Origin of the sequence: Acidovorax sp., from assembly GCF_046339755.1 — a bacterium.
GTDB lineage: Bacteria > Pseudomonadota > Gammaproteobacteria > Burkholderiales > Burkholderiaceae_C > Acidovorax.
The window spans coordinates 1-55,043 of the sequence record NZ_JBKDTZ010000322.1 but is presented as its reverse complement, the minus strand read 5'-3'; the positions used below and the strand labels follow the sequence as shown (position 1 = coordinate 55,043).

The window sequence follows — 55,043 nt, the reverse complement described above, 5'->3', positions numbered from 1 at the left end:
GTCGATCGTGGGGGGGCGCTCTGTGGGCATGTCGTAGGAACCGGGGGTCCAACGAGTATATTGACTCATGCGGTTCAAGGCGTTCACGGGGCTATCCAGGCAATCGGGGCTGGGCCGCGGGCTCGATGCCCTGGCGCGCGCCCTGCCCAGCCAGTGCGCTGTCTGCCACGCCTGGCCCGCTACGCGCATCTGCACTGCCTGCACGGCGCGCTTTGCGCAGCCTGTTGCGCGCTGCACACGCTGCGCCCTGCGGGTGCCCGATGGCGTGCCGGTGTGCGGTGCCTGCCTGCGCTCTCCGCCGGTGCCCGACCGCTGCCTGGCTGCCGTGGATTACGGATACCCCTGGTCCGGCGCCGTGGCCGATTTCAAGTTCCGGGGCGATCCAGGCTGGGCCGGCACGCTGGCCGCGCTGATGCGCGGCGCGCCCGGGGTGCAGAGCGCACTGGACAACGCCGACCTGGTACTGCCGATTCCGCTGTCGCACGAACGGCTGTGCGAGCGCGGCTTCAACCAGGCCTGGCTGCTGGCCCGCGCCCTGTCACCCGCCACGGCGCAGGCCGGTGCGCTCGTACGCCTGCACACCGCGGATGCACAGGCCCGGCTGACCCGCGCGCAGCGGCTGCGCAATCTGCGCAGCGCCTTCGTGGTCGAACCCGCGCTGGCAGCCAGCCTGCGCGGGCGGCACCTGGCCTTGATCGACGACGTGATGACCACCGGCGCCACCATGGACGCCGCGGCCACCGCACTGCGCGAGGCAGGCTGTGCCTCGGTGGTGGCCCTGGTGCTTGCGCGCACGGAGCCGGGCGCAGGCACGCCGATGGACACCCCATAATTTGTTACAAGGTCGGCGCCCAGGGAACATGCTTCGCGTGAAAATACCTGCATGTTCCATATCGTCTTGGTCGAGCCCGAAATCCCGCCCAACACCGGCAACGTGATCCGGCTGGCGGCCAACACCGGCTGCACGCTGCACCTCATCGAGCCGCTGGGTTTTTCCATGGAAGACCGGCTCATGCGCCGCGCCGGCCTCGACTACCACGAGTACGCCTCGGTGCTGCGCCATTCGGGCTGGACGGCCTTCCTGCGCGATGCCCAGCCCGACCCCGCGCGCATGTTCGCCATGACCACGCACGGCTCGCAGGACCTGTTCGACAACTGCTTTCTGCCGGGCGACTGGCTGGTGTTCGGCGCCGAGACGCGTGGCCTGCCGCCCGAGCTGCGCGAGACCTTTCCGCCCGCCCAGCGCCTGCGCCTGCCCATGGTCGAGGGGCAGCGCAGTTTGAACCTGTCCAACGCGGTGGCGGTATCGGTGTTCGAGGCCTGGCGCCAGAACAGCTTTGGCGCCGCGGGCGCCTCGGCACCGGCGCCACTGGCGGCCGAGCTGGCCATGGTTCAGCCCGGCTGATAGCGCTGGTCGGCGATGGCCTGAGGCCCCTGCTCGGACATGAAGTCCAGGAACACCTTGGTGCGCGCCGGCAGCATGCGGCCCGAGGGCAGCGCCGCATACACCGTATAGCGCGAGACGATCCAATCGGGCAGCACGTGCACCAGCTCGCCGCTGGCCAGTTGCTCCTCGACCAGCAGGCGCGCCGTCACGGCCACGCCGGCGCCATCGATGGCTGCGCGCAGCAGCACGCCATTGCTGTCGGACTGCAGCACCGCGGGCGCATCCACCTCCTGCCAGTCGCCGTCGCCCACGGCCGGGTGCAGGCGCAGCTTGCGCCCGCCACCCATCTCGGAGCGCGCGGGCGCCCCCGTATCGCGCAGGTACTCGTGCTGCGCCAGGTCGGCGGGCTGCAGGGGCATGCCCTTGCGCGCCAGGTACTCGGGCGACGCCACGACGATGGCCTGGCCATGCAGCAGCGCGCGGGCCACGATGTTGGCGTCGAAATCCTCGCCCGCCACCATGAGGGTCACGTCGAACTCGTCGATGCGGCGCAGGGCCAGCGCATCGACGCTGATGTCCAGCATCAGCTTGGGATAGCGCGCATGCCACAGCGCGGTGAGCGGCGCAAGAAAATTGGTGGTGAGCACCGGCGGCGCCACGATGCGGATGGTGCCGCGCAAATCGCGCGTGCTGGCCACGGCCTCGGCCTCGGCATCGTCGATCTCGTTGAGGATGCTGCGCACGCGCTGCAAATAGACCTCGCCCGCATCGGTGAGGGCCACCTTGCGCGTGGTGCGCTGAAGCAGGCGCGTGCCCAGGTGCTGTTCCAGCTCGGCCACCATGCGCGTGACCACGGGGGGCGACATGTCGAGCGCGCGGGCAGCGGCGGCAAAGCCGCCCTCGTCGACCACGCGGTCGAAGACTTTCATGGCTTGCAGGCGGTCCATTTTTCAGCCCTCCTGCGAAAAGTGGGGGGGCGCTGGGCGCCCAGCCTTCAGGGCGCGGCCCCGTAGTTGCGGGCCAGCGATTCGGCCACGCACGCCGGCTTGTCGCTGCCCTCGCGCTCCACCGTCACCAGCCAGGTCATCTGCATGCCATCGGGTGCCAGCGGCTCGGCGGCCTGCAGGGTCAGGCGTGCGCGCACGCGGCTGCCCACGGGCACCGGCGAGGTGAAGCGCACCTTGTTCAGGCCATAGTTCACGCCCATGCGCGCACCCTCGATGCTGAGCCCCGACTCGAAGAAGCGCGGAATCAGCGACAGCGTGAGAAAGCCATGCGCAATCGGCGCGCCGAAGGGTCCGGCCTTGGCACGCTCGGGATCCACATGGATCCACTGGTGGTCGCCCGTGGCCTGGGCGAACAGGTTGACCTGTTCCTGCGTGATGGTGATCCAGTCGGTCACAGCGACCTCCTGGCCCACGCAGGCGCTGACTTCGGAGTAGGAGCGGAAGATTTTCATGGCCCCAATGTAGCGCCGGGCCCCGCCGTCCCATGTCGGCCGAGTGACAGGTACTAACCCTCATGCGTCCAGCCATTCGCAAATACCCTGCCACTGCTCCAGGTCGCGTGCCACGCGGCCCGGCGCCACGTCGAACAGCGTGAGCCCGTGCGCCGCCAAGTGGATGTAGTTCTGCGTGTCGCGCAGGTAGCCCAGCACCGGAAAGCCCAGGTTGTCCACGAACTGGTGCAGCTGGTCGGCCGCACGCGTGCGCGCATCGACGCGCATGCCCACGATGCCCACCTGCACCCCGTCGGCACGCTTGTGCTCGGCCAGCTGGTCCAGAAAGCCGCGCGTGGCGAAGATGTCGAACACGCTGGGCTGCAGGGGCACGATGATCTTGTCGGCGAGTTTGAGCACGTCGGTCAGGCGCCAGCCATGCAGCCCGGCCGAGGTGTCCAGCACCGCGTGCGTCGTGCCCTTGGGCGGCTTGCTGATCACGTCGGAGCTGACGTCCCACACCCCTATGGGCCGCGCGGCCGGCGGGCGCAGGCCCAGCCACAGGCGCGCGGATTGCTGGCGGTCGGTGTCGCCCAGAAGGACAGGGTGGCCCTGGCGCGCGTAGTAGCCCGCCACATTGGTCGACAGCGTGGACTTGCCCACGCCCCCCTTCGGGTTGGCAACGACGATCACGGGCATCACGAACTCCTTGCGTTGGGTCTGTCAATGAAAACAGGCACTCCAAAGTGCCTGCCGTGCTATGGCTCTAGTGCGATGCTACCCAATTGATAGCACAGTGCAAGCCGGTGTCCTGGGTTGTAAATTCGTTGAAGAAAGAAATCTGCCGAAATTGCTGCCAGGCTAGGCGCAAAGCACAGCCATGCCGGGTGGCATGGCGAGCATTTGCTTGCGACGCATGGCGGCGATTGTCGGGAGATTTCTTCAACGAATTTGCAACCGAGGACACCTTTAAGCGTGCTGTCCGCCGCGTTTCACGAAGAAGAGGCCGGCCCCGACGGCCATCAACAATCCTCCGAATACCCGGTTCTGCGTGCGCACGGCGCGCGCGCTGCGCATCAGCCGGCGCATGGCGCTGGCACCGGCGGCGTAGCCGTGCATCACGGTCACGTCCACAGCCACCGTGGTGGCGGCCATCACCAGCAGTTGCGTCCACAGCGGGCGCGTGTCGGTCATGAACTGGGGCAGCACGGCCACCATGAAGATGATGCCCTTGGGGTTGGTCGCGTTGGTCAGGAAGCCCGTGAGCACGCGCTTTTGCCACGTACCGGCCGGCTCCTGCTCGTCGCCCTGCAGCGGCGACGCATCGCCGGCACGCCACTGGCAAAAGCCTACCCAGATCAGGTAGCAGGCGCCCAACACCTTGACCACGTTGAACGCCACTTCGGACGCCAGCAGCAGCGAGCCCACGCCCGCCCCTGCGATCAGCAGGATGAGCAAGAGCCCCATCTGCAAGCCCAGGATGGTGGCGCCCGCCTTGCGAACGCCGAACGAGAGGCCGTGGCTCATGGACAGCACGGCGCCCGAACCGGGGGACACCGCAATCAGGCACGAGGCCGCGAAAAAAGCCAACCAGGTCTGGAAATCCATGGAACCACCACCACAAAAGCAAGGGCACGCATCTTATCAATGGCGGGCACCCTGGACCGTTTGCGGGCCAATTGCGCTACAAAAAGCAGAGCATTGGCCAGAATGCCAGAATGAATGCCGGGGCATGCAGCACATCGCCAACCACAACAAGCCGCCCCACCCGACCCGACCATGGAACACGCACCCACCTGGCTCACCTACGGTTTCCTGTACCTCACGGCCGCCGTGCTGGCCGTGCCCATTGCACAGGCGCTGGGCCTGGGCGCCATCATCGGCTACCTGGCGGCGGGCATCGCCATCGGGCCCTGGGGCCTGGCCCTGGTGAACAATGTGCAGGACATACTGCACTTCGCCGAGTTCGGCGTGGTGCTCATGCTGTTTCTGGTCGGGCTGGAGCTGCAGCCCAGCCGGCTGTGGGCGCTGCGCCGCCCCATCTTCGGCATGGGCACGGCCCAGGTGCTGGGCTGCGCGGCCGTGCTGTTCGGCCTGGCCTGCCTGGTGGGCCTGCCCTGGCGCGTGGGCCTGGTGGGGGCGCTGGGGCTGGCGCTGTCGTCCACCGCCATTGCCCTGCAAAGCCTGGCCGAGCGCAACCTGATGCGCACCGCCAGCGGGCAGGCGGGCTTTTCCATACTGCTGTTCCAGGACGTGGCGGCCATCCCCATCCTGGCGCTGCTGCCGCTGCTGGGCGCCGCCGCGGACGCAGGCGCCGCCAGCCACTCGCCGGGCGAGGTGGTGTGGGAGGTGGCCAAGATCGTCGGGGTGATCGCCGCCATCATTCTCGGCGGCCGCCTGCTGCTGCGCCCGCTGCTGCGCTGGATCGCCAAGAGCCGCACGCCCGAGGTCTTCACCGCCGCCGCGCTGCTGCTGGTGGTGGGCATCGCCATGCTGATGGTGATGGTCGGGCTGTCGATGGCGCTCGGGGCCTTCCTTGCCGGCGTGCTGCTGGCCGACAGCGAGTACCGGCGCGAACTGGAGGCCGACATCGAGCCCTTCAAGGGCCTGCTGCTGGGCCTGTTCTTCATTGCCGTGGGCATGAGCATCGACTTCGGTGTGCTCATGCGCTCGCCCTGGCTCATGGCCGGCATCCTGCTGGGCTTTCTGGCCTGCAAGGCGGTGGTGATCTATGCGCTGGCGCGCGCGGTCGGCATCCCCTACCAGGAGCGCCCGGTGTTCACCCTGCTGCTCGCCCAGGGCGGCGAGTTCGCCTTCGTCGTCTTCCAGGCCGCCGCCGGCGCCCAGGTCTTCCCGGCCGAAACCGCCTCGCTGCTCATCGGCGCCGTGGCGCTGTCGATGCTGCTGAGCCCCTTGCTGCTGGTGGTGCTGGACCGCGTGCTGCTGCGCCGTTATGCGAACCTCAAGGCCCCCGCCGCCGAAGAGATCTCGGAACCGCAGGACGCTCCCATCGTGATTGCCGGCTTCGGCCGCTACGGCCAGATCGTGGCGCGCGTGATGCTGATGCAGGGCATACGCACCACCGTGCTCGACCACAGCGTGGAGATGCTCGAAGTGGCCCGCACCTTCGGCTACCGCGTGCACTACGGTGACGCCACCCGGCTCGACCTGCTGCGCATCGCCGGCGCCGGGCAGGCGCGCATCCTCGTCATCGCGGTGGACGACCCCGAGCAGTCCGTCAAGATCGCCGCGCTGGCGCGCAAGCATTTTCCCCACCTCACCGTGGTGGCCCGCGCGCGCGACCTCACCCACTGGAACAAGCTGCGCGACGAGGGCGTGACCCTGGTGCAGCGCGAGCTGTTCGAGTCGAGCATGCACAGCGCCCGCACCGTGCTGGAACTCATGGGCCTTCCCCCCGACCAGGCCCAGGAGATGACGCGCCGCTTTCGCGAGCACAACATCGCCCTGTCGGACCGCATGTACCCGCACCACCGCGACCGCGCCAAGATGATCGCCGTGGCGCGCGAGGGACGCAACCAGTTGGCCGAGCAGATGGCGCGGGAGCGGCAGGAGGCTGCAGAGGCTGGGAGCGATGGTGCGTATCCCGGCTACGCGGTGTCAGGTGGTGCGCAAGAAGTTCCAGAAAAGGAGCGGACGCGGAAGGACTGATCGCCGACGGGCTGGTGGACCCAGCGGCACAGGGCGGACAAGCGATCACGGTCTGCGAAAACCCGCCACCCTCCTACAAGCGCGCGCCCGCCTCTCGGGCATCTTCATGGCTTCACCGAGAAGACCATGAACCACAGCTACCGCGTTGAACGCATTTGCATCGGCCACTGCGATGGTGCAGGCGATGCATCCCCCTTGACCGAGAAGGCCGCTGTACGCGCCTTCGCCACGCTTGCGATGGGCGTGGAGCAGCTGCTGGGCAGCATGCCCCACTCTGTATCGGCGGTAGCCACCCGGTACACGCAAGACGGCCTGGACATCCGGGTGGACTCGCCGCGGGACGGCACCGCCGTGCGCAATATGGTGGCGTCCGTGGTGTCGGACTTCAACCTCGCCAGCCCGGGCTTGAACCTCTCATTGATCAGCCGGCCTGCGGCGGTGCCGAAACCGGCCCCGGCCAGCGTGTTCGCCGTGCGGGCGACGCAGGCGGCGGCTGCCGCAGAGGATGCGTTCGCGCCGCCGCCCCACACCATGGTGGCCGCCTCCCACAGCGCGGCCGATTCTGAAGGGCTGCGTCTGGCTGCCTGAGATTCGCAGGCCGCGGACAGGGAGCGGCCAATTGCGACAAGAAGCCCGGTCGGCCGGCGGGAGTTGGTCTGGACTGGGCGCAGACGTTCTTTACAATTCTTCGCAAACGCGAGTCATTCGCATTACAATTCCCACGATCTAGCAAGCCAAGTGTCCCGCCACCAGGATGCCCGCCAGCGCCCGCCCTCCGCTCCTGTTGTTGTTCCGGACCCTCTCATGCCCTCTTCGCCCTCCCGCGCCGCGGCGCGTTCGCGCGCGCCTGCTGTTGCTTCTTCTCGTTCGACCGCCCGCACCACCGGCCTGTTCGCCATGACGCCGCTGGCCCTGTGCCTGGCGCAGTCCGCCTTTGCCCAAGCCACTGATGCTTCAGCCACCACAGCCCCGCAACTGCAGGAGGTGCGCATCAACGCCAGTACCGAAAAGGACATGGGCTTTGCGCCGGTGGAGGCGCAGACGGCCGGCAAAGCGCCGATGCGCCGGCTCGAAACCCCCCAGTCCGTCAGCGTGGTGACGCGCGAGCAGATGGAGTCGCGCCAGATCACCAATGTGCAGCAGGCGCTGCAGACGGTGGCGGGGGTGAGCCCCGTGAACTTTGGCCGCCGGGGTTTCGATGACCTGAACATCCGCGGCTTTCGCTCGACCGAATCCATCCTGGTCGATGGCCTGGTGCAGAGCCCAGGCATGTGGGCCAAGCTGCAGCCCTATGGCTATGAGCGCTTCGAGGTGCTCAAGGGCTCGGCCTCGGTGCTGTACGGTCAGGTGCAGCCGGGGGGCATCGTCAACGCGGTGAGCAAGCGCCCGAAGAAGGAAGCGCTCAACGAAGTGGGTGTGGAGGTCGGCAGCTTCGGCCAGCGCACGCTGCAGGCCGATGTGAACCGGCCGTTGTCCGAATCGGGCAAGACGGCGCTGCGCATCAACGCGCAGGTGAGCAATGCCGACGACCCGACGCAGTTCGTCTACCGCAAGGACCGCTGGTTCGCGCCCTCGCTGTCCATCGACCTGGGCACGCAGACCGACCTGGTGCTGTTTGCCACCTATAGCCGCAGCGAGTGGATGCGCCAGCAGGGCATCACGCCCTATGGCACGCTGCTGCCCAACCGCAACGGCACACTGTCCCGCACGCTGTTCACCGGCGAGCCGGCGTTTGGCGTGTACGACGTGGAGAGCACCACCATCGGCTATGCGCTGGAGCACCAGGTCTCGCCGGCCATGAGCTTCCGCCAGAACGTGCGCTACGAGACCGAGAAGGGCACGGGCAATTTTGTCTCCAACCAGGCGCTGCAGGCCAACCAGCGGCTGCAGAACCGCAGCGCCTCGCGCCAGTACATGGACTACGACCTGCTGGCGACCGACACCTCGCTGCTCACGCGCTTCGAGACGCTAGGCGCCAAGCACCAGCTCGTCACAGGCATGGATCTGCGCAGCGGCCACAGCCTGCTGGCCAGCCGCAGTTGCTCCATTGCCGCGCTGGACCTGTTCGCCCCGGCCTACGGCGTGCAGGCCAACTGCCCTGCTGCGCTGACCAGCGACGCGCCCGGCAAGCTCACCGTGGCGGGCCTGTATGCGCAAGACCAGATCAAGTTCGGCCAGGGCTGGACGGCCCTGGTGGGCCTGCGCCGCGACTGGTCCACCAACGACATCGACAACCGCGTCACGCGCGTGCAGACGCAGCAAAAGGACAGTGCTACCACGCTGTCGGCCGGCCTGGTGTACGAGTTCACGCCCGGCTGGGCCGCGTATGGCAGCTACGGCGAGTCCTTCCTGCCGACCTCGGGGCTGGCCTTCAATGGCACGCCCTTCGTGCCCGAGACCGGCAAGCAGTGGGAGGCGGGCCTGAAGTACGAGGCCCCGGGCGGCCAGCTCACGGGTGCGCTGGCGATCTTCGACCTGGTGCGCGAAAACGTGACCACCGCCGACCCGGTGAACACCGGCTTCAGCGTGCAGACCGGCCAGCAGCGTGCGCGCGGGCTGGAGGTGGAACTGGGCGCCGACCTCAAGAACGGCGTCAAGCTGACCAGCGCCTACACCTACACGCAGACCAAGGTCACGCGCGACAACAACGCCGCCATCGTGGGCCTGCCGCTCAACCTCACGCCGCGGCACACGCTCACGGCCTGGGCCACCTACAAACTGCCGCAGTACCAGCGCGTGACCCTGGGCCTGGGCGGGCGCTATGTGAGCGAGCAGATCGGCTCCTACCCGTTCACCCTGCCCTCGTACGTGGTGGCCGATGCCTCCATCAGCTACGCGGGGCCGAACTACCGCCTGACGGCCGGGGTGAAGAACCTGTTCAACAAGGCGTATTACGACGGCGCGATCAACGCCAACGTGGTCTCGCCCGCACTGCCGCGCAACTTCAGCCTGGGGCTGACGTACATCTTCTGAAGCCGTTAACTCCCCACCGCCAGCCGATATGACCAGCCAGCGCACCCTGAACCGATTGTTTGTCCTGCACTCGTGGGCGGGCATCGTCACGGGCCTGTTGATGTTCATCGTCTGTTTCTCGGGCGCGGTGGTGGTGTTCAAGAACGAGATCGACCTGTGGGCCAACCCCTCGCTGGCCGGGCTGCCGCGCACGCAGCCGCCCGCGCCGCTCGATACCGTGCTGGCGCAGCTGCAGGCGCGCTACCCGGGCGCCACGGTGGAGACCATCGCGCTGCCCGATGACGTGAACCCCAGCTACTTCGCCCATGTGCGCGAGCGCGGCGCCCCCGCCAGCCAGCGCACCAAGGTGGCCCTGCGCTCGGACACGGGCGCCGTGGTGGGCCCGGTGGACAGCCAGCTCGGCCAGTACCTGCGCATGCTGCATGTGTTTTTGTTCTTCGGGCCGCGCTGGATCGTGGGCTTCCTCGGCACGGCCATGCTGGTGCTGATTGGCACGGGCATCGTCATCCACCGCAAGATCATCGCCGAGCTGTTCACCCAGCGCTGGGGCCGCAGCTTTCGGGTGGTGATGTCGGACCTGCACAAGTCCGCCGGCATCTGGGGCCTGGGTTTTCACATCCTGATTGCCGCCACGGGCGCCTGGCTGGGGCTGGCGCCGCTGTTAGAGCAGGGCACCAGGTACGTGATGGCGGGCGCGCCTGCCGCCAGAGCCGCGCGCAAGCCGCCCGCTGCCGAGCCTGCGCCCATGCAGTCGCTCGACGCCCTGTACCAAAGCGCACAGCAGGCCGTGCCGGGGCTGCAGGCGCGCTACGTGTCGCTGCGCCGCTGGGGCACCACGTCCGCCGAGGCCAGCTTCACCGGTGCCCTGGCCGGCCATATGGCCAGCACAGCGCGGGTGGACATGAACGCCGCCACGGGCAAGGCCAAGAAGGTGCTGGACCCGCGCACCGCAGGCTTCTGGTCGCTGGTCAACGGGCTCATGGAGCCGCTGCACTTTGGCGACTTTGGCGGGCTGGCGCTGAAGTGGCTGTACTTCATTCTGGGCATGACGCCGGCGTTTCTCTCCGTCTCGGGCACGCTGATCTGGCTGGACTCGCGCCAGCAGCGGCGGCGTGAAGCACAGCAACAGGCCGGCGTGCAGGGCGGGCTGCAGGCATGACGAAGCCGGCCGCCCGCAACGCTTCCTTCGTGGTGCGCTGCTTCCTAGCGCTACACGCCACCGTGCCCGCTGCCGTGCTCGTGGCCGTGCTCGTGCACCTGTGGCCGCCGGCCGGCCTGCCGCCGCTAGCGCAGCGGCCGGTGTGGGCTGTGTGGACGCTGATCGGCACCTGGCTGCTGGCGTCGTTGCTCGCCGCCTGGGCACTGTGCCACCTGGCGCTGTGGCGCGGGTCGCTCTGCGCGGCCGGCGCACTGCTGGTGCTGGCGGGCGCAGCGGGCCGGGTGCTGGGCGCGCCGCTGCAGTGGCCCATGCTGACCAGCCTGGTGGCGCTGGGCGTCGTGCTGGCGGGGCTGGCCGCGTTCATCGGCCCGGCGCGGGTACAGGCGAATCGCCGCCGCGACAGCGGTGGCAAAAGCACCCATCACAACCACCACCATCGCCGTGCCACGCGCTGGCGCTGGCTTGCCATGCCCTCCACGCAGGGCCTCTCGTTCTGGCTCGCGGGCCTGCTGGCGATCGAGTCGTTTCGCATCGCGCACATCGTGGCGGCAGAGCCTGCGCGCTCGGCCGGCATGCTGGGCCTGCTGGTGGCCTTCTTTCTGGTGCTGCCGGCCGCCACGCTGCAGGCCTGGTGGCCGCGCGCCGCTGCCGTGCTGGCAGCGCTGGCCGCAGCGGCCCTGGCGGGGCTGGCCTGGCGCGCGGGCACGGTGGTGGAATGGGCCACCGCGGTGTGGGCCACTGCCGCAGCCTTGTGCCTGGGCATGGCCATCGCGGTGCTGCGCCGCCAATGGAAGCACCGCACAAGGTCCATGCACAACATACCGCCTGCGCAGCGCGCGGAGTCCGCCGCGTGATGGGCGGCGACACCCTGGCCCTGGCCTGCGCGGCCGCCGCCTGCCTGCTGGCCCTGGTGCGCTGGGCCCAGGCCACCGACACGCGGGCCTGGGGCGATGCGCCCGCGGGCCCGCAAGCGCAGCGCAAGGCCTGGGGCCTGGCGCTGGCCACGCTGGCACTGCAATGCGCTGCCGCCACCGTGGCCACCGGCATCGCAGCGGGCGTCGCCATCGCCGTGGCCTCATGGATGGTGCTGGGCTGGGGCCTGGTGCTGGCCATGAACCTGTGGCCAGAGGGTTGCCTGCGCTGGGCGCGGCGCATCGGCATCGCGGGCTGGGCCGGCTGTGCGCTGGGCCTGCTCATCCACGCGCTGGCATAGCTTCGTAAACGCCAGGTCGCGCGGCACAATCGAGCGCATGGACCTGCTCGACGCCCCCTGGATTCACACGATGCGCTTTTTCATCGAAGTGGCGGCCACCATCGCGTTCGCGCTGTCGGGCATCATCGCCGCGGCGCGCAAGCGCATGGACGTGGTGGGCGTGTGCGTGGTGGCCTTTGTCGCGGCCTTCGGCGGTGGCACGCTGCGCGATTTGCTGCTGGACCAGCGGCCATTTTTCTGGGTACGCCACACCGGCTTCATCTGGGGCCTGCTGGCGCTGTGCGTGTGCGCCATGCTGTTCATGCGCCAGCGGCATTTCCAACCCACCGAGCGCGCCATGCTGCTGCCCGACGCCATCGGCCTGGGCCTGTTCGCCGCCGTGGGCATCGACACCGCCACCGCCGTGGGCATGCCGCCCATCATCGCGGTGATGATGGGTGTGACTACCGGCGTCTTCGGCGGCGTGCTGCGCGACGTGCTGTGCAACGAGGTGCCCCAGGCCTTCAGCGACCACCGGCCCTACGCCCTGTGCGCGTTTGCCGGCGGCTGGATCGATGTGGCCCTGCGCCATGTGGATGCGCCGGGCTGGGTGCCGCTGCTGGCCTGCGTGGTGACCACGGCCGGGCTGCGCGGGCTGGCGCTGTGGCGCAATTGGGAGCTGCCGGCGTGGCGGGTGTGATGCTCCAGCCACGCGGCAGCTTCATCGCCATCAACGACGATCCAAAATGACCCCAACGCCCCTCACCGCCGGTCTCCGCCTGGCCTTCGCCCTGCTCGCACTCACCGCCATCGGCTGGCAACTCTGGCTGCATGTGGGGCTGAACTACAGCGTGCTCAACTTCTTCAGCTACTTCACCAACCTGTCGAACCTGCTGGCCGCTGGTGTCTTGATCGCGGGTGCATGCCGCCAATGGACGCAAGCGCGGCCCTCGGCCGCTTTCGAATCGCTGCGCGCCGTGGCCGCCACCTGCATGCTGGTGGTCGGCGTCGTTTTCGTGCTGCTGCTGCGCGATGTGGATCTGGGCGCGCTGAGGCCTTGGGTGAACTCGGTAGTGCACCACGCGATGCCCGTAGTGGTGGTGCTTGACTGGCTGCTGTGGCCACCGCGCCCCGCCGTGGGCGTGCGGCAGCTGCGCTGGGTGGTGGGGTTCGCGGGGTTCTACCTCGCGTATTCGATGGTGCGCGGCGCTGCCGTGGGGTGGTATCCCTACCCCTTCCTGAATCCGGAGAAGGTGGGCGGGTACGGCGGCGTATCGGTGTATGCGCTGGGAATCGCGGTCGTCGTCGTGGCCGCAGGGTGGGCGCTGCTGGCCTGGGCCAGCCGGCGTGCGCGGGCCGCGACGTAGTGTCGGACTTGTCGCACCATGTCCAACGCCCCATCTCCCTGAAGGTGGGTGCCGAACAGCGATCGACCTACGCGGTGGCCCGTCACGACATAGCCATCACCCCCGCCACCACCAGCATGCACACCCTGAACGCCAGCCCCTGCAGCCGCACGGCGCGGGGGTTTTGGGCGCGGCTGAAGATCAGTTGCCCGCCGTAGATCCACACGAAGTGGCAAGCCAGGCCCACCACGACGAAGACCACGGCGATCTGCAGCACCTGGGCGGCCAGCGGCAGGCCGGGTGCAAGGAACTGCGAGAACATCACCAAGATCATCGAGTACCCCTCGGGGTTGAGGCTCAGTGAGACGAAACCGTCGATGAAGCCCAGCGGCCGCAGGTCCTGCCGCTCGGTGGCAGCCGCACTGCGAAAGAAGCACCACGCTAGGTAGACCACATAAGCCGTACCGCCCCACTTGAGCGCGGTGTAAGCCACCGGGTGGCGCGTGAACACCTCGCTCAGGCCAAAGCCGTAGACCGGGCACCACCAGTTCACTGAAACCGGGCAATCGGCTGTGCGTGAGGGTCTGGCAGGGCCGCAATCTAGGCGGCGGGCGCAGCCGGATGGCATACCCGGCGAGCACGGCAACGACGAGTGCGGCCCTGCAAGACCCTCACCCTTCGGGCCGGGGTGGCAGCGGGCGCATCGCGGCGTTGCGGGCATTGCCAAGGCAGCCAGCCTTGACTGCAGCCCGAGCCTTGCGCCGCATCCCGCTGCCACCCCTGCGCACAGCCGATTTCCCGGTTTCAGTGGACTAAGTTGCCGGCTTCGAAACCCATCCAGAACGGCACCGTGCGCCGCAGCCCGAACTGCCCGCCCGGTGCGGCCAGCACGGTATTGCCGGGGCCAGGGCTGACGATCATGGGCACGGCAAAGGCAAGAATCAGCAGCCAGGTGGACAGGGCGATCATCGGTGGCGCTTCCAGTACAAGAACGAGGGAAGCGCCGATTACAGCGGCCGCACGCTCTGTTGACAAACGATGTAATCTCATACCTTCGATGAGTAATTTTGATTGAGCCATGGCCCGTCGCCTGCCCCGCTGAACGCCCTGCGCGCCTTCGAGGCCGCGGCGCGCCACCACAGCTTCACGCGGGCGGCGGACGAGTTGCACGTGACGCAGGCGGCCATCAGCCACCAGGTGCGGCAGTTGGAGGACTGGCTGGGGCGCAAGCTGTTCGAGCGCCAGGACCATGCGCTCACCCGCACCGCGGCCGGCAAGGCCTATGCGCCTGAACTGAGCCGTTTGCTCGACGCCCTGGCCAGCGCCACCGAGCGCGTGGCCGGCAACTACCACAGCCTGGCGGGGCCGCTGCGCATCACCGCCCTGCCCTCGTTCGTGGCGCGCTGGCTGGTGCCGCGGCTGGCGCGCTTTCGGGCGCAGCACCCGGGCATCGACCTGCATGTCACCAGCGAAGTGGCGCTGCACGACTTTGCGCGCGACGAGGGCTTCGACATTGCCATCCGCCTGGGCCTGGGGCGCTGGCCCGGCCTGCAGGCCGACCTGGTTTCGCCCGAGCGCCTGTCGCCCGTGTGCAGCCCTGCGCTGCTGGCGCAGGCACCGCTGGCCACCGTGGCCGACCTTCAGGCCCACACCCTGCTGCACGACCAGCCCGGCGACCTGTGGCCGCGCTGGCTGGCCCTGGCCGGGGCCAGCCGCAGCGATGCCGAGGCCATCGCGCGCACGGGCCCGGGGTTCAGCGATTCGGCCCTGGTGCTGCAGGCGGCCGCCGAGGGCCAGGGCGTGCTGGGCCGCATTTTCCTGGCCTCGGCCGACATCACGGCCGGGCGGCTGGTCAAGCCCTTTGCCCTGGACCTGCCCAACGACTACAGCTACTGGCTGGCCTACCCGCCAGCCGCCGCGCAGCAGCCACGGCTGGCGGCGTTTCGCGACTGGGTATTGGCAGAATCATCGGCCTGGCGCAACACCTGAACGGGTGGGCAGGCCACAGCCCGGTGCACGCACTTGTGTAACAGGGAGAAACCGCGCACCCGCCTCATGGATAATGGTTTTCCGATTGCCACCACCCGTCTCCGGACGCACCCCAAGCCTCCCATGCTCTGCGCCGTTGTTCTGTGTATCGCAGCCCTGGCGGGTGGCCAGCAGCAGCTCCAGCCCCATCGGCAATACGTCTCTTCGGACGGCTGGTTCACGCTGAGCGGCGACCGCGCCGATGCGGGCAAGAACCTGATCGAGATCCTGCCCGAACCCATCGGCGTGGACCAGCGTGTGGTGCTGGACCTGCGCGTCTCGCGCGACCAGCAGCGCACCTCGTTCCGGGGCCAGAAGTACCGCTCGTACTACGCTAAGGTCGTGGTCGACTGCCCCTCGCGCAAGGCTTGGTACCTGTGGCTGTCGTACTACGCACAGCCTGAGTGGGCCGGCACCATCGTCGGCCGCGAGGAGTACAAGGAAGGCGAAGCACCCGTGCTGTTCAAGGACATGCCCGGCGAGTGGTCGCGGCGCATGATTTCGGCGGCCTGCAAGGTGCGCAATCTCTGAGCCCCGCGGCGCGCAAGGACATGGGATGGACAACCCCGCCTTCTCGATCAGCCCGGAAGCGTTCGTCCAGGAGTTCAAGGACCTCAAGGAGCACCTGCTGGCGGGCTACTTCAGCCCCACTTCCGGCATCTCGCGCATCGCGGCGCTCCAGGAGGCGGGCCTGACCGAAGCGCAGATCGCCGTGGCGCGCGAGGTGGTGAACGGTGCGCTGACCGATGCGCTCTACACCGTGCTGCTCGGGCTGGAAGGCAGGGCCTCCATCCACCAGCACCAGATCATGTACAAGCTGCTCGACGAACAATCCAACGAGTTGACGGGGCACATCGAGTCCATCGCCTGGGAGAAATTCCATGGCGAGGAGGCCTGAGCCACCGCCGGCCTGCGCCTACGCCGCAGGCTGCCCCAGCGCCCGCACCATGAACTCGACAAAGCGCGCCAGCTTGGGCAACTGGCGCCGGTCCGGCGCGTAGACGAGGTGCACCGGGCGCGGTGCGGGGACGCAATGGGTGAGCACCGGCACCAACCGGCCCTCGCGGATCTCCTCGGCCAGCAGCACCTCGGGCTGCATGATGAGGCCCAGGCCGCGCAGCGCGGCCTGGCGCAGGCCGTCGCCCTGGTTGCAGGTGAAGCGCGCCAGCTCGGGCCACTGGAAGGATTTGCCGTCGTCGTGCAGCGTCCACTCCACGCGCCGCTGCCAGACCGAATGGCTCAGGCACTGGTGCTGCGCGAGGTCGGCCGCGCGCTCGGGGCGGCCATGGCGCGCAAGGTAGCCGGGCGTGGCGGCAATCACCATGCGGTAGGGTTTGAGCGGCCGGGCCACCAGGCCCTCGTCGGCAATGGCGCCGATGCGCACCGCAGCATCGAACCCCTCGCCCGCCATGTCGACCACACTGTCGGTCAACTGCAGTTCCACACGCACCTGCGGGTGGGCGAGCAGGAAGTCGGCCACCAGCGGCGCGATCACCTGGTTGCCCAGGGTGAAGGGCGCGCTCACGCGCAGCAGACCCTGGGGCACGGCGCGGTTGCGCTCCACCGCCGACTCGGCCCAGCGCACCTGTTCGAGCACGCGGCGGCAGTCCTCGTAGAAGGCCGCGCCCACCTCGGTCAGGCTGTTCTGGCGCGTGCTGCGCTGGAACAGGCGCGCACCCAGGTGCTCCTCCATCTGGCGGATGTGCTTGCCCACCATCACCGCCGAAATGTCGAGCTGGCGCGCGGCGGCTGCAAAACTGCCGCCCTCGACCACGGCCACCATGACCTCCATGTTGCGCAGCTTGTCCATGGCGACTACAAACCCTAGGTTAGTTCAAGAAGAACTTCACTGTACTTTATGTGGTGATTGATTCACAAAACAATCCAGGCTTCTTCAACGCTTTCGGGCAACACCCGCAAAAGGAACAAGCCATGTCCACCAGCAAGGTTCTTCTCATCGGCGCCAGCGGCACCATCGGCCAGGCCGTTCTGGCCAATCTGGCAGCACGCCACGAGGTCATCACCGTGGGCCGCACCAGCGGCACGCACCGTACGGACTTCTCGCAGCCAGGATCGGTGGCGGCCTTGTTCAAGGCGGTCGGCAAGATCGATGCCATCGTGAGCACCGCCGGCAACCTGCACTTCGGCCCGCTGACCGAGATGACGCCCGAGCAGTTCAACCTGGGCCTGCAGGACAAGCTCCTGGGCCAGGTGCAACTGGCGCTGCTGGGCCAGCACTACCTCAACAAGGGTGGCTCGATCACGCTGACCAGCGGCATCGTGGGCATCGAGCCCATCCGCAACGGCGCCAACGCCACGGCGGTGAATGCCGCCATCGACGGCTTCGTGGCGGCTGCCGCCATCGAGCTGCTGCCGCGCGGCCTGCGCATCAACGCTGTGAGCCCCACCATCCTGACCGAATCGGTGGGCAGCTATGGGCCCTTCTTCCCAGGCTTCGAGACCGTGCCCGCGGCCCGCGCCGCCCTGGCCTACCAGCGCAGCGTGGAAGGCGGACAGACGGGGCGGGTTTACCGGGTGCAGTGAGCACGCGGTGTTGCATGCGACGCCCCGCTGGCCGGCGCCTGCCAGCGGGGCTTTTTCTCTCAGTCCAGGCTCGCGCCCGACTCCTGCACGACCTTGCCCCACTTCACGCTGTCCGTCTTGATGAAGGCGGCGAATTGCTCGGGCGTTTCGCTGTATGTCTCGGCACCCTGCTCGTTGATCTTCTTCTTCACCTCGGCCTGGTTCAGCACCTTGACCAGGGCGGTGTTGAGCTTGGTCAGCACCGGTGCGGGCGTGCCGGTGGGCGCGAACATGCCGAACCACGAAGTCGCCTCGTAGCCGGGCACGCCGGCTTCGGCGATGGTGGGCACGTTGGGCAGCTCGGGCGAGCGCTTGGCGGTGGTCACGGCGATGGGCACGAGCTTGCCCGAGCGCACGTGCTGGATGGCCGAGGGCATGTTGTCGAACATGATGCCGATCTGGTTGCCCAGCAGGTCGGTCACGGCCGGGGCGCTGCCCTTGTAGGGCACGTGCACCATGTCCACCTTGGCGAGCGACTTGAACAGCTCGCCCGACAGGTGGATGGAGCTGCCGTTGCCCGAGGATCCGAAGTTGACCTTGCCGGGGTTGGCCTTGGCGTAGGCAATGAGTTCCTTGACGCTCTTGTAGGGCTGGGCCGGGTTGGCCACCAGCAGGTTGGGCACATTGGCCACGCGTGTCAGCGGCGCGAAGTCCTTGATCGGGTCGAAGGGCATCTTCTTGTACAGGCTGGCGTTGATGGCGTGCGTGCCCACCGTGCCCATGAACAGGGTGTAGCCGTCGGCCGGCGCCTTGGCGGCAAGGGCGCCGCCGATGTTGCCGCCCGCGCCTGCGCGGTTGTCCACGATGACCGGCTGGCCGAGCTCGGTGGTCAGCGCCTGGCCGATGATGCGCGCCAGAATGTCGGTGGTGCCACCGGCCGCAAACGGCACGACGATGGTCACGGTCTTGTTGGGATAGGCGGCCTGGGCAAAGGCGCCCGCAGGGATGGCGGCCGTGGCGGCAACGGCGAGGGCTGCCAGTGCAGCGCGGCGGGTGGTGGTGGCGTTCATGTGTCTCCTTGAACAGCGGTTACGAAAAGGGAAGAGAAAGTGCAGCGTCAGACGCCGGCCACGCCGACGGTCATGCCGCCACAGACATAGAGCGTCTGCCCGGTGACGAAGCCGCTGCGCGCATCGAGCAAATAGGACACGGCATGCGCCACGTCCTCGGGTGTGCCCACGCGCTTGACGGGCACGGATTCGATGATGGCGCGCGTGCGCGGCGCATCGGGCGGGTTGGCGCGGTCAAACAGCTCGGTGCGGATGGGGCCGGGACCGATGGCGTTGGCGGTGATGCCGTGGCGCCCCAGCTCCAGCGCCCACACGCGCGTCATGCCGATCAGACCGGCCTTGGTGGCCGAGTACGCGGTGCGCAGCTCCTTGCCCAGCGCGGCGCGCGAGGACATGTTGACGATGCGGCCAAAACCTGCCTCCTTCATGCCCGGCAGCAAGGCCTGCATGCACTGCAGGCTGCAGCGCAGGTTCAGCGCCACGGCCAGGTCGAACTCGTCCAGCGTCTGGTGCTCGGCATCGGCCGGCACCACCACACCCACGTTGTTCACCAACCGCGTGATGGGGCCGCCGGCCAGTGCCTGCTGCAGCGCGCGCGCCGTGTCGGCCGTGTTCGACAGGTCGGCCTGGATGCCGCCGGGCACGTGGTCGACCACGCGATCGATGACCACGGGCTCGTAGCCGTCGGCCCGGCAGCGCTCGGCCGTGGCCGCGCCGATGCCGGCACCACCGCCGGTGATGAGGACGCGCTCGCGCTGGGTGCTGGGGTGGGTCATGGGGATGCTTCCTTCACAGATTCAAGGGATGGCCAGGGTTGCGCCCAGCCAGCGGGCGCCACACGCGCCATTCGGCACGGTGGCTGGGCGGCGTGTTCCGGTGCTCAGGCCACGAAGGCGGCCAGCGCGGCGTCGAATTCGGCCGGGGCTTCCAGGTTGGACAGGTGCGATGCCGGCAGTTGCACCAGCTGCGCGCCGGGGATTGCGGCCTGCATGGCCTGGGCGTCGACCACCGTGGTCACGGGGTCGGCCGCGCCGGCAATCAACAGCGTGGGCACGGCGATGCGCGCGATGTCGGCACGCAGGTCGGCCTGGGCCAGGGCCTCGCAGCAGGCGGCATAGCCTTCGGGGACTATGCCCGCGATCCAGCTCTGCGCGCGCTGCACCACCTGCGGCTGCGCGGCCACAAAGCCATCGGTGAACCAGCGGCCCGGCGACGATGCGGCCAGCTCGGCCATGGCGGCGACGCCCTTCTCGCGCACCAGGGCGGCGCGCGTGCGCCAGCCGTCTTCGGTGCCGATCTTGGCGGCGCTGTTGGCCACCACCAGGTGGTTGAGGCGGTTGCCGGCGTGCACGCCCAGCCACAGGCCGGTGAAGCCGCCCATGGAGATGCCACAGAAGCTGGCACGCTCGATCCGCAGGGCGTCGAGCAGGGCCAGCACATCGCCGCCCAGTTGCTCGAAGCTGTAGGGACCGGGCGGCACCACGCTGCCGCCATGTCCGCGCGTGTCGTAACGCAGCACGCGGTGGTCGCGGGCCAGGCGCGCGGCCTGTGCGTCCCACATCTCCAGGGTGGTGCCCAGGGAGTTGGAGAGCACCAGCACAGGTGCGCCCTCGGGGCCGTCGATGGCAACGCGAAAGGCCCCGGCAGGGGTCTGCAACAAGGTGGTAGACGTAGGCACGGCCTGGGCTCCTGTGGGCAAGCTGCGCGTCAGACGCGTTCGAGGATGAGGGCGATGCCCTGGCCCACGCCGATGCACATGGTGCACAGCGCGTACTGGCCGGCGTTTTCGTGCAGGCGGTTGACCGCAGTGGTCACCAGGCGCGCACCGCTGGCACCCAACGGGTGGCCCAGGGCAATGGCGCCGCCCCAGGCGTTCACACGCGCGTCGTCGTCCTTCAAACCCAGGGCGCGCAGCACGGCCAGGCCCTGTGCGGCAAAGGCTTCGTTCAGTTCGATCACGTCCATGTGGTCGATGGTCAGGCCGGTCTGCGCCAGCACCTTCAGGGTGGCGGGCGTGGGGCCAAAGCCCATGATGCGCGGGGCCACGCCGGCCGTGGCCATGCCGACCACGCGGGCGCGGGGCTTGAGGCCGTACTTGCCGGCGCTGGCTTCGTCGGCCAGCAGCAGGGCGCAGGCGCCGTCGTTCACGCCGCTGGCGTTGCCGGCGGTCACGCTGCCGTCAGGCCGCACCACGCCCTTGAGCTTGGCCAGCGCTTCCAGGCTGGTTTCGCGCGGGTGTTCGTCCTTGTCGACCACGATGGCATCGCCCTTTTTCTGGGGGATGGTCACGGGCACGATCTCGCGCGCCAGGTGGCCGGCCTTTTGCGCGGCCACGGCGTTGAGCTGGCTGGCCAGGGCCAAGCGCTACTGCGCCTCGCGCTCGATGCCGAACTGCACGGCCACGTTCTCGGCTGTCTCGGGCATGGAATCCACGCCGTACTTTTCCTTCATCAGCTTGTTGATGAAGCGCCAGCCGATGGTGGTGTCGTACACCGCGTTGTTGCGGCTGAAGGCCGACTCGGCCTTGGGCATGACGAAGGGGGCGCGGCTCATGCTCTCCACGCCGCCGGCAATCATCAGGCCCGCCTCGCCGGCCTTGATGGCGCGCGCGGCCGAGCCCACGGCGTCCAGCCCCGAACCGCACAGGCGGTTGATGTTGGCGACGGGCACCTCGAAGGGCAGGCCGGCCAGCAGGCTGGACATGTGCGCCACGTTGCGGTTGTCTTCGCCGGCCTGGTTGGCGCAGCCGTAGAGCACGTCGGTCACCGCGGCCCAGTCCACGCCGGGGTTGCGGTCCATCAGCGCCTTGATCGGGATCGCGCCCAGGTCATCGGTGCGCACGCTGGACAGCGCGCCGCCGTAGCGCCCGAAGGGGGTGCGGATGGCGTCGCAGATGAAGGCTTGCTGGCTCATGGTTCTTGTCTCCTGAGGATGGTTGTGATGAAAGCGGTGATGGACGAAAGGGGTCAGGCGGCAGCGAGCAGTGGCAGGCCCAGCAGGCGTTCGAGCTCGGCATGCGTGAGCCCGTCCACCATGTCGATGACCTGCACGCCCGCTGGCGTGCATGCCAGTGTGCACAGGTCGGTGTAGATGCGCTTGACGCAGGCGACACCGGTGAGCGGGTAGCTGCACTGCGCCACCACCTTGCTGGCGCCCTGCTTGGTCAAGAGGTCCATCATCACCCAGGTCTGCTTGGCGCCGATGGCCAGGTCCATGGCGCCGCCCACGGCGGGGATGGCGCCCGGCTCGCCCGTGCTCCAGTTGGCCAGGTCGCCCGTGGCCGAGACCTGGAAGGCACCCAGCACGCAGATGTCGAGGTGGCCGCCGCGCATCATGGCAAAGCTGTCGGCATGGTGAAAATAGGCGCCGCCGGGCAGCAGCGTCACAGGCTGCGTGCCGGCGTTGATGAGGTCGTAGTCCTCGTTGCCCGCGGCCGGGGCCGGGCCCATGCCGAGGATGCCGTTCTCGCTCTGCAGGATGACCTCGCGGCCCGCGGGGATGTGGTTGGCGACCAGGGTCGGCTGGCCAATGCCCAGGTTCACGTAGGCGCCGTCATGGATGTCCTGCGCCACGCGGCGGGCCAGGTCGTCCTTGCTTCGTTTTTGGTAGGTGGTCATGGTGTGCACTCGGTCCGCTGGGTTCAGGCTGTCTTCTTGATGCCGCCGGCTTGCGTGGCGACCCGGTCGATGCGCACCACGTGGGTGACGTGGATGCCGGGCGTGACAATGGCTTCGGGGTCCAGCGCGCCGAGTTCGTCGACTTCATGCACCGTGGCGATGGTGGTCTTGGCGGCCGTGGCCATCACGGGGCCGAAGTTGCGGGCCGACATGCGGTAGGTCAGGTTGCCCCAGCGGTCGCCCTTTTCGGCCTTGATGAGGGCCACGTCGCCGTGGATGGGGTATTCGAGCACGTAGTGCTTGCCGTTGATCTCGCGCGTCTCCTTGCCCGCTGCCAACTCGGTGCCGTAGGCCGTAGGGCAGAAGAAGGCACCGATGCCGGCCCCCGCAGCGCGCAGGCGCTCGGCCAGGTTGCCCTGGGGCACCAGCTCCAGCTCCAGCTTGCCGCTGCGGTAGAGCTCGTCAAAAACGTAGCTGTCCACCTGGCGCGGAAAGCTGCAGATGATCTTGCGCACCTGGCCGGCCTTGAGCAGAGCGGCCAGCCCGTGGTCGGCATTGCCCGCGTTGTTGTTGACCACCGTGAGGTCGCGCGCGCCCTGGGCGATGAGTCCTTCGATCAGCTCGCCAGGGATGCCGGCCGAGCCGAAGCCGCCGATCAGCACCGTGGCGCCATCCTTCACCCCGGCCAGCGCCTGGGCCACCGAGTCCGCAATCTTGTTGATCATCGATCTGCTTTCCTGAGAATGGAGGCAAGCTGCGCGTTCGTTGTCTCGCGCCCGCAACTTCGCCTCGGAAATGTGCCTCTATTTGTTCGCATATAGAACAAATGTTCGCTGAAAGAATTATAGTCATCCCGCCCATGAACATCCAAATCGCGCCCGCCAAAGACCCCAAACCCAGCGACAGCTACGTGCAATCCTTTGCGCGAGGACTGGAGGTGATCCGCTCGTTCAGCGCCAGCGCGCCGCAGCAGACGCTGAGCGAGGTGGCCGCGCAGACCGGCCTCACGCGTGCCGGGGCGCGTCGCATCCTGCTCACGCTGCAGACCTTGGGTTATGTGGAGACCGATGGCCGGCAGTTCCGCCTCACACCGCGCATCCTGGATCTGGGGTTTGCCTACCTGTCGTCCCTGCCCATCTGGAACCTGGCCGAGCCGGTGATGGAAGACCTGGTGGAGGAGGTGCGCGAGTCGTCCTCGGCCGCCGTGCTCGACGGTCTGGACATCGTCTACGTGCTGCGCGTGCCCACGCACAAGATCATGCGCACCAACCTGGGCGTGGGTTCGCGCCTGCCCGCGTGCTGGACGTCGATGGGCCGCGTGCTGCTGGCCGCCCTGCCCGACGAGGAACTGCAGCAGCGCCTTGCAGTCCACCCCCTGCAGCGCTGGACGGAGCACACCGCCACCGACGTGCCCACCCTGCTCACCCACATCCGCCAGGCGCGTCAGCAGGGCTGGTGCCTGGTGAACCAGGAGCTGGAGGAGGGGCTGATTTCAATCGCCGCTCCGCTCACCAACCGCACCGGCCAGACCGTGGCCGCACTCAACATCAGCGGCCAGGCCAACCGCACGAGTGCGCAGGTGATGCAGGAGACGATGCTGCCCGCGCTGCTGAAGGCGGCGCGCACCATCTCGCGCATGATGGGTGCGCCGCGGACCTGATACTCAAGGGGCTGACAGAAACGCGGCCCCACCGGAGAAATAAATGGCAAAAGGGCAAGCCGTGAGCAGCAATGCTGCTGGCTCGCCCTTAGCCTGGGGAGTTATCGCGTTCAGCGGCTGCCGCGTCGAAACCCCAGCACCAGAACCACCGCGCCCAGCGCCATGGCGCCCACGCTCAGCCACTGGGGCACGTTGACGGACTCTTTCTCCTGCACCTTGAGCTCCAGCGGGCCGAGCTTGGCCTGGGTGGTTTCTTTGGTGAAGCTGAATCCGCCCGTGAAGAAGCCGGCCAGGCCGACGACGAGCAGCAGGGCCCCGATGATGCGCATTGCGTTGTTGTTCATGGCAGTTCCTTGGATGGTGGTGTTTGTCTTGGGATGTATCGCGCGGTGACCAACTGTGTGCATCCCCCGCGGCTCCAATGTAGGGTCGGGCCCGGGACGGGCCCGTAGGACAGATTCGCCCCGCCCTGTGCAGCAAGTTCGCCAGCCCGCCACCGCCGGCGCGGCGCCCCGCCCCTCCAGAACTGTGCGAAAGGCGTTGGTAATTTGGCGCTACCACTTGTCACGGCAGACTGCTAGATTGTTGGTATGACGTTCCCCACAGGCCCCCGCTCGCCAGGCCTCGCGGTGCTCTTTTTCGCGTGCTGCGCGGCCCTTTTGGCGACCACCACCACTGCCGCCACGGATGACAGTTCCGTGGTGTTCACCCTGTACCGCAACAGCGCCGTCAACGGCACCCTGCGGATGCATGTCGCCACCTTCGACGCGGCCGATGGCAAGGCCTACAACGTGGCCAACTGCAGCCATGTCGCCGAGCTGTTCGAAGCCCAGCCGGGCGTGAAGACCCGCTTCTGGTGCGAGCCCGGCCGTTACAGGCAACGGTAGCCTGCGCATACCCCCGCGCCCCACCCCGGCACGCGCTGCGTGCTACGCTGCGGCCCCATCATGTTCAACCCGTCCCAAGCCGACGTGCGCCGCTTTCTCTGCGGCGTGCACGCCAAGTCCCAGAGCGGCGCACCCATGGAGGCCATCGAGACGCTGGCCAGCCTGTGGATCGCCGAGCACCCCGAGTACCACGCCGACCTGTCCGATGCCGAGGCCGCCGTGGCCCGCAACTACGACGAGACGCCCGACCGCACCAATCCGTTTCTGCACCTGTCCATGCATCTGTCGATCAGTGAGCAGTGCAGCATCGACCAACCGCGCGGCATCCGGCAGGCGGTGGAGCTGCTGGCCAAGCGCCTCGATTCGCTGCACGACGCACACCACGCCACGATGGAGTGCCTGGGCCAGATGCTGTGGGAAAGCCAGCGTTCGGGCCGCCCGCCCGATGGCAATGCCTATATCGCGGCGGTACAACGCCGCGCAACAAGGGACTGAGCCCCTTTCGCTCTTTCGCACGCGCCCAAAGAAAAAGCCCGCGATTGCGGGCTTTTTCATTTAGGGAGCGGAGGGCTCAACGGAAGGGCGACTGGCGCACCGTCTGCATGTCACCTTCCAGGCTGCCCAGGTAGTTGGCCAGTGCCTTCAGCTCGGCGTTGGTGAACTGCTTGGCCACGCCGGCCATGATGGCGTTGCTGCGGCCCAGGTTGGGGTTCTTCTCGGCCTTGTACGACTTGAGCGCCACGAACAGGTAGTCCGCGTGCTGGCCCGCGATGTGGGGGTACGAGGGGTCGATGGGCTTGGCGAAGTTGTCGCCGTGGCAGGAAACGCAGGCGCCCTTCTTGAGCAGCTCGGCCACCTGCACGCTGGGTTCGCGCTTGGGCTTGGCGGGCAGCTCGGCGGCGCCGGCAGTCTTGCCGTGCTGTGCGTAATAGGCAGAGACGTCGGCGATGTCCTGGTCGGTCAGCGAGTCGGCAATGCCGCGCATGGTGGGGTGCTTGCGGTCGCCCTTGCGGTAAGCGTCGAGTGCGGCGGCGATATAGGCACCGCTCTGGCCCGAGATCATGGGCACCTTGTGGATTTCAGGAAAGCTGGCCTGGTAGCCGGGGATGCCATGGCAGCCGATGCACATGGCAATCTTCTTTTCACCTGCCTTCACATCGCCCTTGGTCTCCTGAGCGTGAGAGAAAGCCGTCACGGAAGCGACAGCCAGGGCAAATATCGTGGTCAACGTCTTGTTCATTTTGCGCGCACAATCTCGTGGAAGTTCAACTCAACGGCTCTGCTTAACCCGCGGATTATAGCCAGCGCCTGTCAAGCCCATTCATCAACGATCCGGTGTTTTCCCTGCCATGAAATTCCAAGGTTCCCAGAATTACGTTGCCACCCAAGACCTGATGCTGGCCGTGAATGCCGCCATCACCCTGCAGCGCCCATTGCTCATCAAGGGCGAGCCGGGCACCGGCAAGACCATGCTGGCCGAGGAAGTAGCCAAGGCGCTGGACATGCCGCTGCTGCAGTGGCACATCAAGTCCACCACCAAGGCGCAGCAAGGCCTGTACGAGTACGACGCCGTGAGCCGCCTGCGCGACAGCCAGTTGAACGACGGCGACAGCAGCGAGCGCGTGAAGGACATCCGCAACTACATCGTGCAGGGCGTGCTGTGGCAGGCCTTCACGGCCGACCGCCCCGTGGCACTGCTGATCGACGAGATCGACAAGGCCGACATCGAGTTCCCGAACGACCTGCTGCGCGAAATCGACCGCATGGAGTTCTACTGCTACGAAACGCGCGAACTCATCCGCGCCAAGCACCGCCCGCTGGTGTTCATCACCTCCAACAATGAGAAGGAGCTGCCCGACGCCTTTCTGCGCCGCTGCTTCTTCCACTTCATCAAGTTCCCCGAGGCCGAGACCATGCGCCAGATCGTGGGCGTGCACTTCCCCACGCTCAAGGGCGACCTGCTCAGCGTGGCGATGAAGACGTTCTACGACGTGCGCAACTTGCCGGGCCTCAAGAAAAAGCCCTCCACCAGCGAACTGCTCGATTGGCTCAAGCTGCTGGTGGCCGAAGACATTCCGCTCTCGGCCCTGCAAAGCGCCGACAACAAGGTGGCCGTGCCCCCGCTGGTGGGCGCGCTGCTCAAGAACGAACAGGACGTGAGCCTGTTTGAAAAACTGGTCTTCATGAACCAACGGAACCGTTGATCGGGCCGCCATGACCCAGCCGACCCCACCCACCCCCTCCCTCATCGACGGCGTTGCCGACGCCATCGGCTTCGTGGGCGGTGCGCTGGCCGGCTTCTGGCTGGGCCAGTTGGCGGGCTTCGACATCTTTGCGCCGGGCTACGGCACCAGCGCCCTGCTCGGCATTGCCCTGGTGGGCCTGGGCGGTGGCCTGGGCCTGCACGCCGCGCGGCGCTGGCAGCAGCAGCGGCGCCTCAAGCTGCAGGAGGCCGCAGCCGCCGCACAGGCCCCCGCCAGCAACAACAAAAAGAAGAAGAACAATAAATGAGCACCACCCCGCCCGCCCCGTCTTCCTTCGTGCAAGCCGTCACCCTGCGCGACCATGGCGTGCGCCTGGAGCCCCTGGCCCTGGAGCACGAGGCCGGCCTGAAAGCCGCCGCGGCCGACGGCCAGTTGTGGACGCTGCGCGTGACCTCCGTACCCGAGCCGCAGGACACGCGCGCCTACATCGAGACGGCGCTCAACACGCGCGACCGCTTTGCCTTTGCCGTGATCGACGAGGCCACGGGCACCGTGCTGGGCACCAGCAGCTACCACGACATCCTGCCGGCCGTGAAACGCGTGGAGATTGGCTACACCTGGTACCGCCAGAGCGTGCAGCGCAGCCACGTCAACACCACCTGCAAGATGCTGCTGCTGGGCCACGCCTTCGACACCCTGGGCTGCAACGTGGTGGGCTGGCGCACCGACAACTACAACTTCGCATCGCAGCGCGCCATCGAGCGCCTGGGCGCGCACAAGGACGGCGTGCTGCGCGGGCACGCCCTGCGCCGCGACGGCACCATCCGCGACACCGTGATGTACAGCATGCGCGCCGGCGAATGGGCCGAGGCCCGCGCCCAGCTGTTGTACCTGCGCGCACGCCGCGAGGCGGCCTGAAGAGAAGAACCCAGCCCAGCCAAGCCCGAGGAGGCTCCCCCATGCTCATCGACTTCTTCTACACCCTGCGCGCGGCCAAGCTGCCCGTGTCGGTCAAGGAATACCTGACCCTGCTCGAAGCGCTCGACGCCGGCGTGGTGGGCCCCCGCTCCGACGACGCCTGGAGCCTGGACGATTTCTACAACCTCTCGCGCCTGACCCTGGTGAAGGACGAGAAGCACTACGACAAGTTCGACCGGGCCTTCGGCGCCTACTTCAAGGGCGTGGAGATGCTGGCCGACTTCACCAAGGAAGTGCCCGCCGACTGGCTGCGCAAGATCCTGGAAAACGAGCTGACCCCCGAGCAAAAGGCTGCCATCGAAAAGATGGGCTGGGACGAGCTGATGGAGACGCTCAAGAAGCGCCTGGAAGAACAGAAAGAACGCCACGAAGGCGGCAACAAGTGGATAGGCACCGGCGGCACCAGCCCCTTTGGCCATGGCGGCTACAACCCCCAGGGCGTGCGCATTGGCGGCGCCGGCAAGAACAAGAGCGCCGTGAAGGTGTGGGAGCAGCGCGCCTACAAGGACTACGACGACCAGCAGGAGCTGGGCACGCGCAACATCAAGGTGGCGCTGCGCCGCCTGCGCAAGTTTGCGCGCGAGGGCAACGACCTGGAACTGGACCTGCCCGACACCATCCGCAGCACCGCGGCCAACGCCGGCTACCTCGATATCAAGATGGTGCCCGAGCGCCACAACAACGTGAAGGTGCTGCTGCTCATGGACGTGGGCGGCACCATGGACGAGCACGTGCAGCGCGTGGAAGAACTCTTTTCCGCCGTGAAGGGCGAGTTCAAGCACCTGGAGTTTTATTACTTCCACAACTGCGTGTACGACTTCATGTGGAAGAACAACCGCCGCCGCTTTGCCGAGAAATTCCCCACCTGGGACATCATCCGCAAGTACAACAAGGACTACAAGTTGATCTTTGTGGGCGACGCCACCATGAGCCCGTACGAGATCTTGCAGCCCGGCGGCAGCGTGGAATACAACAACGAAGAACCTGGCGCCGAATGGATCCAGCGCCTGACCCACGCCTTCCCCAAGTTCGCGTGGATCAACCCCGAGCCCCAGGGCGTGTGGCAGTACCGCCAGAGCATCAGCATCATCCAGCAGTTGGTTGGGAACCGGATGTACCCGCTGTCGCTCAAGGGCCTGGAAGAGACGATGCGCCTGCTATCGAAGTGAGGGGCGGGGGCACCGGCCCTGCCCTACCCGCCTTGCGCTCAGGCGGTAGCCGCGGCCGTCCCAACGGGCAGTGCCGCCACCCGCTGCGCCAGCACCTCGATGCCCTGTGCGCTCAGGTCGTCGGCCACCACCACCTGCCGGCCTGCCCAGGCCTTGAAGTACGCCCGTTGCGACCGCGCATACGAAGGGTCGTAGTGCAGCGTGGCCAGCGCCTCGAACAGCTGGGGCAGCTGGCGCGCGTGGGCCATGGCCTGCCAGGCGGCGATGGTGGCGTTGCCGTGCAGGGGCTTGAGCGGGTCGAGCTGGTCCGCCAGCCACTGCGGGCGATCGCCCAGGTAGGCGTAGTCGCGCAGCAGGTACTCCACGCGCGCCGCGACAGACGCCTGCACCTCGATGCAGGGGCTATTGCGCATGCGCTCGACCAGCATCAGCGGCACCGTCAGGCGCCCAATGCGTTTGCCTTCACCTTCGATATACACAGGGCGTGCAGGGTCCAGTGTCTCCAGCACCGTAGCGATGGCCGTCTCGAACGCGGTCTGCGAGGGCTGCTCCACCCCCGGCAGCGCGCCCAGCAGCGAGCCCTTGTGCCGGGCCAGGGCCTCCAGGTCCAGCACCTGCTGGCCCTGGGCCGCCAGGGTGTGCAGCAGCCGCGTCTTGGCGCTGCCGGTGGCGCCGCACAGCACCACCAGGGGCAGAGTGGGCGCGCGCTGCGCGATGGTGTCGATGACATGGCGCCGCCAGGCCTTGTAGCCGCCCGCCAGTTGCTGCGCATCCCACCCCACCAGGCGCAGCCAGGTGGTCATGGAGCCGCTGCGCAGGCCGCCGCGCCAGCAGTAGACCAGCGGCTTCCAGCCGGGCGGTTTGTCGGCCAGCGGGCCCTGCAGGTGGCGCGCCAGGTTGGCGGCCACCATGGCCCCGCCCACGCGCCGCGCCTCGAAGGCGCCGACCTGCTTGTACAGCGTGCCCACGATGCGGCGCTCCTCGTTGTCGAGCACCGGCAGGTTGATGGCGCCGGGAATGTGGTCGATGGCGAACTCGGCCGGGCTGCGCCCGTCGATCAGCGTGTCGAAGGCGTGCCGGTCGTGCACGCGCGTGGGCTCCTTCATGGCGCGACCGTGAGGCGGGTGGTGGTGGTGGTGGTGGTGGTGGAGTCACCGGTGGCCAGTGCCTCCATGCGGCCCACCACCGCGGCATCGGCAAAGCCCTGCTCGCGGAAGGTGCGCAGCACCGCATCGACCGCCTGCGGCGCACAGCTCACCAGCAGGCCGCCGCTGGTCTGCGGGTCGGTGAGCAGGGCCTGGGCGTGCGCAGGCAGGCCGGGGGCCAGGGCCACCTCGGCGCCATAGCCCTCCCAGTTGCGGCGCGATGCGCCGGTGACGGTGCCCTGCGCGGCCCAGGCCTCCACGCCCGGCAGCAGCGGCAGGCGCGGCCACTCCAGCACCGCCTGCAGGTTGCCGGCGCCGCGCGCCATCTCCAGCGTGTGGCCGGCCATGCCGAAGCCGGTCACGTCGGTCAGCGCGTGCACGCCGTCCAGCCCGGCCAGCGCCATGCCGGGGGTGTTCAGGCGCGTGGTGGTGTCCACCAGGCAGGCGTAGCCGGCAGCGTCGAGCAGCCCCTTCTTGAGCGCGGCGGACAGCACGCCCACGCCCAGCGGCTTGCCCAGCACCAGCACATCGCCGGCGCGCGCATCGCGGTTGCGGCGCACGCGCGCAGGGTGCACCAGGCCCAGCACCACCAGGCCGTAGATGGGCTCCACCGAGTCGATGGTGTGGCCCCCGGCAATCGGGATGCCGGCCGCGCGGCACACCGCCTGCCCGCCTTCGAGCACGCGCCCGATCACCTCCACCGGCAGCTGGTTGACCGGCATGGCCACAATGGCCAGCGCCATGATGGGGCGCCCACCCATGGCATACACATCGCTGATGGCATTGGTCGCCGCAATGCGCCCGAAGTCGAAGGCATCGTCCACGATGGGCATGAAGAAATCGGTGGTGGCAATGAGCGCCTGCTCGCCGTTGAGCTGGTACACCGCCGCATCGTCGGCCGTCTCGATGCCCACCAGCAGCTCCGGGGGCAACACCATGCCCCCCGCCCCGCTGCCGCGCAGGATCTCGGACAGCACACCCGGCGCGATTTTGTAGCCACAGCCGCCGCCGTGGGAGAACTGGGTGAGGCGGATGGGGGTGGTGGGGGTGCTGGTTGGGGTGGTGCTCATCGTTGTCATGGGGAAGTGGGGGCGCTGGGGTGGCTGCGCCTATTGTGGCGCGTGTGGTTTGGTGGCGCTCCACCTGTGCAATGAACGCGCGCCTTCCCGCCGCACGGGTCAAACCGCGCAGCGGTACGCCACCTCCTGCAGCGGATGGCTGGTGAGATGGCTGGTGGTGCGCACCGCACCGCTGGCGCGAAACCCACAGGCCTTGTAAAGGCGCCGCGCGGCCGTGTTGCTGTGAATGCACCACAACTCAACCGCGGCGAACCCCTGCACCTGGGCATCCACCAGTGCCTGCTGCACCAGCTGCTGACCCGCGCCCCTGCGCCAGTGCAGGGGGTGCACATTCAGCGCCCACAGCTCCATGGTGGATGCAGGGCCCGCCACCGCATACCGCGGCTTGCCCACGATGGAAAAGGCCACCGGCTGGCCCGCCACATCATCTTCTACCACGCGCAGCGTGAAGGGCGCAGGCTCTGCACCCAGCGCCGCACGCAGCCACTCCAGGTTCGCACCCGGGTCCAGCGCATCGAGGTACGCATCGGGCATGGCGCCACGGTACGCCGCCTGCCATGCCGCCACGCGGATGGCGCCGATGCAGGCTGCGTCTTCGGGGGTGGCGGTGCGGATGGGCATGGGGGTTGAATCAAAAGAGACCGCAGCCGCGGACAACAAGAAACCTATCGCCATCCATATGAGCTCCGCAGTTCGCGACCAGTAGCTTGCAGTCGCGGAAAGAAGCAATGCGCGCTGTTGACTTTCTAGCTCGCCACTGTTTCGAGTTCTGGAATTCTCAGGGGCTCACGACGCAAATCTGGAATTACATCGCGCAGGGCTGATCCTCCAGCCGCAAACTCACTCTTGAGCAAGTGGTAGCCTTCCGAAGACACTGACTTCGTCTTGAGATTTTTCAGGAACTGCATACCGTTGATGACATCACCAGCAAGCGATGTGACGTTGACCGGGTTCCCATCGGCGAGAAGTTTGTAGCGATTCTGCGCTTCTTGAACCAAATAAGTGACTTCATGGGCCAGCAGCGACTCGCCGAGTTCCTTTTCGCGTTGCACAACAGCTCGCGCTATCGCCAAAATGGTATGTTCAAGAAATAGTCCAGTAATCAGGTTTTTGGGCATTTTTTCTCCTTCTGTTGTCGAATGCATCACCAGTCAGTGTAGTTGGTTGGTAGCGGCAGACAGCAACGAACGGGGCAAGGCCTACGGGGTAGGTTATCTTTCGCTGACGGATTGGAATCTTCAGCCATTTCCTCTCCTCTGTTGCTCTCAAGAGCGATGTGTAGCCGTGCGTGTAGCCACTCCTATTTTTGCCACGGCATGATTCATCACACAACTGGGAACGACTCGCAATGAATATGGAAAAGTACTTTCGCTCCATTTCCAAGGAACTGGGTGCTTTGAAGGATCGCGTCCGCCACATGATTGAGGGCGAACACTGGCCCACCGATGGCGAGTGGAAGGAGTCAGTCCTGCGCTCAACAATCCGCAGGTCCGCCCCATCAGCTGTCTCTGTGGGCCGCGGGTTCGTCGTTACGCGAGTGGGTGCATCAACTCAGATCGACGTTCTCATTTACGACAACGCGCATCCTGTTTTGTATCGAGACGGCGATTTGGTGTTTGTGGCGCCATCTGCTTGCGTAGCCGCCATCGAGGTTAAGTCTCGACTTACATCCGGGCAGTTCGGCGAAGCGTGCGAACGATTGGCTGAGGTTGCTGAGTTCATCCGAGGACAGGGGGGATCAAGAGCCTTTATCGGTCTGTTCTCTTACGAGAGCCAAGGGGTAAATACCGACAGAGCCTTGCACAAGCTCGCTGCAGTTGCGCGGAGGCAACCGCATCGAGTTATTGACCACATTGCCTTGGGGAGCGAGCAATTCTTCAAGTGGTGGCCGACAACACCTCAGCAGCACGACCTGCAGGCATGGCGCGCATATTCACTGCCCCAAATGGCAGCAGGGTATTTCCTTCACAACCTCTTGCTTCACCTTGGCCCGACGGCGGTGAATAGCGACGATGGCGCCTGGTTCCCAGAGCAATCGAAAGAGGCGAGACGTGTCGGCGAGCGTCTGCTGGCGGACACCCAACCGATCACATTCGGCCCGGAAATTTCATGTTGAGGCGCCAAGGGCAAGTTACCAAAGCATCGATCGATGCGAAGGACATTTCGTGCCAAATTCAAGCTCTCCAACGCAGTTAACCAAGCGATGCCACTGGGTGCCGCAGGCCTACCTTCGCGCCTTTGCGGCCGACACGCAGCGCCGCAAGATCTGGCGATTTAGTAAAGACGCTGGGGAGCCCGAGCTCAAGCCGATTGAAAAGGTCGCCGTCAGCTTCTATCTCTATGTACCCCGTGATCCGAACACAGGAGCTCGAGACGACAGCTTTGAGAAGAAGCTCAGCGAGCTGGAGCGGTGGTTCGCAGATCCTGTGTGGCGCGCCCTGCAAGTCGATATGCTCGATCTCAGCTGGGAGCCACTTCGGAAGATGGTGAGCTTGCTGGCGGCTACGATGATGCTGCGAAACCCCAGGCATTTTGAGATGTACAAGCAATGGCATCGACGTATTTGCGACGAGATCGAGCAGCTTGGCGAAGTTCCGCATTCCTTCCTACACAAGGACCGGACCTACCGTTTCGATACAGCGAGCTGGCCAGCTTATCGGGATGCCACGGAGGACGATCTCAAGCGCAGCTGGATCAAGGACATGCACGGCGCGGCGGAATACGCAAATCAGTTCATGGGCATGCGCTGGTCGATGCTATGTGCAGAGGAACCGGTGTTCATCACCACTGATGCACCCGTGACATTAGTCCATCCGTCCCTGCGCTTTCGTGGCATCGCCAATCCGCAGACCTCAATCCTCTTCCCCGTCAGTCCCACGCGCTTGCTTTGCATGGACCATCTCATGCACGAGCCTCATAACCAGTACTACCCTCTGCACGGAAGCGGTGCTGCTCAGAACCTGCTGCTGTGGCGAAACTCGCTTGAGCATATGTTCAGCCACCGGCATACCGATGAGGTCTGCGCGGCCATGCTTGCCGAGGAAGAGGCTTTCAAAGCGGCTAGTGAGCAGGCATGAACAGTTTTAAGCCAGCTCGAGGACCATTTCTCGACGTGGCGATGTAAGGCGTTTAGGCAGCAGTGCCCGACTCATTTCACGTAGCAAGGGACCATCACTCGCAACATTGGCGAAGAACTGCGGGGGATGAAAACCGTTGGAAACGTCGCGCAACTTGCTCAACGGGATCGGAGACGTCAACCGGATGGGCTCACTCAGTCCTAACGCAAAGGCTTTCGATAGGCCCGAGAAATATTCGAAAAACTCCTGGCGCTGCAAACCGGATACGGGGCCAAAACGGCTCCATAGTGTGCTCGGAGCAAGCGTGTGCAGGCTGATGACTTTGGCACAACCGACCACACTGCCCACTGGCATCTTCACGTAAATCCAAACCGTCGAGCCAATCGGGACGTGCATCGTTCGTCGACGAAGCTCAACAGTTTTCGTTCCTTGAAGAATCCTGTTCGCGTGCCGCTCTTCAAGAGAGATCAGGAAGTTGTGCGGGGCATTCATGCAGGGAATCCTTCAAGAAGAATGTTTTCGATCTGCTTGGACGTGAGGGGGCGACTTGTCAGCAACTTAGTCGCATCGCCACAGCCGAATTTCTTGAGGCTTTCCAACGACACTGGTTTTTGAAGCATTATCAGGTTGCTGAAAGCGACAACGGTCTTGATCTCAGACTTGCCGATGGCGGCAAGGTCACCAGCCTCCAACGCGGACCGGTCTAGATCATCCTTTTCGACCGCTCCCTCGGCACTCAGGTAGGCGTTGTTCACCCTGGCCACTGCGACTACCGCGGTCAGACCCTTGCTGCGGCTGGACTCGTAGAAGAACATCAGGCTGCCGCGCTGAAATGCCTTCAGAGCTCTAGGTGAACTCAAGTAGTGGCGCTGCTGGTAGAGCAAGGCTTTCGAGCGCGGGAGCAATTGCATCTGGCCGAGATGTCCCAGAAGGTGCTCAGCGTAGTCCCGCTTGATTGGCACAAGCACACCAGGCCTACCAGGCATGCAGATCAGTGCGGGCGAGAGCAAAGTTTCCAAAGCAAACGCTGACACCTGCGTGCGTTGGCCATCAGGTCGTGTCAGCTCCAAATACTGGTCAGCCGCTCTGAAGGCAGGCATCAACGATGGCAGAGCTATCTCGCTCACGGCTTGCAGCTTGGAGCGGAGGGTCGACCAGTTATGGGGAAGGAGCACGCTGTGAAGCGATACCTTGTTCAGTTCCTGCGCTTTGTCCGTACCAGTGAATCCGACCTCCAGCGCCACCTCTCGCACAGAGGCCTGCTGGGGTGCGAGGCGCAGTCGAATGCGTTGAACCTCTTCATTGGCTTGTCCCATCAAATGCACAAGCATCAGGCGGGCAGCGTCTGGTGCACACGTTACCCGTTCATCCACGGCCAAGAACGCATCGCATGTGGCGTTTCTGAGGCCGCTGGGCCACATCAGATAGCCGATGGTCCGTTCCCCCTCCAGCACGACATGGCGATGGCGGGCCCGGCTGCTTCCATCATCCGCAGCCCAGAGAGTGGACTGATCCGCCACCGCTACACCAAGGCTACCGAGCAACCCACGAACAGCCACCTCGCGTCCAGGTGTCAGTTCCAGCAATTCCAATGTGTCACGTGTGCTGGCGGTAACGGCACCGAGCCCAGTGTCGAGTTCATCTAAGACCTTGAACGCCGATGGAGATAGTACTTCGATGCCATAGCGCGAGCGGAGCATGGCTGATGCATCCCGAATCGCCCCATCACTGGTGACCAGACCAGCCAGTTTGTGATAAATAGCTGTACCCAGGTGCCGTAGATCCGAGAGGTCGTTGTCGGTCAACGCACCCGCCGCGAAACGCTCCGGGAAGACCACTGGGGCGATCTCCTGGGTGTACTGCTTCATGACCTCTTCAGGCGGTGCCGCAAACTTTGGAAAGACTTGCCCCAGCCCCTGCATGGGATCCGTTTTTCCCATCGTGGCTGATCGCTTCAGTTCGGCATCGAACTCCGTGCTGAGCGCCAGGCGGCACACACCTAGACGTTCGAGCGCGAACAGGTCAACCACATCCTGATGGCGCGCCCTGCGCGGCCCCAGATCGAACATCACATTGAGATCCAGCAGGTACAGCTTGGTAGCAATGGCCGGCTCGGCCGCAAGTCCCAGAGGATCTCCGTGGCTCAACCCACTGGTCGGGAAGAGCTGTCGCGTCGGCAGTTCATGGCTTCGGGCCACCAGAGTCCGACCTCGGGTCTTGCCCCCAGGAACCGCGCGATGCGCATAGAAGCCCTGGCTCTGCCAAAACTCCTGAGAGGTGCGCAGGTCTTCAGCGACTTTGGCGTGAATAGCGATGTAGTTCAAAGCGCTCAATTGGTCCTTGAGCGCGTCCAACATGCGTTTGGCGATCCCATATCGACGGTGGCTCGAATCCACATGGATCTGCGAAACATGCCCACGTGGAAACGTGGTCGTAAACATGAGATGCCCCGCGTATCGGACCTCATCCGCGTCGCGGGCAATCGCCACGATAAGCCGTTCGCTGATAGCTGCCTCCTCGTAGACTTTGAAGGGAAACCACCCCAATGCCAAGCGGTCACTTTCAGCAGCTCTAGCTACCTGCTTCGCATACGGCTGGACGTCTTGACGCTTCAGAAGCAACTCGATGGCGAGCTTTTGAGTTCCCATGCAGTCCGCACCCCACCTGTGTCTAAGGATGGCGAGGACTGTATCAAAGTTGTTACGTGCAGCAGTCGCCCGTCCGCATGGGGGGTTTGAGCCGCGAGACACGTGAATTGGAGGAAGCCCACGACAGTGGTTTGCGAGCTGCCAAATTTCGCACTTATCCGCGCGACTCAGAGACTCTGGTCTGCACCGGCGTGTCGATCTTGCCGGCCATACACGCCACGCCAACATTTTTGAGGGGTTGAGGAGACGCATCTAGATACTGTATATAAATACAGTATTTCAGTCAAGCGATTGGGCTATCCACCCCAGCGCATTGCCCTATGGCCTTCGCCCGTGACCCCCATCACCGCCCTGCCTCTATCCCCACCCCCACAATGGCCGCCACAACACATCGATAGATAGAGAGGCGAGGCCATGACGACAGCGAAGACGACCACCCCAAGGCGATCCCCGCCTGAGCAGCAACAACACCAGCAGCACCACCGCGCCCGCCCATGGCACCAGCGCCTACCCCTGCTCGCCCCCACCCTGCTCCTCCTCTGCGCAACCACCCTCCCCCTGCTCCCTTCCCCCACCCACGCCCAAACCATCGCCACCGGCGCCCGCCACGGCCTGGCGCTGCAGGCCGATGGCAGTGTGCTGGCCTGGGGTGACAACCGGCAGGCGCAGCTGGGCCAGGGGCGCACGGTGTATGCGGCCACGGCGCGGGAGGTTGCGTTGCCGGCCAAGGCGGCCATGGTGCGCACCAGCCGCACCTCGGCGCTGGTGCTGGATGCCGATGGCAATGTGTGGAGCTGGGGCACCAACCTGCGGGGCGAGCTGGGCGATGGCACGCGGGCTGACCGGGCCACGCCGCAAATCATCTTTCGCGGGGCGAGCTTTATCGCCAATGGCGGGGAGGGGGCGCCTTCGTTCGTGATCGACAACAACGGCCAGCCCTGGTGGTGGGGGCCGTTGCCCACGGGGGTGGATGCGCCCGCGCCGCAGCGTGCTTCTGCGCAGGTGCCGGCGCGGCTGGCGCGCATCATTCACAGTGCGCGCACCACGGTGGCGCTGGACGAGCAGGGCGTGGTCTGGTCGTGGGGCGAGGGGGTGGCATGCGGCGCATCGACGGCGTACACGGCGCAGCCGGTGGCCATGCGCGATGTGCCGCCGGTGGTGGATATCTCGGTGGCGGCCTCGGCACCGATCACCGACCGGGTCGGCAATGTATCGAGGGATCTGCCGGCCTCGCGCATCACCGCCAAGGCGGCCGATGGCACGCGGTGGACCTGGGGCACCGACCCGGTGTACCGCAGCCAGACCTCGCTGCCGCCACCGCGAACGACCGATTGCCCGCCCGTGCGGCTGGCTGCCAGTGCCCCCTCTGGCTACGACCCGTTCGACCCTTACCGCTATTCGATGCACCCGGAGCTGGTGCGCAACGGCGTGCAGATCAAGACGACCGTGAGTGGCGGCGATGGCTACCTGGGCCTGACGGCCGAGGGCGACCTGTGGCGCTGGCGCTATGTGAACCCGAACGAAACGCCGGGCTGGCAGGTGTCGCTGGAGAAGCTGGCCACCAACGTGGTGGATGCGAGTGGCTCCGGAACGCAGTCGCTGGGCCTGGCCTCGGTGGTCATGTACATCACGCGCGACGGCAAGCTGTATGCCCAGGGCTCCAACACGGGCGGGCACCTGGCCGTGCCGGCGGGGGGCGGGCTGGAGTCGTCGGCCAGCCCGCGCCGGGTGGGCTTGCCAGGGCCCGCGGCCAGCGTGCACGCCAGCGGCACGGGCAGCCATGTGCTGCTGCAGGACGGGCGCATTTTTGCCTGGGGCAATGGCGCCACGCCGTACGACCCGAGCGCAGGCTTTGTGGCCAGCCAGCCCCTGCAGGTGCCCACGCCCGTGGCGCTGCCGGTGCAGGTCAAGAAGCTGGCCACGGCGCTGGGCCAGTGGCTGGCGGTGGACGCCGATGGCAAGGTGTGGAGTTCGGGCGGCTGGGGGGTGTACCCCCCGACGCACATGCGCCCGGTGGTGGTGGGCGAGTCGTCGGGCATGCCGCTGGCGCGCGATGTGGCGGTGGGCGGCAATGGGCACGGGCTCATTCTGGGGGTGGATGGGTCGGTGTGGCGCATTGGCAGCAGCGGCGGCGCGGGCTACCTGCCGGCGGGCACCGACCTGTACACGGTCGGCGCATGGCTGCGCACGCCGCGCAAGGTGCTGGGCCTTCCCGCCACCATCGTGCAGGTGGCCACGGTGGACGATGGCTACGGCGCCTCGTACGCGCTGGATGCAGCGGGCCAGGTGTGGTTCTGGGGCCAGCGCCGCAACAACGGCATTGCCGGGGTGGATGGCGCCGCGCTGCCCGTGGCCGACTGGCTGGTGATGGAGCCCATGGTGCTGCCCCTGCCCGGCAAGGCGGTCTCCATCCACGGCGGCGAGTTCAATGCCTGCGCAGTGCTGCAGGACGGCACGGCCCAGTGCTACGGCAAGCTGTTCAACAACCACCTGGGCCGGCGCCTGCGCATGCACGCGCCCATCACGGCGGTGACGATGGGCATGGACGAGGACAAGCAGCTCACCAGCATCTTCGCCCAGCGCGGCGGCTCGGTGCACCTGCGCCTGGCCGATGGCACGGTGTGGGCCCTGGGCCAGGGCCGCTATGGGCAACTGGGCACGGGCGCCTACGCCAGCGCGGCCGAGCCCATGCCCGTGGCAGGCCTGGCCGGCCAGGGCGATCTGGACCTGGACCCGGCCACGCCCAACGTGCCCACCACGGTGGGCACCACCGATGCGCGGCAACCGCCGTTTCGCGTGAACATGGAGCTGGCGGGCAGCCCGCGCAGCCTGGCCTTCAAGGGCGAGGTGTTTGGCAGCGCGGGCACTCCCGCCAGCGCCAACCTGTACGCCCTGGCCACCCTGGGCGTGCCGGGCCCGGGCAGCACCTGGGTGCAGATGGACGCGCAGGGACACTGGGGCCCGCTGCGCTGGCCCGTGCCGGCGCTGGCCAGCAACGTGCAGCTCACTGGCGAGGCGCAGTCCCAACCGCTGACCCTGCTGCCGCGCCTGGACGGCCCGGGCCTGGAGGGGCTGCGCCTGTTCATCGGCTACGGCAGCGACGTGGACGAGATGCTGCGCGCAGGGCGCTTTCGCGAGGTGCTGGAGCTGGGGCCGGACCTGGCGGCGCCCTGGCCGGTGTATTGAAGGGGGGACGCCAGGAGGCGATGCCAGCGATTTCAACGGCCAGAGTGGGCGCCTGCCCACCCTGGCCCACCAGCCAATCATCCCTTCGGCCCCAACCTCCTGCGTGTCAGAATAAAAGCATGAGCAGCACTTCCACCTCTTCCTTCCTGTCCAACGCAGACGGCACCAAGGTGACGACCTACACCTGGGCCCATGTTGCGGGCCAGCCGGCTGGAGTGGTGCAGATTGCCCACGGACTGGCCGAGCACGGTGAACGCTATGACCGCTTTGCCAGGCAGCTCAATGCCGCGGGGTTCGTGGTCCACGCGGTGGACCACCGTGGGCACGGGCGTACCGCCGGGGGGCGCCTGGGCGACTTCGGCGCGGCGGGTTTCAGCGGGCTGATTGCCGATGTGGCCCAGTACGGATCGGCACTGCGGGCGCAGCATGGCGGCCTGCCGGTGTTTCTGTTTGCCCATTCGATGGGGTCGTTTGCGGCGCAGGCCGCTCTGCTGGACCACGCATCGACATGGGCAGGTGTCATTCTGTCCGGCTCCACCGCGCTCGACGCGCTGGCCGCTGCCATGGCCAATGCCCCGGCAGACGCGCCGGCGGGGCTCGCGGCTTTCAATGCAGGCTTCGAACACCGCACAGGGTACGAATGGCTGTCGCGGGACGACGCGGAGGTCGATGCCTATGTGGCCGACCCCTGGTGCGGGTGGGAGGTGCCGGACGATGTGATCCCATCGCTCTTCGCCCCCGCCGCCCGGCTGGCGGACCCCGCGTTGCTGGCGGGCATTCGCCGTGACCTGCCACTCCTGATCGCCTCGGGCGACGCCGATCCGCTTGCCGGAGGCGGTGCGCTGATCGAGCTGCTGGGCCAGCGCTCCCGCGATGCCGGCATTGCGGATATGACGGTCAAGCTGTACCCGGCAGCGCGCCACGAAATCCTGAACGAGACGAACCGCGACGAGGTGACGGCGGACATCGTTGCCTGGCTGCGTGCCCGCGCTGCATGATGCGCTGCTTGGCGCCCCGCGCGGCGCAAGGCGGGTGACCGGCACCTGAGCGATGCGACCAGAGGCGCCTGTGGGCGGGTGACTTGGGCATTGCGGTGCGGGCACGTGCGGTGGCGTTGTCTCTTTTCTTTTTTTACGCGGGGCGCCAGTCCCAGTTGATGTCCAACGGCTTGCCCGTGCGGCTGTTCTTGGGCAGGCAGGTGCGGGGCACGGAGGTGCCGCCCAGGTAGACAGTGCCGCCCACGTCGATCCTGGCGGGCAGTTGGCGGATGGCGCTGTCCGCCAGATACAAGTCGAGCTGGACGTGCAGGTTCTCGGGCAGTTCTTCGATGGCGCTGCCGTTGAGGGCGAGCGTATCGAAGCGCACCAGGCCCGCGGGCAGCCGCTTGATCTGCGTGCCGTTGGCCCACAGGCTGCCCTGCACCCGGGTGGATTCGGGCAGGTGCGTGATGGGGGTGTTGGTGATGTCCAGGGACGAAAGGTGCAGGTTCTCAGGCAGGCTGGCGATGCCGGTATCGGAGAGGAACAGGTCGCCGCGCAGCGCCAGTTCGTCCGGCAGGCGGGTGATGCGTGTACCGCGGATGTCCAGGCTTTCGCCCACCTTGGCATGGGCCGGCAGCTCCTCAATGGGGCAATGGGCGGCCACCAGGGCGCTGCCGACGTCGAGCTGCGCGGGCAACCGGGAGATGGTGGTGCCGCTGATGTCCAGCGAGCCCGGCAGCGTGAGCGCGTCGGGCAGAACTTCGAGCTTGCTGTCTTTGGCCACGATGCTGCGGCCCACGCGCAGGTCGGGCGGCAGTGCGCGGAACTGGCAGTCCCCGATGAAGAGACTGCCGCCCACCACTAGGCCGGCGGGCAGTGTGTCGGCGCGGACCTCGCTGTTGGTCAACATCAGGTCGCCGGTCACCCACAGGTGGTCGGGCAGCACCAGGTCCGGGCAGCTGTAGATGTCCAGGTCGCCCTCGATGGTGAACGGAGAGGGCAGGCTGCGCAGGCTGCTGTTGTGCAGGTGCAGCGACCCGGCGATGACCCGCACCTGGGCCGGGAACTCGCTGAGGTCGCTGAGCGAGAGGTACCGGTCGGTGGTGAGGGTGAGGCCTTCGGGCGAGCCGATGGCGGGGACTTGCTGGCCCGCGATCTCGATGGAACTGGTGGTCATGGTGTGCTGGGGGGTGTGCTTGCAGGAGCGAGGGCAGCCTGCAGGAGGCCTGTGTTGCGCAGCGCCGTTTATAGCCCAGGCCTTGGCATGCCGGCGGCTCGCGCAGGCTGGCGGCAAGCGTCACGGTCAGCATCTTCATTGCGCTGCTTGCAGCGGTGGGCATCGGGTGCCTGGCCAGCGGCGGGGTGATGATCTGGTGGCTGCTGACCGCGGAAGGGCAGGCCTGGCTGCTGGTTGAATCGCGCTACATGAGCCGCTGCACCTCGCGAGCATCCATCTGGTGGGGGGATTTGCTGCCAGGTCTTTTGATGCTCGGCATTGCCATCTTTTTCCACGTCCGGCCCATTGAGCCACCAGGTCGACAACAGGTCATCCTTGCTTGGCGGGCAAGCAGTTGCAAGCAGCCGCGGCAGGAAATTACCTAGCGCCGAGCTGGCATTGCGGGTGGGAGCCCCTCCCAGGTCAACCCAACCGCCGGTAATGCACAGCTACCGCGCCGCAGCGCAGCGGCTTCGCCGAGACCAGCGTGAGCCGCCGCGCGGCGGGCAGCCCGCCCTGGTACAGCGTGGGCCCGTGGCCGGCGATGCGCGGGTGCACGAGCAGTTGGTACTCGTCGATCAGGTCCAGCCGGTCGAGCACGGTGGCCAGCTTGCCGCTGCCCAGCAGCACACCGCCCGGGGTTGCGTCCTTGAGCGCCTGGATGCCCGCGCGCAGGTCGTCGCCGCCGGCGATCAGGTGGCTGTGGGCCCACGGAAAATCCTTGCGCGTGGAGGACACCACGTACTTGGGCTTGGCCTGCAGCTTGGTCGCCCACTCATGCACGGCCGGTGGCGCATCCTCCACCTCGCCGCGCGCGACCGCGGGCCAGTAGTGTTCCATCATCTCGTAGGTGACGCGGCCCCACAGCATGGCGCCGTGCGTGTCCATGAGGTGGGTGAAGAAGGCGTGCGTCTCGTCGTCGGCAATGCCCTCCTGGTGGTCCACGCAGCCGTCCAGGGTGAGGTTGATGCTAAAGGTCAGGCGTCCCATGGGGTGCTCCTTTCGGTGTGCGCGGCGTACGAGCCGCCGGGCGCCCGGGGCACAGTCCCGGCTGCGGGGCGGTGCCGACAACTATAGCGGGGGCCTGGGGTTGCAGGCGAGCATGCGGTACGTCAGCGGCCAACAAGGCATCCCATCCGACACGCGCCCCCGATTTCATCGTGACAATCGCCCCTGGGTGCCCACCCGTGGCGCGCCCTGTTCCTTGCTCAATGAATGAATGAATGAGCGAACGAACGATGGATCGACGGACCGCCCCCACATGGACAGCAGCAGCACCAACTGGATCACCGATGCCCTCACCCACCCACTGGCCTGGGCGAGCGTGCGTGCACACGCACTGGACACCAGGGACTGGCTGGTGCTGGGCGGCATCCTGCTCTTTCAGCGCCTGTGCGTGTACATCGGCATGTGGACGTACTGCCTGGCGGTGCTGCCGGGCACTGCCTTGCACGAGGCCATGCACTGGACGGTGGCAGCGCTGCTGGGCGCCCGGCCCACCATGCCCAACCTGGTGCCGATGCGCACGCACGGGGGCTGGCGGCTGGGGTCGGTGCGGTTTCAGGCGGGGTACCTGCGCTCGTTGCCGATTGCGCTGGCGCCGGTGGCGCTGGCACCGCTGAGCTTCTGGTGGGCCACCACCTTCATGCCTGCGGCCGGGTCTGGCGCCATGTACTGGCTGCATGCCTGGCTGGCAGCGTCGGCCTTCGGGGCGAGCGTGCCGTCCACGCAGGACTGGTCGGTGGCTGCGCCGGCCTTGCTGGCAGGCGCAGTAATAGGGGTGACGCTATGGGTGGTGGTTTGATGGAGCATCTGCGCAGTCGCTTTCGGCCAAGCAGCGTCCTCTCGCTCCCACCAGACACACCCCGATACGCTGCGGGAATCTGTCTTACAAGGGAACGCGGTTTTTGCGGCGATAGTGTGGCCTTCGCAGGCAGCCCCCTGTGGCGATCCCGGCGCCGGGGCGCGAGCCTGCATGTGCCGTACCATGACCCGTCGTCCACCCCAACCCAAACCGCCTGCCGTGTCCCGTAGCCAACTGCCGTCCACTGCCCATTCCCCAACGCCGGCCCGATGGCCGGCGTTGCTGCTTTGCAGTGCTGCGGGGCTGTTGCTGCTGCAGGGTTGCAGCCTGCTGCCCGGGCGCGGTAACGATGCGAATACGCCGCGCGATGCGGCGTCGAGCCCCATCGCGGCGGACAGCGACGGCAGCCCCTCGTTCGACGTGCAGGTGCGCGCACCTGACACGGTGCGCGAGACGCTGGAGAAGCACCTGGAGCTGCAGCGCTTTCGCCAGTTGCCCGACCTGCAGGCCAGCGAGCTGCAGCGCCTGCTGGGCGCGGCCGATGCCAATGCGCGCGAGCTGCTGGGCACGCTGGGGTATTTTTCACCCACCATCACGGTGGAGATGACCGAAACGCCCGATGCCAAACTGGCGCCACGCACGGTGGTGGTGACGGTGGACCCCGGGCCGCAGACGCGCATCGCCAAGGCCGACATTACCTTTGCCGAAGCAATCAGCAACGCGCAGGACGGCGAGGGCCGCGCGCGCAAGCTGCGGCGCGTGCAAAACGGCTGGGGGCTGCCGCCGGGAAGGGCCTTCACCCAGTCGGCGTGGGACGGGGCCAAGAGCGATGGCCTGCGCCAGCTGCAGGTGCGCCGCTACCCCACGGCCAGCATCACCAACAGCCGCGCCGAGGTGGATGCGGACAAGCACGAGGCGGCCCTGAGCGTGGCCTATGACACGGGCCCGCTGTACCGCTTTGGCGCGCTGCGCGTGGAGGGCAACGAGCGCTACGACCCCGACGGTGCGCGCCGCCTGGCGCGCCTGCCCACGGGCGCCATCTACGACGAGACGGAGCTGCTGGACGCGCAACTGCGCCTGGCCAGCAGCGGATACTACGACGCGGTGTTCCTCACGCTGGACACCGATGGCACCGACCCGCTGGCCGCACCCGTGGTGGCGCAGGTGCGCGAGGCGCAGTTGCAGAAGGTGGTTTTCGGCGCAGGCCTGTCCACCGACAGCGGGCCGCGGCTGACCATTGACCACATCCACAACAAGATGCCGCTGCTGGGCTGGCGCGCGGTGAGCAAGCTGTCGCTGGACCGCAAGAACAAGCTGCTGAGCACCGAATGGACCGACCTGCCCGGCGAGAACGGCTGGCGCTGGTTTGCCGGCGGGCAGGTGCAGCGCGAAGACACGGGCGACTACGAGACCAACAGCGCGCGCCTGCGCGGTGGCCGCAGCAAGAGCACCAAGAACATCGACCGCAACTACTTTTTGCAGTACGACTATGCCAAGAGCCAGGGGCTGAACGCCCCGCCCTCGGGCACGGCAGTGAGTATCAACTACGGCTGGACGGGCCGCTACTTCAACAACAACACGGCCCCCACGCGCGGCCATGGCATTGCGGCCGAGCTGGGCGTGGGCACCACGCTCACGCCCGAGCGCGACCCCTTTGTGCGCACGCTGCTGCGCTGGCAGACCTTCATTGCCGCGGGCCGCGTGGAGGCGGAGGACGGCACCTCGCGCGCAGCCCGCCTGGCGGTACGCGCCGAGGGTGGCGCGGTACTGGCGCGCGAGGGCGCGCAGTTGCCGGTGACGCAGCTCTTCTTGACCGGGGGCGACACCACAGTGCGCGGCTACGGCTACCGCAAGATCGGTGCGCGCACCGACAACGGCCAGCTCTACGGCGGCCGCTACATGGCCGTGGGCAGCCTGGAATGGCAGCGCCCCATCGTCTACAAGGGCGCCATGACGGACTGGGAGAGCACCCTGTTCGTGGACGCCGGTGCCGTGGCCGACAAGGTGGGCGACCTGGACCCGCGCGTGGGCGTGGGTGCCGGCGTGCGCTGGCGCAGCCCCGTGGGCCCGCTGCAGGCCGACCTGGCCTATGGCGTGCAGGCCAAGGAGCTGCGGCTGCACCTGCGGCTGGGCTTTACGTTCTGACGCGGCCAGCACGGCCCCCTGTTTTCCTGCTCCCTCCTGATTCGCTGACTTTCTGATTGATGCCCTCTCGCAACCCGCCTTCTTCCGCTGCCAAGCCTTCGCCCGATTTCAGCGCCGGCTCGTCGGCCCCGCCGCCACCGCCGCGCCGGCGCCGCACCTGGCTGCGCGTGCTGGTGTGGCTGCTGCTGGGCCTGCTGGCGCTGGTGCTTGCCGTGGCTGGCGCGGTGTGGTGGTGGGCCGGCAGCAGCACCTCGCTGGCCCTGGCGCTGGCGCGCGCGGCGCAGTACTTGCCGGCCGAGCAGAAGCTGGAGAGCCGCGACGTGACGGGCTCGCTGCGCACGGGCGGCAGCATTGGCTGGCTGCGCTGGAGCAGCCCGGGCATGGTGGTGGAGGTGGACGGTGCGCGCATCGGCTGGCAGCTGGCGCCCTTGCTCAGCCGCAAGGTGGAGCTGGGCGAGGTGCATGCATCGCGCGTGCGCATTACCCCCCAGGCCACGGCGCCCAGCACCGAACCGGTGAAGCCGCTCACGCAGCTGGTGCTGCCCGTGCAGGTGGCCGTGCCCTTCCAGGTGGACAGCCTGGAGTGGGCGGGCTCGCCCGAGCAGCAGATCAGCCTCGCCGGAGAGCCCGCCGTGCAGGCCCAGCGCCTGGTCGGCGACTACCGCTACGACGGCACTGAGCACCACCTCAAGATCGACAACGTGGAGCTGGCCCAGGGCCGCTACAGCGCCCAGGTCAAGCTGCAGGCCCTGGCGCCCATGGCCATCGACGCCACGCTGGACGGCACTGTGCAGACCACGCCCCCCGGCGGCGGCAACCCGCTGCGGGTGGCCGCGCACGCCACCGTGCAGGGCACGCTGGCCACGGCGGCGGCGCAACTGCAGGCGGCGGCGCAGTTGAAGCCGGTGGTGGTGGCGGCAGCAGCGCCCGCGGCATCGGCACCGGCGGCATCGGCCGCAGCCCCCCCCGCCCGCAAGGGCACCTCGGCCAGCGCCAAGGCCAGCGCGCCCGCCCATGCCACGGCCCCTGCCGAGCCCATGCAGGCCGACGTGCAGGCCACCATCCTCCCCTGGGTGCCCCAGCCGCTCAAGCAGGCACAGGCCACGCTGAAGGCGCTGGACCTGGCGGCCCTGTGGCCGCAGGCGCCGCGCACGCTGCTGCATGGCACGGTCAAGGTGGACCCGGTGGATGCCAGCGCTGCCACGGCAGCACCTGCGGCCCCCACCACGCCAGCCACGCCCTCTTCACCCCCAGCCTCCTCCGCCATCGCCGGCTGGAACATCGCCGCCGACCTGCGCAACGACCTGCCCGGCCCCTGGGACACCCGGCACCTGCCCCTGGCCGCGCTGCAGGCGCGCGCGGGCTTTGACGGCACGCGCTGGGATGTGCCCGAGGCCAACGCCACCATCGGCACCGGCAAGGCCGCGGGCACCATTGCATTGAAGGGCCAGTTCACCCCCGCCACCGGTGCGGCCGAGGGCCAGGCCGATCTGCGCAACCTGCGCCCCGATGCGCTGCACACGGCACTGGCGGCCGCGCCGCTGGGCGGGCGCATCACCGCGCAGGGCCAGGCCGACCAGGCCGTGCGCTTTACGGCGGACATCCGCGCCACGGGCAATGCCCCGGCGCAGCCGGCTGCATCGACTGCACCCGCCAAGGGCCGCAAAGCCACCGCGCCGCTGCTGCGCATCAACACCTTCACCGCGCAGGGCCAGTACCTGGCCCAAGTGGGCGGCGGCACGGTGCAATTGGACAAACTGCTGCTCGACGCCCTGCAGGCCAAGGTAGAGGCCACGCAGCTGCGCGTGGCCGTGGGCGAACAGTCGGCCCAGGGCCAGTTGAAGGCCACCGTGCCCGGCGCCACCGTCAACGCCAACGGCCAGATCGCGCCCGCCAAGGGCGCGGGCGAACTGCAGGTGCAGCTGGCCGATGCCGAGCGAACCCAGGCCTGGCTGGCCAGCCTGCCGGGCATGGCCGATGCGGCCAAGGGCATCACCGCCAAGGGCCAGGCCCAGCTCAATGCGCGCTGGAGCGGGGGCTGGCAGACCGCCCAGCGCCAGATAGAAGCTGTGATGGCCGGCAAGGCACTGCCAGCAGACGGCAAGGACGCCTTCACCCTGCAGGCGCGCCTGAACACGCCGCAGCTCGACGTGGCCCTGCCCCCGGGCCAAGGCGGCGCAGGTGCGATGTCCAACATCCAGTTGCGCAGCGTGAATGCCGAGCTGGCAGGCTCGATAGCCCAGGCCACGCTGGCACTGGACGGCGAGGCCCGCACCGGCACGCAGCGCGCCAGCGTGCGCACACGCCTGGCCGGCGGCACCAACGCCGCCAACGAATGGCAGGCCCAGGTGACCGAGCTGCGCCTGCAGGCGCAGGACACGCAGCTGCCCGGCCCCTGGGCCGTGCAGCTGGCCGAGCCGGTGACGGTGAAGCTGCGCATGGGCGCGGCCACGCCGGCGCCCGCTGCCCCGGCAGCATCCGGCACTGCTCCCTCCAACACCAGCGCGGCCCTGTCGGTGCAGGCATCGGCCGGGCAGGCACGCATCACCGGGCCGGTGGCGGGCACCGTCACCCTGCGCTGGCAGCCGGTGAGCTATGCGGGCGGTGGCGGCGGCCCGCTGCGCCTGCAAACGCAGGGCAGCCTGCAGGGTCTGCCCATGGCCTGGGTGGATGCTTTTGGGGGCACTGCTGATGCCGCCACCGGCAAGCCCGCCCAGCAGCCCCTGCTGGCCCGCCTGGGCCTGGCGGGCAACATCGTGTTCGACGGGCAGTGGAACGTGGACACCACCAGCGGCCCCCTGCGCGCCAGCGCCAGCGTGCGCCGCGCCTCGGGCGACCTGCGCATCCTGGCAGTGGACCAGGCCACCATCACCACCGTGCAGAGCAGCGGCCAGGGCGCGGGCGCCGGCAGCCCCACAGCCACCGTGACCGAAGAGCCCGGCAGCAGCAGCGCCGCCGGCGTGCGCCAGGCCGAGCTGAGCGTGGAGGCCGAGGGCGACGCGCTGCGCGCCAGGCTGGTGTGGGCCAGCGCCCGCGCTGGCGAGGTGGACGCCACCGCCAGCACCCACCTCACCCTGGCCAGCACGCTGGCGGCCACCACGCTGGCACCCGATGCACCGCTGGCCGGCACGCTGCGCGCCCGCCTGCCCGATGTGGGCGTGTGGTCCGCCCTGGCCCCACCGGGCTGGCGCGTGCGCGGCACGCTGGACGCCAACGCCACCCTGTCGGGCACGCGTGCCGCGCCGCGCTGGGCCGGCACGCTGGGGGCCGACGAGCTGGCCGTGCGCTCCATCCTCGACGGGGTGGACCTGCAGGGCGGGCGCCTGCGCGCGGCGCTCAACGGCAACCAGCTCGATATCACCGAGTTCCGCCTGCGCGGCGGCACGGGAAGCAAGGCCCGCATCCCCGGCTACAGCGGCAACCGCACCAGCGCCCCGCAGGATGGGGGCACCCTCAACGGCACGGGCCGCGTGAGCTGGGCAGCGGCAGGCAGCGACAACAAGGCATCCGGCATAGCGATGAACTTCGAGGCCGAGGCCAAGGCCCTGCAGGTGCTGGCGCGGGCCGACCGGCAGGTCAGCGTGTCGGGCAAGGTGCAGGCGCAATTGCAGCAGGGCCAGTTCAGCGTGCGCGGCAAGCTCACCACCGACCGCGCCACCATCATCCTGCCCGACGAGAGCGCGCCCAGCCTGGGCAGCGACGTGGTGGTGCGCTCCGCCGCCAAGGACCGCGAGGCCCAGGCCAAGGCCCAAGCCATCGCCAAGGCCAACCAGGCCGCCGAGCAGCCGGCCGGCGCCAGCACGGCCCCCACCACGGCCAAGCCGCCCGAAATCGCCATCACCCTCAACCTGGGCAACGACTTCGCGCTGCAGGGCCACGGCATCACCACGCGGCTCACAGGCGAACTGGACGTGCGCAGCAGCCCCGTGCCCGGCGCGCCCCCGCGCGTGATCGGCGAGGTGCGCACCGACCAGGGGCGCTACCGCGCCTGGGGCCAGATGCTGGACGTGGAGACGGGGCTCATCCGCTTCAGCGGCCCGTACAACAACCCCTCTCTCGACATCCTGGCCCTGCGCCCCAACATCAGCGTGCGCGCGGGCGTGCAGGTCAGCGGCTCGGTGCTGGCGCCGCGCGTGCGCCTGTACTCCGACCCCGACCTGCCCGACGCTGAAAAACTCTCGTGGGTGGTGCTGGGCCGCGACGCCGCTGCCGGCGGCGCCGAAGCCGCCGTGCTGCAACAGGCCGCGCTGGCCCTGCTCGGCCGCAAGGGCGGCGGCGCCGGCCCCACCGCCAACATGGCCAGCCGCCTGGGTCTGGACGAAATCGGCTTCAAGGGCCCCGGCGCGGGCGAGGACGCCACGGGCGCGGCGCTGACCTTCGGCAAGCGTTTGTCCACCGACCTATACGTGACGTACGAGCGCAGCCTGTCGGGCACGCTGGGCACGCTGTACATCTTTTACGACCTCTCGCGCCGGCTGACCCTGCGCGGGCAGACGGGGGCGCAGAGTGCGGTGGACATCATCTACACGTTGAAGTACGACTGATGCGGCTGTGCCTTGAGCCGCCTGACGTCGTTGGTTCGCCTTGCCGTGCCAAAGCACTGTCCGCGGCTTCCCGCCTAGCCATGCGGCTGAAGGCAAGGCCGCATGCGGGGCACGGCACGGAGCAAAAAGCGGGCATCGCCGGGACCACCCCGCACTGCCCCTACAATGCGCGCCTGCGTCCTCCTCGTAGTTCAATGGATAGAACGAGTGCCTCCTAAGCGCTAGATACAGGTTCGATTCCTGTCGAGGGGACCACGTCCCTCCTTCGTGGGATGAGCCGCTGACACTGGCCTTGGGGTGCACCGGCCATCCCCCAGCACTACCACCCTGCAGCCCTCGCCCCAATTTCCCTTGGCCCCTCACCCCGGATGTGGTACGTTCCCTCACGCAGAACATGCCCCCACCCCGCCCCCTTTCCACGCGCATTGAGGGATGCCTGGAATGGCCGATGTGAGCCGCGCCTGCACCTTGACGCCGCGCGCCCAGCAAACCGAACACGACGACAACAGGGCATGCTGCGGCCATTGCAATCCACCCGAACCCTTCATCCGTGCCCTTGCCCCGGGGCACCCCACGCCATGCAAGCACAACAACAGAAGCAAACGCAATCGCAGAGGCAGGCCCAGCGCCTTTCCCCCCATCGCACCCCCGCCCTGCGCCAACCGGCCCCGGTCCTGCAACGCGCGCTGGTAATGCTGGCCTGCCTGGCTGCGTTCCCCATGCTGGCGCAGGCGGCGCAGCCGGCGATCAGTGGCGGCTCGTCCATTTACACGGCCTTGGGCCGCGATGGGCGGGTGATGGGTTTTGGCGAGAAGAGCTGGAGCACCGCGCCGTGGATCGAGCCGGGCACCAGTGGCGTGGAGAAGATAGACAACAGCGCGTGGGACTCGATGTTGCTCAAGTCCGATGGCTCTATCGAGGTGCATAAGAACTGGATCGGCAGCTTCACCAAGACCGTGTTGGCGCGCGAGTACCCGGGCCGGTTCGTCAGCATCGCCGGGGGCAACCGCTACCACCTGGCAGCGCGCGATGACGGGCAGGTCGTCTCCTGGGGCGACGAGCCGCCGGCCAAGGTGCCCGCGGACCTGCGCGATGTGGTGGCGGTGGCCGCCGGCGAGGAGCATGCCGTCGCCCTGCTCAAGGACGGCACGCTGCGCGCTTGGGGTTCCAACCGCGACGGGCAGACCAATGTGCCCGCCGGGCTGAAGGACGTGGTGGCCATCTCCGTCAACTACATGCACACGCTGGCGCTCAAGAAAGACGGCACGGTGGTAGGCTTCGGCAAGAACCATCACGGCCAGAGCGATGTGCCCGTGGGCCTGAGCGATGTGGTGGCCATCGCCGCCGGGGGCCTGCACTCCGTGGCCCTCAAGCGCGACGGCACCGTCGTCGCCTGGGGTGCCTACGGTGAAGGGCAACTCAACATTCCTAACAACGGCAAGGCCGTTTCCCTGATCGCGGCGGGCAACCGCAGCACCGCCGTGGTGTTCGACGACGGCACCATCTACGCGACCCTGGGCATCGACGGGCAGAAGGACCCCATCCTCGTGCCAACCGGCACCACGCTGGGCGATGTGTACAACCCCGAGCACTACCGCATCGAGGCCAAGGTCAGGGGCGATGCCAAGAGCCTGACGCTGGACGCGGTGTTCAAGCCCTCCACGCTGCACGCGGGCCAGGGCAACTACTTCATCACTGCCACCGAGCCCACCTCGGGCATCTTGCTCAACCTGACGCAGGCCGGCTGGGTGGCGGGCGATGCCAACAAGCCCGTGCCCTACTTCGCGAACCCGGTGGCGCTAGAGGGCAAGACCCTTGCCATCACCAGCGCGCTCGATGTGTCAGGCATTCCCGGGCTGATCGTCACAGCGGGCTACTCGTCGGCCGCCACCGGCAAAACCTACCAGAAGACCATCTACCAGAACACGCCTTCGGCCCCCGTGGACGTGCCTGCCCCCACGCCCACGCCAACGCCCGTGCCGCCACCCCCACCGGCACCAGCGCCTGCGCCAGCCCCCACGCCAGCGCCGACACCCGCTCCGACGCCAGCGCCCGTGCCCACCACGGTCATCCCCGCGGACTTCGCTTTCCCGCCCTCTGCGCGCACCTACCTGTGCTACAACGGCGGCGGCCGCTTTATCGAACCCCTGCGCTTTGGCTTCGGCACCGACCGCGTGGACATGATCTCGGGCCAGACCACCATCCTCAGCCTGGAGGCGCTGCGCTACCAGCCCGACTACCTGGGTTTTGGCACCGTGCTGTCCGACCGCCGCGTGCTGGCGCTGGGTTACTACCCACAGGGCTTCACGCTCAACTCGCAGGTCTACTCGGTGATGTACGCCTTCACCTATGCCGGCACAGCGGAGGTCAACCCCTACTCCGCGCGCTTTTGCAAATGAAGTGAAGTGTGTGAGACAGGCGTCCCCAGCGCTGACCAGCAGCGCGCGAGCGGGGTGCGCCGTCGCGGCTGGAACCTGTAAAGAGCAGAGGCGCATAGCTCCGTCGCCTAAACCCGCTCGCTGTGACGAAAGGCCTCGCCTGGCTTGCTTTGGCCCCCCCGGCCCTTGGCCAGACCGGACCCCCCTACCAAAGTCTGCAACAGATTGAGCGCTTAGCGCCACGGCCCCTTGCGGAACTCCTTGAGCAGCAGCACCACCTGGTTGGACGCATGGGCACAGCCCCCATTCACGATCTGCCGGGCCTGCGCGCCCTCGCCCGCCTGGTGCAGCCGGATCGCCGCCGCCACCTGCTGGTGAAAGTACCGGTGCCGCGCCGCCAGCATGCCAAAAGCCTGGCGGTTGCCATGGAGTGCTTGCCCAGGGCCCGCCAGCCAGCGCGCTACCGCGCACGGACGCGCCGCGTCGCAGAGCAGTTCGGGGTGCGGCAGTCCGGCCGCGAGCGTGCCTTCCGCGCCATTCAACGGCTGCGGACTCTGCTGCTGCCTGTGGTTCGGTTGCTGCTGCAGCATCTGTTGCTGCAGCGCCTGCTCCAGTTGTGTGCGCCAAGCCCCATGGCTGGCGATGCAGGCGTCGATCTCCATCTCCATGACCAGGTGCTCGGCGGCCTCGGCATCCAGCACCAGCTCGCTGGCGTTGTCCTCCAGGTCCCACGGCGTGTCAACGCTGGACCGTGCTCCCTTGCGAATCTGCAGAAGTTTCGTGAAAAATCCCATGTGCATGTTCTCTGCTGCCGTTGTGGTGCATCGAACCGGTCTGCGCACACACAGGTCACGACGCCTTGGGTGCCGCGCTGCAATTCCTCGAGCGCTGGCACGGTGCGTGATGCTGCAGGGATCGCGGGCAGTCGTCCATAGTCCAAATGCGCTAGGACGCGTTCAGGGCCACACCGAAATGCCGATGGGCGCGACGCGCCGAGCGGCCATGGCAAGGCAGGGACTGCAGGCTCAGGCGTGTGCACCACCGCTGCTCGCAGCCGCTTCCTCCAGCAGCCACGCGGCGACCGCGTCCAGGGGCACCAGCCCATCGCTGCGGGGGCGCTGCGGCCATACCAGGTAGTGGTCCATCCCCGTGCGCAGCGCCACCTGCGGCAGCGCCTGCAGCAGGCGACCGGCAGCCAGATCCGCCGCGACGAAGAAAGGGCTGGCCAGCGCCAACCCCTGGCCAGCCACCGCGGCATCGATGGCCAGTCCCGTCTGGTTGAAACGCGTGCCGCCGGGCTGCGGGGGCGGCAAGCCCGCGTGGGCAAAGAAGGCAGGCCAGGAGCCATGCGCGTCGTGGACCAGCGGCAGCCGGGCCACCTGCTTGGCCGACAGCGCGCCTGGGCCCGCCAGCAGCGCCGGGCTGACCCCCGCGATCAAGGTGGTCCCGAGCAGCCGCAGCCCCTGCAGCCCTGGCCCGACGGCCGCGTGCCCAGGGCGGCTCGACCGCTCCCCCCCCTCGCCAGGACACCCCGACTCGCG

Annotated in this window: 55 protein-coding genes, 1 tRNA gene and 1 pseudogene (1 of these 57 running past the window's edge); 31 read left to right on the top strand and 26 right to left on the bottom strand. The window is 67.6% G+C overall.

Annotated features, from left to right (window positions below; all coding sequences use genetic code 11):
- Positions 1–30, bottom strand: partial view of a biotin synthase gene (locus ACK59X_RS28135; RefSeq protein WP_409961814.1) — the beginning only. 879 nt of this gene lie to the left of the window's left edge; 30 of the gene's 909 nt are visible here — the first part of the coding sequence; it begins with the start codon at positions 28–30; its stop codon lies off the left edge, out of view.
- 37 nt (positions 31–67) lie between these two features.
- Between ACK59X_RS28135 and ACK59X_RS28130 the strand changes: the two genes are divergently transcribed.
- On the top strand, positions 68–832 hold the full coding sequence (locus ACK59X_RS28130; protein WP_409961813.1) for a ComF family protein: 765 nt from the start codon (positions 68–70) through the stop codon (positions 830–832).
- Between the two features lie 51 nt (positions 833–883).
- Positions 884–1,405: a tRNA (cytidine(34)-2'-O)-methyltransferase gene (locus ACK59X_RS28125; RefSeq protein ID WP_409961812.1), complete on the top strand. Its 522-nt coding sequence runs from the start codon at positions 884–886 to the stop codon at positions 1,403–1,405.
- Here ACK59X_RS28125 and ACK59X_RS28120 read toward each other — a convergent pair.
- From ACK59X_RS28120 to ACK59X_RS28105, 4 genes are all read right to left on the bottom strand, one after another.
- Entirely contained in the window at positions 1,393–2,334 is a 942-nt protein-coding gene (locus ACK59X_RS28120) for a LysR family transcriptional regulator (RefSeq protein WP_409961811.1), read from the bottom strand. The genes ACK59X_RS28125 and ACK59X_RS28120 overlap by 13 nt on opposite strands.
- Positions 2,335–2,381: 47 nt before the next feature.
- Complete coding sequence (locus ACK59X_RS28115; RefSeq protein ID WP_409961810.1) at positions 2,382–2,846, bottom strand: MaoC family dehydratase; 465 nt, start codon at positions 2,844–2,846, stop codon at positions 2,382–2,384.
- A gap of 60 nt (positions 2,847–2,906) precedes the next feature.
- Positions 2,907–3,524: a ParA family protein gene (locus ACK59X_RS28110; RefSeq protein WP_145695665.1), complete on the bottom strand. Its 618-nt coding sequence runs from the start codon at positions 3,522–3,524 to the stop codon at positions 2,907–2,909.
- 270 nt (positions 3,525–3,794) lie between these two features.
- Positions 3,795–4,433, bottom strand: a complete 639-nt coding sequence (locus ACK59X_RS28105; RefSeq protein WP_409961809.1) for a LysE family transporter — start codon at positions 4,431–4,433, stop codon at positions 3,795–3,797.
- A gap of 171 nt (positions 4,434–4,604) precedes the next feature.
- Between ACK59X_RS28105 and kefC the strand changes: the two genes are divergently transcribed.
- The 8 genes from kefC (at position 4,605) to ACK59X_RS28065 (ending at position 13,185) form a co-directional block, all read left to right on the top strand.
- On the top strand, positions 4,605–6,494 hold the full coding sequence (kefC, locus tag ACK59X_RS28100) for a glutathione-regulated potassium-efflux system protein KefC (RefSeq protein ID WP_409961808.1): 1,890 nt from the start codon (positions 4,605–4,607) through the stop codon (positions 6,492–6,494).
- Positions 6,495–6,620: 126 nt separating this feature from the next.
- Entirely contained in the window at positions 6,621–7,082 is a 462-nt protein-coding gene (locus ACK59X_RS28095; protein WP_409961807.1) for a hypothetical protein, read from the top strand.
- Positions 7,083–7,298: 216 nt separating this feature from the next.
- A complete protein-coding gene (locus ACK59X_RS28090) occupies positions 7,299–9,467 on the top strand; it encodes a TonB-dependent siderophore receptor (protein WP_409961806.1) in 2,169 nt (722 codons plus the stop codon).
- A gap of 28 nt (positions 9,468–9,495) precedes the next feature.
- Positions 9,496–10,626 (top strand): PepSY-associated TM helix domain-containing protein, encoded by a 1,131-nt coding sequence (locus tag ACK59X_RS28085; protein ID WP_409961805.1) that lies wholly within the window; start codon positions 9,496–9,498, stop codon positions 10,624–10,626.
- Positions 10,623–11,480, top strand: a complete 858-nt coding sequence (locus ACK59X_RS28080) for a hypothetical protein (RefSeq protein ID WP_409961804.1) — start codon at positions 10,623–10,625, stop codon at positions 11,478–11,480. Before ACK59X_RS28085 ends, ACK59X_RS28080 begins: the two co-directional genes overlap by 4 nt.
- Positions 11,480–11,839: a hypothetical protein gene (locus ACK59X_RS28075; protein WP_409961803.1), complete on the top strand. Its 360-nt coding sequence runs from the start codon at positions 11,480–11,482 to the stop codon at positions 11,837–11,839. Before ACK59X_RS28080 ends, ACK59X_RS28075 begins: the two co-directional genes overlap by 1 nt.
- Positions 11,840–11,876: 37 nt before the next feature.
- Positions 11,877–12,518: a trimeric intracellular cation channel family protein gene (locus tag ACK59X_RS28070; protein ID WP_409961802.1), complete on the top strand. Its 642-nt coding sequence runs from the start codon at positions 11,877–11,879 to the stop codon at positions 12,516–12,518.
- A gap of 46 nt (positions 12,519–12,564) precedes the next feature.
- A complete protein-coding gene (locus ACK59X_RS28065; protein ID WP_409961801.1) occupies positions 12,565–13,185 on the top strand; it encodes a Pr6Pr family membrane protein in 621 nt (206 codons plus the stop codon).
- Positions 13,186–13,267: 82 nt separating this feature from the next.
- Here ACK59X_RS28065 and ACK59X_RS28060 read toward each other — a convergent pair whose 3' ends face one another.
- Together ACK59X_RS28060 and ACK59X_RS28055 are read right to left on the bottom strand one after the other, a co-directional pair.
- Positions 13,268–13,717 carry a LysE family translocator gene (locus tag ACK59X_RS28060; RefSeq protein WP_409961800.1) on the bottom strand — a complete coding sequence of 150 codons (450 nt, stop codon included), beginning with the start codon at positions 13,715–13,717 and terminating at the stop codon, positions 13,268–13,270.
- Between the two features lie 251 nt (positions 13,718–13,968).
- Positions 13,969–14,133 (bottom strand): hypothetical protein, encoded by a 165-nt coding sequence (locus ACK59X_RS28055; protein WP_409961799.1) that lies wholly within the window; start codon positions 14,131–14,133, stop codon positions 13,969–13,971.
- Positions 14,134–14,235: 102 nt separating this feature from the next.
- Between ACK59X_RS28055 and gcvA the strand changes: the two genes are divergently transcribed.
- The 3 genes from gcvA to ACK59X_RS28040 all read left to right on the top strand — a co-directional run bounded on the left by gcvA (position 14,236) and on the right by ACK59X_RS28040 (position 16,090).
- The gene (gene gcvA, locus ACK59X_RS28050; protein WP_409961798.1) at positions 14,236–15,153 is read left to right on the top strand and encodes a transcriptional regulator GcvA; all 918 of its coding nucleotides are present in this window, start codon (positions 14,236–14,238) and stop codon (positions 15,151–15,153) included.
- Between the two features lie 123 nt (positions 15,154–15,276).
- Positions 15,277–15,723 carry a surface-adhesin E family protein gene (locus ACK59X_RS28045; RefSeq protein WP_409961797.1) on the top strand — a complete coding sequence of 149 codons (447 nt, stop codon included), beginning with the start codon at positions 15,277–15,279 and terminating at the stop codon, positions 15,721–15,723.
- Positions 15,724–15,748: 25 nt separating this feature from the next.
- Entirely contained in the window at positions 15,749–16,090 is a 342-nt protein-coding gene (locus tag ACK59X_RS28040; RefSeq protein WP_409961796.1) for a hypothetical protein, read from the top strand.
- Between the two features lie 18 nt (positions 16,091–16,108).
- Here ACK59X_RS28040 and ACK59X_RS28035 read toward each other — a convergent pair whose 3' ends face one another.
- Positions 16,109–17,002, bottom strand: a complete 894-nt coding sequence (locus ACK59X_RS28035; RefSeq protein ID WP_409961795.1) for a LysR family transcriptional regulator — start codon at positions 17,000–17,002, stop codon at positions 16,109–16,111.
- A 122-nt stretch (positions 17,003–17,124) separates the two neighbouring features.
- Between ACK59X_RS28035 and ACK59X_RS28030 the strand changes: the two genes are divergently transcribed.
- Positions 17,125–17,736, top strand: coding sequence for a short chain dehydrogenase (locus ACK59X_RS28030; protein ID WP_409961794.1), 612 nt, complete (start codon positions 17,125–17,127; stop codon positions 17,734–17,736).
- A gap of 59 nt (positions 17,737–17,795) precedes the next feature.
- Here the strand turns inward: ACK59X_RS28030 and ACK59X_RS28025 are convergent, their stop codons facing one another.
- The 6 genes and pseudogenes from ACK59X_RS28025 to ACK59X_RS28000 form a co-directional block, all read right to left on the bottom strand.
- On the bottom strand, positions 17,796–18,785 hold the full coding sequence (locus ACK59X_RS28025) for a Bug family tripartite tricarboxylate transporter substrate binding protein (RefSeq protein ID WP_409961793.1): 990 nt from the start codon (positions 18,783–18,785) through the stop codon (positions 17,796–17,798).
- Between the two features lie 47 nt (positions 18,786–18,832).
- Complete coding sequence (locus ACK59X_RS28020; protein WP_409961792.1) at positions 18,833–19,561, bottom strand: SDR family NAD(P)-dependent oxidoreductase; 729 nt, start codon at positions 19,559–19,561, stop codon at positions 18,833–18,835.
- A 104-nt stretch (positions 19,562–19,665) separates the two neighbouring features.
- Positions 19,666–20,463, bottom strand: coding sequence for a 3-oxoadipate enol-lactonase (gene pcaD, locus ACK59X_RS28015; protein ID WP_409961791.1), 798 nt, complete (start codon positions 20,461–20,463; stop codon positions 19,666–19,668).
- Between the two features lie 29 nt (positions 20,464–20,492).
- Positions 20,493–21,698 (bottom strand): annotated as a pseudogene (gene pcaF, locus ACK59X_RS28010) (3-oxoadipyl-CoA thiolase).
- Positions 21,699–21,751: 53 nt separating this feature from the next.
- Positions 21,752–22,402, bottom strand: a complete 651-nt coding sequence (locus ACK59X_RS28005) for a 3-oxoacid CoA-transferase subunit B (RefSeq protein WP_409961790.1) — start codon at positions 22,400–22,402, stop codon at positions 21,752–21,754.
- Between the two features lie 23 nt (positions 22,403–22,425).
- Positions 22,426–23,127: a 3-oxoacid CoA-transferase subunit A gene (locus ACK59X_RS28000; protein ID WP_409961789.1), complete on the bottom strand. Its 702-nt coding sequence runs from the start codon at positions 23,125–23,127 to the stop codon at positions 22,426–22,428.
- A 134-nt stretch (positions 23,128–23,261) separates the two neighbouring features.
- Between ACK59X_RS28000 and ACK59X_RS27995 the strand changes: the two genes are divergently transcribed.
- Positions 23,262–24,062, top strand: coding sequence for an IclR family transcriptional regulator (locus ACK59X_RS27995; protein WP_409961788.1), 801 nt, complete (start codon positions 23,262–23,264; stop codon positions 24,060–24,062).
- Between the two features lie 110 nt (positions 24,063–24,172).
- Here the strand turns inward: ACK59X_RS27995 and ACK59X_RS27990 are convergent, their stop codons facing one another.
- Positions 24,173–24,406, bottom strand: a complete 234-nt coding sequence (locus ACK59X_RS27990; protein WP_409961787.1) for a hypothetical protein — start codon at positions 24,404–24,406, stop codon at positions 24,173–24,175.
- A gap of 246 nt (positions 24,407–24,652) precedes the next feature.
- Here ACK59X_RS27990 and ACK59X_RS27985 point away from each other — a divergent pair, with 246 nt between their 5' ends.
- Together ACK59X_RS27985 and ACK59X_RS27980 are read left to right on the top strand one after the other, a co-directional pair.
- A complete protein-coding gene (locus tag ACK59X_RS27985; protein WP_409961786.1) occupies positions 24,653–24,949 on the top strand; it encodes a hypothetical protein in 297 nt (98 codons plus the stop codon).
- Between the two features lie 60 nt (positions 24,950–25,009).
- Entirely contained in the window at positions 25,010–25,444 is a 435-nt protein-coding gene (locus ACK59X_RS27980; RefSeq protein WP_409961785.1) for a DUF1841 family protein, read from the top strand.
- A 76-nt stretch (positions 25,445–25,520) separates the two neighbouring features.
- On the opposite strand, the gene ACK59X_RS27975 is transcribed toward ACK59X_RS27980, so the two are convergent.
- Positions 25,521–26,189: a c-type cytochrome gene (locus ACK59X_RS27975; RefSeq protein ID WP_409961784.1), complete on the bottom strand. Its 669-nt coding sequence runs from the start codon at positions 26,187–26,189 to the stop codon at positions 25,521–25,523.
- Positions 26,190–26,298: 109 nt separating this feature from the next.
- Between ACK59X_RS27975 and ACK59X_RS27970 the strand changes: the two genes are divergently transcribed.
- Genes ACK59X_RS27970 through ACK59X_RS27955 form a run of 4 tightly spaced genes read left to right on the top strand, consistent with a single transcriptional unit; the run spans position 26,299 to position 29,300 of the window.
- Positions 26,299–27,153, top strand: a complete 855-nt coding sequence (locus ACK59X_RS27970) for an AAA family ATPase (protein ID WP_409961783.1) — start codon at positions 26,299–26,301, stop codon at positions 27,151–27,153.
- Positions 27,154–27,163: 10 nt separating this feature from the next.
- Entirely contained in the window at positions 27,164–27,460 is a 297-nt protein-coding gene (locus ACK59X_RS27965; protein WP_409961782.1) for a hypothetical protein, read from the top strand.
- Positions 27,457–28,071: a GNAT family N-acetyltransferase gene (locus tag ACK59X_RS27960; protein WP_409961781.1), complete on the top strand. Its 615-nt coding sequence runs from the start codon at positions 27,457–27,459 to the stop codon at positions 28,069–28,071. Before ACK59X_RS27965 ends, ACK59X_RS27960 begins: the two co-directional genes overlap by 4 nt.
- Before the next feature lie 41 nt (positions 28,072–28,112).
- Positions 28,113–29,300: a vWA domain-containing protein gene (locus ACK59X_RS27955; protein WP_409961780.1), complete on the top strand. Its 1,188-nt coding sequence runs from the start codon at positions 28,113–28,115 to the stop codon at positions 29,298–29,300.
- A 38-nt stretch (positions 29,301–29,338) separates the two neighbouring features.
- Here ACK59X_RS27955 and mnmH read toward each other — a convergent pair whose 3' ends face one another.
- From mnmH to ACK59X_RS27935, 4 genes are all read right to left on the bottom strand, one after another.
- Positions 29,339–30,406: a tRNA 2-selenouridine(34) synthase MnmH gene (gene mnmH / locus ACK59X_RS27950; RefSeq protein ID WP_409961779.1), complete on the bottom strand. Its 1,068-nt coding sequence runs from the start codon at positions 30,404–30,406 to the stop codon at positions 29,339–29,341.
- Positions 30,403–31,515: a selenide, water dikinase SelD gene (gene selD / locus ACK59X_RS27945; RefSeq protein WP_409961778.1), complete on the bottom strand. Its 1,113-nt coding sequence runs from the start codon at positions 31,513–31,515 to the stop codon at positions 30,403–30,405. Before selD ends, mnmH begins: the two co-directional genes overlap by 4 nt.
- 108 nt (positions 31,516–31,623) lie before the next feature.
- Positions 31,624–32,145, bottom strand: coding sequence for an N-acetyltransferase family protein (locus ACK59X_RS27940; RefSeq protein WP_409961777.1), 522 nt, complete (start codon positions 32,143–32,145; stop codon positions 31,624–31,626).
- A 125-nt stretch (positions 32,146–32,270) separates the two neighbouring features.
- On the bottom strand, positions 32,271–32,642 hold the full coding sequence (locus ACK59X_RS27935; protein WP_409961776.1) for a hypothetical protein: 372 nt from the start codon (positions 32,640–32,642) through the stop codon (positions 32,271–32,273).
- A 230-nt stretch (positions 32,643–32,872) separates the two neighbouring features.
- On the opposite strand from ACK59X_RS27935, the gene ACK59X_RS27930 reads away from it, so the two are divergent.
- Positions 32,873–33,640 (top strand): DUF6602 domain-containing protein, encoded by a 768-nt coding sequence (locus ACK59X_RS27930; RefSeq protein ID WP_409961775.1) that lies wholly within the window; start codon positions 32,873–32,875, stop codon positions 33,638–33,640.
- Between the two features lie 97 nt (positions 33,641–33,737).
- Entirely contained in the window at positions 33,738–34,601 is an 864-nt protein-coding gene (locus ACK59X_RS27925) for a DUF4238 domain-containing protein (RefSeq protein WP_409961774.1), read from the top strand.
- A gap of 6 nt (positions 34,602–34,607) precedes the next feature.
- Here ACK59X_RS27925 and ACK59X_RS27920 read toward each other — a convergent pair whose 3' ends face one another.
- The gene (locus ACK59X_RS27920; protein ID WP_409961773.1) at positions 34,608–35,093 is read right to left on the bottom strand and encodes an ASCH domain-containing protein; all 486 of its coding nucleotides are present in this window, start codon (positions 35,091–35,093) and stop codon (positions 34,608–34,610) included.
- Entirely contained in the window at positions 35,090–37,249 is a 2,160-nt protein-coding gene (locus tag ACK59X_RS27915; RefSeq protein WP_409961772.1) for a GNAT family N-acetyltransferase, read from the bottom strand. The genes ACK59X_RS27920 and ACK59X_RS27915 overlap by 4 nt, the downstream gene beginning before the upstream one ends.
- A gap of 414 nt (positions 37,250–37,663) precedes the next feature.
- Between ACK59X_RS27915 and ACK59X_RS27910 the strand changes: the two genes are divergently transcribed.
- The gene (locus ACK59X_RS27910; RefSeq protein ID WP_409961771.1) at positions 37,664–40,435 is read left to right on the top strand and encodes an RCC1 domain-containing protein; all 2,772 of its coding nucleotides are present in this window, start codon (positions 37,664–37,666) and stop codon (positions 40,433–40,435) included.
- A gap of 119 nt (positions 40,436–40,554) precedes the next feature.
- Positions 40,555–41,433: an alpha/beta fold hydrolase gene (locus ACK59X_RS27905; protein ID WP_409961770.1), complete on the top strand. Its 879-nt coding sequence runs from the start codon at positions 40,555–40,557 to the stop codon at positions 41,431–41,433.
- Between the two features lie 133 nt (positions 41,434–41,566).
- Here ACK59X_RS27905 and ACK59X_RS27900 read toward each other — a convergent pair whose 3' ends face one another.
- Complete coding sequence (locus tag ACK59X_RS27900) at positions 41,567–42,592, bottom strand: hypothetical protein (protein WP_409961769.1); 1,026 nt, start codon at positions 42,590–42,592, stop codon at positions 41,567–41,569.
- A gap of 188 nt (positions 42,593–42,780) precedes the next feature.
- Here ACK59X_RS27900 and ACK59X_RS27895 point away from each other — a divergent pair, with 188 nt between their 5' ends.
- The gene (locus ACK59X_RS27895) at positions 42,781–43,017 is read left to right on the top strand and encodes a hypothetical protein (RefSeq protein ID WP_409961768.1); all 237 of its coding nucleotides are present in this window, start codon (positions 42,781–42,783) and stop codon (positions 43,015–43,017) included.
- Between the two features lie 37 nt (positions 43,018–43,054).
- Here ACK59X_RS27895 and ACK59X_RS27890 read toward each other — a convergent pair whose 3' ends face one another.
- Positions 43,055–43,621, bottom strand: a complete 567-nt coding sequence (locus ACK59X_RS27890) for a dihydrofolate reductase family protein (RefSeq protein ID WP_409961767.1) — start codon at positions 43,619–43,621, stop codon at positions 43,055–43,057.
- 271 nt (positions 43,622–43,892) lie between these two features.
- On the opposite strand from ACK59X_RS27890, the gene ACK59X_RS27885 reads away from it, so the two are divergent.
- The 5 genes from ACK59X_RS27885 to ACK59X_RS27865 all read left to right on the top strand — a co-directional run bounded on the left by ACK59X_RS27885 (position 43,893) and on the right by ACK59X_RS27865 (position 53,523).
- A complete protein-coding gene (locus ACK59X_RS27885; RefSeq protein ID WP_409961766.1) occupies positions 43,893–44,435 on the top strand; it encodes a hypothetical protein in 543 nt (180 codons plus the stop codon).
- A 183-nt stretch (positions 44,436–44,618) separates the two neighbouring features.
- Entirely contained in the window at positions 44,619–46,580 is a 1,962-nt protein-coding gene (locus tag ACK59X_RS27880) for an autotransporter assembly complex protein TamA (RefSeq protein ID WP_409961765.1), read from the top strand.
- A gap of 59 nt (positions 46,581–46,639) precedes the next feature.
- Positions 46,640–51,124 carry a translocation/assembly module TamB domain-containing protein gene (locus ACK59X_RS27875; RefSeq protein ID WP_409961764.1) on the top strand — a complete coding sequence of 1,495 codons (4,485 nt, stop codon included), beginning with the start codon at positions 46,640–46,642 and terminating at the stop codon, positions 51,122–51,124.
- A gap of 180 nt (positions 51,125–51,304) precedes the next feature.
- A tRNA-Arg gene (locus tag ACK59X_RS27870) sits at positions 51,305–51,379 on the top strand.
- A gap of 323 nt (positions 51,380–51,702) precedes the next feature.
- Positions 51,703–53,523, top strand: coding sequence for an RCC1 domain-containing protein (locus ACK59X_RS27865; protein ID WP_409961763.1), 1,821 nt, complete (start codon positions 51,703–51,705; stop codon positions 53,521–53,523).
- Between the two features lie 212 nt (positions 53,524–53,735).
- Here the strand turns inward: ACK59X_RS27865 and ACK59X_RS27860 are convergent, their stop codons facing one another.
- Together ACK59X_RS27860 and ACK59X_RS27855 are read right to left on the bottom strand one after the other, a co-directional pair.
- The gene (locus tag ACK59X_RS27860) at positions 53,736–54,302 is read right to left on the bottom strand and encodes a hypothetical protein (RefSeq protein ID WP_409961762.1); all 567 of its coding nucleotides are present in this window, start codon (positions 54,300–54,302) and stop codon (positions 53,736–53,738) included.
- Positions 54,303–54,527: 225 nt separating this feature from the next.
- Positions 54,528–55,043, bottom strand: a 516-nt coding sequence (locus ACK59X_RS27855) for a LysR substrate-binding domain-containing protein (RefSeq protein ID WP_409961761.1), incomplete at its 5' end; no start/stop codon positions are given.

Bases quoted from the DNA above. Each gene is read 5' to 3' on its own strand.
- ACK59X_RS27880 (WP_409961765.1), top strand. From the start codon at position 44,619: ATGACCCGTCGTCCACCCCAACCCAAACCGCCTGCCGTGTCCCGTAGC.
- ACK59X_RS28080 (WP_409961804.1), top strand. From the start codon at position 10,623: ATGACGAAGCCGGCCGCCCGCAACGCTTCCTTCGTGGTGCGCTGCTTC.
- ACK59X_RS28090 (WP_409961806.1), top strand. From the start codon at position 7,299: ATGCCCTCTTCGCCCTCCCGCGCCGCGGCGCGTTCGCGCGCGCCTGCT.
- ACK59X_RS27910 (WP_409961771.1), top strand. From the start codon at position 37,664: ATGACGACAGCGAAGACGACCACCCCAAGGCGATCCCCGCCTGAGCAG.
- ACK59X_RS27865 (WP_409961763.1), top strand. From the start codon at position 51,703: ATGCAAGCACAACAACAGAAGCAAACGCAATCGCAGAGGCAGGCCCAG.
- ACK59X_RS27995 (WP_409961788.1), top strand. From the start codon at position 23,262: ATGAACATCCAAATCGCGCCCGCCAAAGACCCCAAACCCAGCGACAGC.
- ACK59X_RS27920 (WP_409961773.1), bottom strand. From the start codon at position 35,093: ATGAATGCCCCGCACAACTTCCTGATCTCTCTTGAAGAGCGGCACGCG.
- ACK59X_RS28035 (WP_409961795.1), bottom strand. From the start codon at position 17,002: ATGGACAAGCTGCGCAACATGGAGGTCATGGTGGCCGTGGTCGAGGGC.
- ACK59X_RS28105 (WP_409961809.1), bottom strand. From the start codon at position 4,433: ATGGATTTCCAGACCTGGTTGGCTTTTTTCGCGGCCTCGTGCCTGATT.
- ACK59X_RS28005 (WP_409961790.1), bottom strand. From the start codon at position 22,402: ATGACCACCTACCAAAAACGAAGCAAGGACGACCTGGCCCGCCGCGTG.
- ACK59X_RS28130 (WP_409961813.1), top strand. From the start codon at position 68: ATGCGGTTCAAGGCGTTCACGGGGCTATCCAGGCAATCGGGGCTGGGC.
- ACK59X_RS27955 (WP_409961780.1), top strand. From the start codon at position 28,113: ATGCTCATCGACTTCTTCTACACCCTGCGCGCGGCCAAGCTGCCCGTG.
- ACK59X_RS27860 (WP_409961762.1), bottom strand. From the start codon at position 54,302: ATGCACATGGGATTTTTCACGAAACTTCTGCAGATTCGCAAGGGAGCA.
- ACK59X_RS28030 (WP_409961794.1), top strand. From the start codon at position 17,125: ATGTCCACCAGCAAGGTTCTTCTCATCGGCGCCAGCGGCACCATCGGC.
- ACK59X_RS27885 (WP_409961766.1), top strand. From the start codon at position 43,893: ATGGACAGCAGCAGCACCAACTGGATCACCGATGCCCTCACCCACCCA.
- ACK59X_RS28110 (WP_145695665.1), bottom strand. From the start codon at position 3,524: ATGCCCGTGATCGTCGTTGCCAACCCGAAGGGGGGCGTGGGCAAGTCC.
- ACK59X_RS28000 (WP_409961789.1), bottom strand. From the start codon at position 23,127: ATGATCAACAAGATTGCGGACTCGGTGGCCCAGGCGCTGGCCGGGGTG.
- mnmH (WP_409961779.1), bottom strand. From the start codon at position 30,406: ATGAAGGAGCCCACGCGCGTGCACGACCGGCACGCCTTCGACACGCTG.
- ACK59X_RS27875 (WP_409961764.1), top strand. From the start codon at position 46,640: ATGCCCTCTCGCAACCCGCCTTCTTCCGCTGCCAAGCCTTCGCCCGAT.
- ACK59X_RS28125 (WP_409961812.1), top strand. From the start codon at position 884: ATGTTCCATATCGTCTTGGTCGAGCCCGAAATCCCGCCCAACACCGGC.
- ACK59X_RS27900 (WP_409961769.1), bottom strand. From the start codon at position 42,592: ATGACCACCAGTTCCATCGAGATCGCGGGCCAGCAAGTCCCCGCCATC.
- ACK59X_RS27940 (WP_409961777.1), bottom strand. From the start codon at position 32,145: ATGCCCATCCGCACCGCCACCCCCGAAGACGCAGCCTGCATCGGCGCC.
- kefC (WP_409961808.1), top strand. From the start codon at position 4,605: ATGGAACACGCACCCACCTGGCTCACCTACGGTTTCCTGTACCTCACG.
- ACK59X_RS27890 (WP_409961767.1), bottom strand. From the start codon at position 43,621: ATGGGACGCCTGACCTTTAGCATCAACCTCACCCTGGACGGCTGCGTG.
- ACK59X_RS28120 (WP_409961811.1), bottom strand. From the start codon at position 2,334: ATGGACCGCCTGCAAGCCATGAAAGTCTTCGACCGCGTGGTCGACGAG.
- ACK59X_RS28115 (WP_409961810.1), bottom strand. From the start codon at position 2,846: ATGAAAATCTTCCGCTCCTACTCCGAAGTCAGCGCCTGCGTGGGCCAG.
- ACK59X_RS27985 (WP_409961786.1), top strand. From the start codon at position 24,653: ATGACGTTCCCCACAGGCCCCCGCTCGCCAGGCCTCGCGGTGCTCTTT.
- ACK59X_RS27990 (WP_409961787.1), bottom strand. From the start codon at position 24,406: ATGAACAACAACGCAATGCGCATCATCGGGGCCCTGCTGCTCGTCGTC.
- ACK59X_RS28085 (WP_409961805.1), top strand. From the start codon at position 9,496: ATGACCAGCCAGCGCACCCTGAACCGATTGTTTGTCCTGCACTCGTGG.
- ACK59X_RS28075 (WP_409961803.1), top strand. From the start codon at position 11,480: ATGGGCGGCGACACCCTGGCCCTGGCCTGCGCGGCCGCCGCCTGCCTG.
- ACK59X_RS28020 (WP_409961792.1), bottom strand. From the start codon at position 19,561: ATGACCCACCCCAGCACCCAGCGCGAGCGCGTCCTCATCACCGGCGGT.
- ACK59X_RS28055 (WP_409961799.1), bottom strand. From the start codon at position 14,133: ATGATCGCCCTGTCCACCTGGCTGCTGATTCTTGCCTTTGCCGTGCCC.
- ACK59X_RS27915 (WP_409961772.1), bottom strand. From the start codon at position 37,249: ATGGGAACTCAAAAGCTCGCCATCGAGTTGCTTCTGAAGCGTCAAGAC.
- ACK59X_RS28045 (WP_409961797.1), top strand. From the start codon at position 15,277: ATGCTCTGCGCCGTTGTTCTGTGTATCGCAGCCCTGGCGGGTGGCCAG.
- ACK59X_RS28065 (WP_409961801.1), top strand. From the start codon at position 12,565: ATGACCCCAACGCCCCTCACCGCCGGTCTCCGCCTGGCCTTCGCCCTG.
- ACK59X_RS27975 (WP_409961784.1), bottom strand. From the start codon at position 26,189: ATGAACAAGACGTTGACCACGATATTTGCCCTGGCTGTCGCTTCCGTG.
- ACK59X_RS27930 (WP_409961775.1), top strand. From the start codon at position 32,873: ATGAATATGGAAAAGTACTTTCGCTCCATTTCCAAGGAACTGGGTGCT.
- ACK59X_RS28025 (WP_409961793.1), bottom strand. From the start codon at position 18,785: ATGAACGCCACCACCACCCGCCGCGCTGCACTGGCAGCCCTCGCCGTT.
- ACK59X_RS27935 (WP_409961776.1), bottom strand. From the start codon at position 32,642: ATGCCCAAAAACCTGATTACTGGACTATTTCTTGAACATACCATTTTG.
- ACK59X_RS27895 (WP_409961768.1), top strand. From the start codon at position 42,781: ATGATCTGGTGGCTGCTGACCGCGGAAGGGCAGGCCTGGCTGCTGGTT.
- ACK59X_RS27965 (WP_409961782.1), top strand. From the start codon at position 27,164: ATGACCCAGCCGACCCCACCCACCCCCTCCCTCATCGACGGCGTTGCC.
- ACK59X_RS27980 (WP_409961785.1), top strand. From the start codon at position 25,010: ATGTTCAACCCGTCCCAAGCCGACGTGCGCCGCTTTCTCTGCGGCGTG.
- ACK59X_RS27905 (WP_409961770.1), top strand. From the start codon at position 40,555: ATGAGCAGCACTTCCACCTCTTCCTTCCTGTCCAACGCAGACGGCACC.
- ACK59X_RS27960 (WP_409961781.1), top strand. From the start codon at position 27,457: ATGAGCACCACCCCGCCCGCCCCGTCTTCCTTCGTGCAAGCCGTCACC.
- ACK59X_RS27970 (WP_409961783.1), top strand. From the start codon at position 26,299: ATGAAATTCCAAGGTTCCCAGAATTACGTTGCCACCCAAGACCTGATG.
- ACK59X_RS28070 (WP_409961802.1), top strand. From the start codon at position 11,877: ATGGACCTGCTCGACGCCCCCTGGATTCACACGATGCGCTTTTTCATC.
- ACK59X_RS28040 (WP_409961796.1), top strand. From the start codon at position 15,749: ATGGACAACCCCGCCTTCTCGATCAGCCCGGAAGCGTTCGTCCAGGAG.
- selD (WP_409961778.1), bottom strand. From the start codon at position 31,515: ATGAGCACCACCCCAACCAGCACCCCCACCACCCCCATCCGCCTCACC.
- ACK59X_RS28095 (WP_409961807.1), top strand. From the start codon at position 6,621: ATGAACCACAGCTACCGCGTTGAACGCATTTGCATCGGCCACTGCGAT.